General features: G+C 32.3%; 50 protein-coding genes, 1 other RNA gene and 3 pseudogenes (1 of these 54 running past the window's edge). 25 read left to right on the forward strand and 29 right to left on the reverse strand.

Annotated features, from left to right (window positions below):
• The 6 genes and pseudogenes from AMD28_RS18595 to AMD28_RS05320 form a co-directional block, all read left to right on the forward strand.
• Nucleotides 1-1077 (forward strand): annotated as a pseudogene (locus AMD28_RS18595) (gliding motility-associated C-terminal domain-containing protein); the annotation flags it as partial.
• A gap of 49 nt (nt 1078-1126) precedes the next feature.
• Nucleotides 1127-1249 carry a hypothetical protein gene (locus AMD28_RS19000; RefSeq protein WP_275077395.1) on the forward strand — a complete coding sequence of 41 codons (123 nt, stop codon included), beginning with the start codon at nt 1127-1129 and terminating at the stop codon, nt 1247-1249.
• Between the two features lie 29 nt (nt 1250-1278).
• A complete protein-coding gene (locus AMD28_RS05310) occupies nt 1279-2778 on the forward strand; it encodes a T9SS type B sorting domain-containing protein (RefSeq protein ID WP_152975552.1) in 1500 nt (499 codons plus the stop codon).
• Between the two features lie 14 nt (nt 2779-2792).
• Nucleotides 2793-3371, forward strand: coding sequence for a PorP/SprF family type IX secretion system membrane protein (locus AMD28_RS19065; RefSeq protein ID WP_338035224.1), 579 nt, complete (start codon nt 2793-2795; stop codon nt 3369-3371).
• A 5-nt stretch (nt 3372-3376) separates the two neighbouring features.
• On the forward strand, nt 3377-3724 hold the full coding sequence (locus AMD28_RS19070) for a PorP/SprF family type IX secretion system membrane protein (protein WP_338035227.1): 348 nt from the start codon (nt 3377-3379) through the stop codon (nt 3722-3724).
• Nucleotides 3725-3802: 78 nt separating this feature from the next.
• Nucleotides 3803-5737, forward strand: a complete 1935-nt coding sequence (locus tag AMD28_RS05320; RefSeq protein WP_055443121.1) for an OmpA family protein — start codon at nt 3803-3805, stop codon at nt 5735-5737.
• Nucleotides 5738-6128: 391 nt separating this feature from the next.
• Here AMD28_RS05320 and AMD28_RS05325 read toward each other — a convergent pair whose 3' ends face one another.
• Both AMD28_RS05325 and pdxH read right to left on the reverse strand, forming a co-directional pair.
• On the reverse strand, nt 6129-6623 hold the full coding sequence (locus AMD28_RS05325; RefSeq protein WP_055443122.1) for a CAP domain-containing protein: 495 nt from the start codon (nt 6621-6623) through the stop codon (nt 6129-6131).
• Between the two features lie 166 nt (nt 6624-6789).
• On the reverse strand, nt 6790-7437 hold the full coding sequence (gene pdxH / locus AMD28_RS05330; RefSeq protein ID WP_055443123.1) for a pyridoxamine 5'-phosphate oxidase: 648 nt from the start codon (nt 7435-7437) through the stop codon (nt 6790-6792).
• Between the two features lie 66 nt (nt 7438-7503).
• Here pdxH and AMD28_RS05335 point away from each other — a divergent pair, with 66 nt between their 5' ends.
• The gene (locus AMD28_RS05335) at nt 7504-7932 is read left to right on the forward strand and encodes an SRPBCC family protein (RefSeq protein WP_055443124.1); all 429 of its coding nucleotides are present in this window, start codon (nt 7504-7506) and stop codon (nt 7930-7932) included.
• A 56-nt stretch (nt 7933-7988) separates the two neighbouring features.
• On the forward strand, nt 7989-8411 hold the full coding sequence (locus AMD28_RS05340) for a hypothetical protein (protein WP_055443125.1): 423 nt from the start codon (nt 7989-7991) through the stop codon (nt 8409-8411).
• On the opposite strand, the gene AMD28_RS05345 is transcribed toward AMD28_RS05340, so the two are convergent.
• The 10 genes and pseudogenes from AMD28_RS05345 to lon all read right to left on the reverse strand — a co-directional run bounded on the left by AMD28_RS05345 (nt 8408) and on the right by lon (nt 20580).
• Nucleotides 8408-9313, reverse strand: a complete 906-nt coding sequence (locus tag AMD28_RS05345; RefSeq protein WP_055443126.1) for a ribonuclease Z — start codon at nt 9311-9313, stop codon at nt 8408-8410. The genes AMD28_RS05340 and AMD28_RS05345 overlap by 4 nt on opposite strands.
• A gap of 72 nt (nt 9314-9385) precedes the next feature.
• Nucleotides 9386-9718 carry a hypothetical protein gene (locus AMD28_RS05350; protein WP_055443127.1) on the reverse strand — a complete coding sequence of 111 codons (333 nt, stop codon included), beginning with the start codon at nt 9716-9718 and terminating at the stop codon, nt 9386-9388.
• Between the two features lie 3 nt (nt 9719-9721).
• On the reverse strand, nt 9722-10651 hold the full coding sequence (locus AMD28_RS05355) for an aspartate carbamoyltransferase catalytic subunit (protein WP_055443128.1): 930 nt from the start codon (nt 10649-10651) through the stop codon (nt 9722-9724).
• A gap of 109 nt (nt 10652-10760) precedes the next feature.
• Complete coding sequence (gene pyrR, locus AMD28_RS05360) at nt 10761-11300, reverse strand: bifunctional pyr operon transcriptional regulator/uracil phosphoribosyltransferase PyrR (protein WP_055443129.1); 540 nt, start codon at nt 11298-11300, stop codon at nt 10761-10763.
• A gap of 121 nt (nt 11301-11421) precedes the next feature.
• Nucleotides 11422-12549 carry a T9SS type A sorting domain-containing protein gene (locus AMD28_RS05365; protein ID WP_083478244.1) on the reverse strand — a complete coding sequence of 376 codons (1128 nt, stop codon included), beginning with the start codon at nt 12547-12549 and terminating at the stop codon, nt 11422-11424.
• Nucleotides 12550-12634: 85 nt separating this feature from the next.
• On the reverse strand, nt 12635-14479 hold the full coding sequence (gene rpsA, locus AMD28_RS05370) for a 30S ribosomal protein S1 (RefSeq protein WP_055443131.1): 1845 nt from the start codon (nt 14477-14479) through the stop codon (nt 12635-12637).
• A 966-nt stretch (nt 14480-15445) separates the two neighbouring features.
• Complete coding sequence (cmk, locus tag AMD28_RS05375) at nt 15446-16141, reverse strand: (d)CMP kinase (protein WP_055443132.1); 696 nt, start codon at nt 16139-16141, stop codon at nt 15446-15448.
• 139 nt (nt 16142-16280) lie between these two features.
• Nucleotides 16281-17300: a type IX secretion system protein PorQ gene (porQ, locus tag AMD28_RS05380; protein ID WP_055443133.1), complete on the reverse strand. Its 1020-nt coding sequence runs from the start codon at nt 17298-17300 to the stop codon at nt 16281-16283.
• Nucleotides 17301-17354: 54 nt separating this feature from the next.
• Nucleotides 17355-18125, reverse strand: coding sequence for a muramidase family protein (locus AMD28_RS05385; RefSeq protein ID WP_083478245.1), 771 nt, complete (start codon nt 18123-18125; stop codon nt 17355-17357).
• A gap of 2 nt (nt 18126-18127) precedes the next feature.
• Nucleotides 18128-20580, reverse strand: a pseudogene (gene lon / locus AMD28_RS05390) (endopeptidase La).
• 244 nt (nt 20581-20824) lie between these two features.
• Here lon and AMD28_RS05395 point away from each other — a divergent pair.
• The 4 genes from AMD28_RS05395 to AMD28_RS05410 are packed head-to-tail and all read left to right on the forward strand — an operon-like array spanning nt 20825 to nt 23807.
• Nucleotides 20825-21382 (forward strand): RNA polymerase sigma factor, encoded by a 558-nt coding sequence (locus AMD28_RS05395; RefSeq protein ID WP_055443135.1) that lies wholly within the window; start codon nt 20825-20827, stop codon nt 21380-21382.
• Between the two features lie 8 nt (nt 21383-21390).
• Nucleotides 21391-21951, forward strand: a complete 561-nt coding sequence (locus AMD28_RS05400; RefSeq protein WP_338035225.1) for a hypothetical protein — start codon at nt 21391-21393, stop codon at nt 21949-21951.
• On the forward strand, nt 21929-23026 hold the full coding sequence (locus AMD28_RS05405; protein WP_055443137.1) for a hypothetical protein: 1098 nt from the start codon (nt 21929-21931) through the stop codon (nt 23024-23026). The genes AMD28_RS05400 and AMD28_RS05405 overlap by 23 nt, the downstream gene beginning before the upstream one ends.
• A 34-nt stretch (nt 23027-23060) precedes the next feature.
• Nucleotides 23061-23807 (forward strand): head GIN domain-containing protein, encoded by a 747-nt coding sequence (locus tag AMD28_RS05410; RefSeq protein ID WP_055443138.1) that lies wholly within the window; start codon nt 23061-23063, stop codon nt 23805-23807.
• A gap of 217 nt (nt 23808-24024) precedes the next feature.
• Here AMD28_RS05410 and AMD28_RS05415 read toward each other — a convergent pair whose 3' ends face one another.
• The 8 genes from AMD28_RS05415 to AMD28_RS05450 all read right to left on the reverse strand — a co-directional run bounded on the left by AMD28_RS05415 (nt 24025) and on the right by AMD28_RS05450 (nt 36030).
• Nucleotides 24025-25071: a hypothetical protein gene (locus AMD28_RS05415; RefSeq protein WP_055443139.1), complete on the reverse strand. Its 1047-nt coding sequence runs from the start codon at nt 25069-25071 to the stop codon at nt 24025-24027.
• Between the two features lie 167 nt (nt 25072-25238).
• On the reverse strand, nt 25239-26411 hold the full coding sequence (locus AMD28_RS05420; RefSeq protein ID WP_055443140.1) for a hypothetical protein: 1173 nt from the start codon (nt 26409-26411) through the stop codon (nt 25239-25241).
• Nucleotides 26412-26462: 51 nt separating this feature from the next.
• A complete protein-coding gene (locus AMD28_RS05425) occupies nt 26463-27761 on the reverse strand; it encodes an MFS transporter (protein WP_055443141.1) in 1299 nt (432 codons plus the stop codon).
• A gap of 147 nt (nt 27762-27908) precedes the next feature.
• Entirely contained in the window at nt 27909-28745 is an 837-nt protein-coding gene (locus tag AMD28_RS05430; protein ID WP_055443142.1) for a M48 family metallopeptidase, read from the reverse strand.
• Between the two features lie 101 nt (nt 28746-28846).
• The gene (locus tag AMD28_RS05435; RefSeq protein WP_055443143.1) at nt 28847-31249 is read right to left on the reverse strand and encodes a glycoside hydrolase family 31 protein; all 2403 of its coding nucleotides are present in this window, start codon (nt 31247-31249) and stop codon (nt 28847-28849) included.
• 155 nt (nt 31250-31404) lie between these two features.
• Nucleotides 31405-33312: a 1,4-alpha-glucan branching protein GlgB gene (glgB, locus tag AMD28_RS05440; RefSeq protein WP_055443144.1), complete on the reverse strand. Its 1908-nt coding sequence runs from the start codon at nt 33310-33312 to the stop codon at nt 31405-31407.
• Between the two features lie 39 nt (nt 33313-33351).
• Nucleotides 33352-34617 (reverse strand): glucose-1-phosphate adenylyltransferase, encoded by a 1266-nt coding sequence (locus tag AMD28_RS05445; RefSeq protein WP_055443145.1) that lies wholly within the window; start codon nt 34615-34617, stop codon nt 33352-33354.
• A 6-nt stretch (nt 34618-34623) separates the two neighbouring features.
• A complete protein-coding gene (locus AMD28_RS05450) occupies nt 34624-36030 on the reverse strand; it encodes a glycogen synthase (protein ID WP_055443146.1) in 1407 nt (468 codons plus the stop codon).
• A gap of 158 nt (nt 36031-36188) precedes the next feature.
• Here AMD28_RS05450 and msrB point away from each other — a divergent pair, with 158 nt between their 5' ends.
• From msrB to lpdA, 3 genes are all read left to right on the forward strand, one after another.
• On the forward strand, nt 36189-36671 hold the full coding sequence (msrB, locus tag AMD28_RS05455; RefSeq protein ID WP_055443147.1) for a peptide-methionine (R)-S-oxide reductase MsrB: 483 nt from the start codon (nt 36189-36191) through the stop codon (nt 36669-36671).
• 94 nt (nt 36672-36765) lie between these two features.
• Nucleotides 36766-37320, forward strand: coding sequence for a DUF1572 family protein (locus tag AMD28_RS05460; protein ID WP_055443148.1), 555 nt, complete (start codon nt 36766-36768; stop codon nt 37318-37320).
• A gap of 175 nt (nt 37321-37495) precedes the next feature.
• Nucleotides 37496-38872, forward strand: coding sequence for a dihydrolipoyl dehydrogenase (lpdA, locus tag AMD28_RS05465; RefSeq protein WP_055443149.1), 1377 nt, complete (start codon nt 37496-37498; stop codon nt 38870-38872).
• 152 nt (nt 38873-39024) lie between these two features.
• On the opposite strand, the gene aroQ is transcribed toward lpdA, so the two are convergent.
• Both aroQ and AMD28_RS05475 read right to left on the reverse strand, forming a co-directional pair.
• Nucleotides 39025-39441: a type II 3-dehydroquinate dehydratase gene (aroQ, locus tag AMD28_RS05470; protein WP_055443150.1), complete on the reverse strand. Its 417-nt coding sequence runs from the start codon at nt 39439-39441 to the stop codon at nt 39025-39027.
• A gap of 75 nt (nt 39442-39516) precedes the next feature.
• A complete protein-coding gene (locus AMD28_RS05475; RefSeq protein WP_055443151.1) occupies nt 39517-40113 on the reverse strand; it encodes an outer membrane beta-barrel protein in 597 nt (198 codons plus the stop codon).
• 183 nt (nt 40114-40296) lie between these two features.
• On the opposite strand from AMD28_RS05475, the gene xerD reads away from it, so the two are divergent.
• From xerD to AMD28_RS05490, 3 genes are all read left to right on the forward strand, one after another.
• A complete protein-coding gene (gene xerD, locus AMD28_RS05480) occupies nt 40297-41202 on the forward strand; it encodes a site-specific tyrosine recombinase XerD (RefSeq protein WP_055443152.1) in 906 nt (301 codons plus the stop codon).
• A 116-nt stretch (nt 41203-41318) separates the two neighbouring features.
• Nucleotides 41319-42464 carry a sensor histidine kinase gene (locus AMD28_RS05485; RefSeq protein ID WP_055443153.1) on the forward strand — a complete coding sequence of 382 codons (1146 nt, stop codon included), beginning with the start codon at nt 41319-41321 and terminating at the stop codon, nt 42462-42464.
• Between the two features lie 206 nt (nt 42465-42670).
• Nucleotides 42671-43837: a sensor histidine kinase gene (locus AMD28_RS05490; protein WP_055443154.1), complete on the forward strand. Its 1167-nt coding sequence runs from the start codon at nt 42671-42673 to the stop codon at nt 43835-43837.
• A 34-nt stretch (nt 43838-43871) separates the two neighbouring features.
• Here AMD28_RS05490 and rny read toward each other — a convergent pair whose 3' ends face one another.
• The 4 genes from rny to AMD28_RS05505 form a co-directional block, all read right to left on the reverse strand.
• Nucleotides 43872-45446: a ribonuclease Y gene (rny, locus tag AMD28_RS05495; RefSeq protein WP_055443155.1), complete on the reverse strand. Its 1575-nt coding sequence runs from the start codon at nt 45444-45446 to the stop codon at nt 43872-43874.
• A 58-nt stretch (nt 45447-45504) separates the two neighbouring features.
• A non-coding RNA gene (ssrS, locus tag AMD28_RS18345) (6S RNA) lies at nt 45505-45611 on the reverse strand.
• A gap of 56 nt (nt 45612-45667) precedes the next feature.
• A complete protein-coding gene (locus AMD28_RS05500; protein ID WP_055443156.1) occupies nt 45668-45961 on the reverse strand; it encodes a cell division protein ZapA in 294 nt (97 codons plus the stop codon).
• Nucleotides 45962-45975: 14 nt separating this feature from the next.
• Nucleotides 45976-46266, reverse strand: coding sequence for a hypothetical protein (locus tag AMD28_RS05505; protein WP_055443157.1), 291 nt, complete (start codon nt 46264-46266; stop codon nt 45976-45978).
• Nucleotides 46267-46519: 253 nt separating this feature from the next.
• On the opposite strand from AMD28_RS05505, the gene AMD28_RS05510 reads away from it, so the two are divergent.
• From AMD28_RS05510 to AMD28_RS05525, 4 genes and pseudogenes are all read left to right on the forward strand, one after another.
• Nucleotides 46520-48208, forward strand: coding sequence for a M23 family metallopeptidase (locus AMD28_RS05510; RefSeq protein ID WP_055443158.1), 1689 nt, complete (start codon nt 46520-46522; stop codon nt 48206-48208).
• Between the two features lie 12 nt (nt 48209-48220).
• Nucleotides 48221-50682: pseudogene (locus AMD28_RS05515) on the forward strand (TonB-dependent receptor).
• A gap of 127 nt (nt 50683-50809) precedes the next feature.
• Complete coding sequence (locus tag AMD28_RS05520; protein ID WP_152975553.1) at nt 50810-51112, forward strand: hypothetical protein; 303 nt, start codon at nt 50810-50812, stop codon at nt 51110-51112.
• 121 nt (nt 51113-51233) lie between these two features.
• Nucleotides 51234-51734 (forward strand): hypothetical protein, encoded by a 501-nt coding sequence (locus AMD28_RS05525; protein ID WP_055443160.1) that lies wholly within the window; start codon nt 51234-51236, stop codon nt 51732-51734.
• 138 nt (nt 51735-51872) lie between these two features.
• Here AMD28_RS05525 and AMD28_RS05530 read toward each other — a convergent pair whose 3' ends face one another.
• Nucleotides 51873-53015 (reverse strand): cysteine desulfurase family protein, encoded by a 1143-nt coding sequence (locus tag AMD28_RS05530; RefSeq protein WP_055443161.1) that lies wholly within the window; start codon nt 53013-53015, stop codon nt 51873-51875.
• A gap of 112 nt (nt 53016-53127) precedes the next feature.
• Between AMD28_RS05530 and AMD28_RS05535 the strand changes: the two genes are divergently transcribed.
• Nucleotides 53128-54087 carry a hypothetical protein gene (locus AMD28_RS05535; protein ID WP_055443201.1) on the forward strand — a complete coding sequence of 320 codons (960 nt, stop codon included), beginning with the start codon at nt 53128-53130 and terminating at the stop codon, nt 54085-54087.
• Between the two features lie 3 nt (nt 54088-54090).
• Here the strand turns inward: AMD28_RS05535 and AMD28_RS05540 are convergent, their stop codons facing one another.
• Both AMD28_RS05540 and AMD28_RS05545 read right to left on the reverse strand, forming a co-directional pair.
• Nucleotides 54091-54636, reverse strand: coding sequence for a hypothetical protein (locus AMD28_RS05540; protein ID WP_055443162.1), 546 nt, complete (start codon nt 54634-54636; stop codon nt 54091-54093).
• Nucleotides 54626-54796 carry a hypothetical protein gene (locus AMD28_RS05545; protein ID WP_241492449.1) on the reverse strand — a complete coding sequence of 57 codons (171 nt, stop codon included), beginning with the start codon at nt 54794-54796 and terminating at the stop codon, nt 54626-54628. Before AMD28_RS05545 ends, AMD28_RS05540 begins: the two co-directional genes overlap by 11 nt.
• A gap of 127 nt (nt 54797-54923) precedes the next feature.
• Here AMD28_RS05545 and AMD28_RS05550 point away from each other — a divergent pair, with 127 nt between their 5' ends.
• Both AMD28_RS05550 and AMD28_RS05555 read left to right on the forward strand, forming a co-directional pair.
• The gene (locus AMD28_RS05550) at nt 54924-56924 is read left to right on the forward strand and encodes a hypothetical protein (RefSeq protein WP_055443164.1); all 2001 of its coding nucleotides are present in this window, start codon (nt 54924-54926) and stop codon (nt 56922-56924) included.
• A gap of 52 nt (nt 56925-56976) precedes the next feature.
• Nucleotides 56977-57671: the 5' end (the start) of a T9SS type A sorting domain-containing protein gene (locus AMD28_RS05555; RefSeq protein ID WP_083478246.1), read on the forward strand. Its footprint extends 1171 nt past the window's final position; only the first 695 of its 1866 coding nucleotides appear in the window; its start codon is at nt 56977-56979; its stop codon lies off the right edge, out of view.

Raw genomic sequence — 57671 nt, forward strand, 5'->3', positions numbered from 1 at the left:
GGTACAGATAGCTGTGATACAGATGCGGTATTTGATGTAACTTCAGATTATGTATTTACGAACCTTACTTCTACTTGTGGAGCTGGTGGTACAATCCTAGTTACGTATACGGTAGCAGACGATTGTGGTAATGAAACATTACTTACTGCAACACTTACTCTAGAAGATTCTATTGGTCCGGACTTAACGTCTTGTACAGTTGTTGATGAAACTATAGAATGTAACGGTACAGATAATGAAACAATCGCTAACGATTGGAATGCAGCAAACATATTAGCACTTCAATCTTGTGGTACAGATAGCTGTGATACAGATGCAGTATTTGATGTAACTTCTGATTATGTATTTACGAACCTTACTTCTACTTGTGGAGCTGGTGGTACAATCCTAGTTACGTATACTGTAGCAGACGATTGTGGTAATGAAACATTACTTACTGCAACACTTACTCTAGAAGATTCTATTGGTCCTGACTTAACAGCTTGTTCAGTTGTTGATGAAACTATAGAATGTAATGGTACAGATAATGAAACAATCGCTAACGATTGGAATGCCGCTAACATATTAGCGCTGCAATCTTGTGGTACAGATAGCTGTGATACAGATGCTGTTTTTGATGTAACTTCAGATTATACATTTACTAACCTTGCTTCCACTTGTGGCGCTGGTGGTACAATCTTAGTTACTTATATCGTATCCGATGATTGTGATAACGAAACGATTCTTACTGCAACACTTACTCTAGAAGATTCTATTGGTCCAGACTTAACGTCTTGTTCAGTTGTTGATGAAACTATAGAATGTAACGGTACAGATAATGAAACAATTGCTAACGATTGGAATGCAGCAAACATATTAGCACTTCAATCTTGTGGTACAGATAGCTGTGATACAGATGCTGTTTTTGATGTAACTTCAGATTATGTATTCACCAACCTTGCTGCTACTTGTGGCGCTGGTGGTACAATTACTGTTACCTATACAGTTGCTGATGATTGTGATAATGAAACCATACTTGTTGCTGTTCTTACGCTTAACGATTCTATCGGTCCGGACTTAACATCTTGTCAGTTGTAGATGAAACTATAGAATGTAATGGTACAGATAATGAAACAATCGCTAACGATTGGAATGCCTAAATTTAGCATTCAATCTTGTGGCAGATAGCTGTGATACAGATGCAGTATTTGATGTAACTTCGATTATGTATTTACGAACCTTCTTCACTTGTGGAGCTGGTGGTACATAAGTTACTATACGGTAGCAGACGATTGTGGAATGAAACATACTTACTGCAACACTTACTCTAGAAGATTCTATTGGTCCGGACTTAACGTCTTGTACCGTTGTGATGAAACTATAGAATGTAACGGTACAGATAATGAAACAATCGCTAACGATTGGAATGCAGCAAACATATTAGCACTTCAATCTTGTGGTACAGATAGCTGTGATACAGATGCGGTATTTGATGTAACTTCAGATTATGTATTTACGAACCTTACTTCTACTTGTGGAGCTGGTGGTACAATACTAGTTACGTATACGGTAGCAGACGATTGTGGAAATGAAACAATACTTACTGCAACACTTACTCTAGAAGATTCTATTGGTCCGGATTTAACATCTTGTACGGTAGAAAATGAAACGATTGAATGTGATGGAACGAATAACGAAACTTTAGCAGATAATTGGAATGCAGCTAATATCTTAGCACTTCAATCTTGTGGTACAGATAGCTGTGATACAGATGCAGTATTTGATGTAACTTCTGATTATGATTTTACTAATCTTGTAGCTGCTTGTGGTCTTACTGGTTCTATAGAAGTTACTTATGTTGTAAAAGACGATTGTGATAATGCTACAACACTTACTGCTACACTTACTATAGTAGATAATACAGCTCCAGATGCAACTAATTGTGTAACCGATCAAACATTAGATTGTGATGGAGAAAACAATGAAGCAATTGCAGACCAATGGAATGCAGAAAACATTGCAGCTCTTGAAGCTTGTGTTACCGATGGTTGTGATTTAGACTTTACTGGTCAAATAACTTCAGATTATAACTTTGCTGATTTATCTTCTGCTCCTGGTTTAGGTGGAATGCTAGATGTTCAATATATAATTACAGATGATTGTGGTAATGAAACAGAAGTTTATGCGATGTTAACATTACAAAACAATTCTGTTAGTGCTAGTGATATAACGCTATGTAATACAGATGAACTTGAAGCTCAAGTTTACGATTTATTCGACCTATTAAATGGTTACTATGATGATAGTGGTACATGGGAAGTTATTTCTGGTGATGCTACAATTATTGATGGTCATTATTTCGATCCATTAAGCATTACGCTAACTGGTGAAAATGTTGGTGTAGATATTGAATTTAGCTATACGGAAAATGATTCTGCTTGTCCAACTTACGTTGAAGCTTCTATTGAAGTTCATAACAGATGTTTCGTATTGAACTGTGGTGAAGATGATGTTGAAATTTCTAACGCAGTAACTCCTAACGGAGATCAATACAATGAATTCTTTGAAGTTAGTGGTGTTGAACTTTGTAATTATGTAATAGATGTAAAAATATTTAACCGTTGGGGAGCATTAATTTATGAATCTCATGATTATCAAAATAATTGGGCTGGTACTGCACACAACAATTCTGTTGGTGGCGCTAATACCGTTCCTGATGGTACATATTATTACATAGTAACTTTAAAAGAAAGTGGAATTGATCCTATAAATGGATATATCTACGTAGGAACCAAATAAAAATATTAACCTATATGAAACTTATAAAAAAATATATTGTTGCATTTGCGTTATTAAGCTGTACTGTTGGATTTACGCAACAATTACCACAGTTTACACAATACATGTATAATACAATATCCATCAATCCTGCCTATGCAGGAAGTAGAGAAACACTAAGTGTAGTTGGTCTTCATAGAAGTCAATGGGTTGGCTTTAAAGGAGGTCCAATAACCCAAACACTTTCTGCACATACACCCCTTACCAACGAAAAAATTGGTGTTGGTTTATCTTTAATTAATGATAAACTAGGGTATCAAGATTTCTCTTATATATATGGTGATTTTTCATACACCATAAATACAGGTGAAAAAACAAAATTAGCATTCGGACTAAAAGCTGGATTTACACAATACAGCCTTAGTGCTACGTTAAGAGGTAATGAACCTGAAGATCCTTCCATTTATGGTGTGGAAAATAGATGGAGTCCAAATATTGGTGTAGGATTCTTTTGGCATACACAAAAATGGTATATGGGATTATCTGCTCCTAGAATTCTAAACACAGATTATAACAAAGAAGGAAATTCTAGTGGCGTACAATATGAAGCATAGAAAGAATCAGTTATTATTTTACAGGTGGTTATGTATTCACATTAAGTGAGAATACAAAATTCAAACCAGCTGCTTTAATAAAAGCTACTAACGGTGCTCCTCTTTCTTATGATCTTACTGCAAACTTTTTGTTTCATGAAAAACTTTGGTTAGGTGCATCTTACAGAATTAATAATTACACTTCCGCATTTGGTGCAATTGCAGATTTTCAAATCTCTAAAGAAATCAGAATTGGTTATACCTACGAGTATCCTTTATCCGATATCAACCAATATACAGGAGGAACACATGAAGTTTTATTAATGTTCGAAGTATTTAAAGTGAAACGTATTAAATCCCCTAGATATTTCTAAAATAGGTGTTCAGATAAAAACGTGTAATTTTATTATATGTTAATTGCTTCTGAAAGTTAATAAGAAAATAAGATACAGATGAAAACAAAAGTTATATTAATATTATTAGTTCTTTGCAATACCATGCTATTTGCACAGGTAAAAGTTGCAGACAATTATTTTAGAGACTATGCGTATATCAAAGCAAGTGAGTTATATGAATCTGCTGTAAAAAAAGGAGATAGTAGCGAGCATGTGTTAACACGACTAGGAGATTGTTATTACAACAATTCTAATTCTGAAAAAGCTGCTATGTGGTATGGAAAAGCGGTAAATAAATACGAAAAAATAAATCCGGAATTTATTTACAAGTACATCCAATCTCTAAGAAGTTTAGGAGAATATGAAAACGCAAACACTTGGATCACTAAATTTAAAGAACTACAAACTAGCGATAAAAGAGCCGAAGATTTTGAAATCATGGATCTTGCCAAATACAAAGAACTCTCCTCTACCGAAGGAAAATATGTAAAATTTTCTGCACTAGGAATAAATACAGAGTTCTCCGAATTTGGAGGATATGTTCATGACGGTAGCTTTTACTATGCTTCTACTAAAGTTACAGGAGAAGGTGGTAGTGGTAAAATTTACAAATGGAACGAAGAACCATATTTAGATATTTTTTCAGGAACCATTGAATATGGTGAAGAAGAAGTAACTATTGAAGACATTAAAGCGCTTTCTGAAGATGTAAATTCAGAATTTCATGAAGCTACAGTTGCTATTACAAATGATGGCAAAACCATGTATTTTACAAGAGATAATATTAATCATCGTAAAAAGATTTCTTATGATGATGAAGGGACCTCTTATTTAAAAATATATAAAGCAACCAAATCTGGAGAGAAATGGGGTAATATTGTAGAACTTCCTTTTAATGACAAGGTCTACTCTACTGGTCATCCTGCGTTAAGCGCAGATAACAAAACATTATATTTTGTATCCGATCGAGAAGGTGGTTTAGGTAGTACAGATATTTATAGTGTAGAGATAAAAGGTTCTGGAGCTTACGGTACACCAGAAAACTTAGGAGCGAAAATTAATACACCAGGTAGAGAGATGTTTCCTTATGTTGCCAAAGACAGTACTTTTTACTTTTCATCAGACGGACACATAAGTTTAGGTTTATTAGATATTTTTAAATCTAATATGATTAAAGTTACAGATAAAGATTCAATTACAGATCCACAAAATTTAGGTGCTCCTTTTAATAGTAGATTTGATGATTTTGCATTCTTTATAGACTCCGATAAGGATAGAGGTTTTCTATCTTCTAACCGAGAAGAAGGAAGTGGTAGTGATGATATTTACCAATTTGGTTCTTACCAATGTAAACAAGTAATTAAAGGGGTTGTAAGAGATAAAACTACACTATTACCTATTCCAGAAGCAAAAGTGAAACTTCTAGACGAAACAGGAAAAGAACTTGAAGAAATAATATCTGATGAAAATGGAGAATATGAATTTGAAGTAGAATGTGAAAAGAAATACACCGTTATTGGTAGTAAACTAGATTATAGAGACGATATACAAGAAGTAGAAACTACAGATGTTCCTGAAGAAGAACAAGTGCAAGATTTACTATTGACTCCATTTATTGTAAATAACGAAATTGTAATTAATCCTATTTTCTTCGATTACGATAAATCTAACATTAGACCAGATGCTGCTTATGAATTAGAAAACATTGTTACCGTAATGAAGAATCATCCAAAAATGCATATCAAAGTCGAATCACATACAGACAGTCGTGGTAAAGATGAGTATAATATGAAACTATCGGATAAACGAGCTAAGTCTACTAGAGATTATATTATTTCTAGAGGTATAACTTCCGACAGAATTGACAGTGCCATTGGTTTTGGTGAATCACAATTAGTAAATAGATGTGATAATGCACATAGAAAAATTTGTTCTGAAGAAGAACACCAAGAAAACCGTAGATCTAAATTCATTATTACTAACGAATATTAATATAGTATAAGATGTTACTTTATAATTTATTGTAAAGCTTTCCTAACAACATCGTATACTTAAAAAGCCACTCTATATAGAGTGGCTTTTAATTTATAAGAAACTTAATCTTTTAAAGTATTATTAAAACGCCATTACACTAAAAAAATAAGTACCAATAACCGTTTATGCGAATAAACAATCTACTCGTATTCTATAAATAAAACACCACACTACATATCAAGTAATCTAAGGTAACTACTCTATTTAGTGTGGTCTTTCATCTATAAAATCTAGAGGCTTCAAGCATTATTAAGAAATTATATTAACCTTTAAACTAAAAAAGAGGCTCACATAGAACAAAAAAAAAACCACTCCTAAAGAGTGGTTTTTTTATTATAAAATTCTTAATTTATTTCTTTACAAATATATTCGTAAAATACCAATATCCATTTTCATCTTGTTCTGCTGAAATATCAAAATGCGTATAATCTCCAACTATAGCTCCTCGATGACTTTCACTATTAATCCATGCATTAACTACTGAAGCTGGACTACTATAGCCATAAGCTACATTTTCTGAAACTCTATTGGCTCCAGCATATTGTTTTAAAAATGCACTTCTTTGCGAAAAATTATCATGAGAAATATTACTAACTTCTGCCATATAATCGGAATGCTCAAATGCTTGAGATTTTATCAAATCTAAAGGTGCTAATGTATTTAAACCTTCATTAATTCTATATTCATTTAAAAGTTCTAGAATTTCAGTTTCAATAACTTTAGTCTCAGGTACTACATATTCACTGTTAACGTTTTTTGCTTCATGATCATTATTTTCTGTTGAACACGAAAACGTGGTAAACAGTACTATTAATGCCATAAGCCATAAAGTAGGTTTTTTCATGGTTAAGGTTCTTTAGATTTGGGAGTATAAATATACAATTCAAGTCCAAAAAAAATGTTAACGAAATGTTAAAATCGATAAACGACGTGTATTTCATCGAATTTATAGTGTAGATAATCGATTAAGAAGGAATTAACCTACAACAAAAAAGCTTTTAGTCGATTTTTTAAGGAGATAATCGATTTTTAACCCAAAACCATTCTTTATCAAGCGTATAACGTATTCTATCATGTAGTCTATTTGCTCTTCCTTGCCAAAATTCCATTTCAACAGGCTTTACAATATAGCCTCCCCAAAACTCTGGGCGTTCTATTTCCTTTCCTTCAAAATCAGCTTCTAATGCTTTTAATTTAAGCTCTAAAGCTTCTCTGTTTTCTAGTATTTCACTTTGGTTAGAAACTAATGCGCCCAATTGACTTCCTCTAGGTCTAGATTCAAAATAACCATCGCTTAAATTTGCTGCTATTTTTTCTACTTTACCTTTAATTATAACTTGTCGTTCTGCAGCTTGCCAAAAAAAAGAAATACAAACATTTGGGTTGTTAGCTATTGCTTTTCCTTTTTCACTATTATAATTGCTGTAAAAAATAAAACCTTCATACGTATACTTTTTAAGCAACACTACTCTACTCCTTGGAAAAGAATCCATACCTATGGTAGATAAAGTCATTGCATTGGTTTCGTCTTCCGGGAAATGTAGATCTACTTCATGAAACCATTTTTGAAATAATTCTAAAGGATTTTCGGGAGTATCTTTTAATAAAAGCGCTCCTTTTTCGTAAGATTTTCTGTAATTTCCTAAGTCTTTTTCCATACCTGCAATTTACAAGTTTTTAGATAATGTCTAAATGCTTTTTGTAACTTTATAAAAAATGAATTCATGAAATTTACCTGTACTATAGATATTAATGTATCAAGAGATAAAGTAGTGTCTGTCTTTTTAGATCCCACCAAGCAACAATATTTTCAGGATGGATTTATTAGTAAAGAGATTTTAAGCGGAAAGATGCATCAGGTTGGCACAAAATCTAAATTACTTTATAAGAAGTTAGAATTAATAGAGACTATTCAAATAAATGACCTTCCAGAAGCTTTTCAAGGGTTATATGAACATAAACATACTACCAATACCATGCATGTTACTTTTATTGCTTTAAATAATGAAACTACTCGTTATGTTTCAGAAATAGAATATATAAAGCTTAATGGATTTATGGTCAATACTTTATTTAAATTATTCCCAGGAATGTTTAAAAAACAAGTAGAAAAATGGATGCTTCAGTTTAAAATTTACATAGAGAGAGCTTGAGTATACTTTGTATTTTGGGTTAAAATGAATACTTTTACAAGACCTAAACTACTATAATGAGATTTGAAGATTCTGCGATTAGCAAACAACATATATTTACAAAAAAGACACTTGGTTTTGGAGAGTTCTTCTTATTAGATAATTTTATAATTGCCGAAATGAATGAGGGAATTCACTTGTCCTGGAATAAAATTTCTAAAATTATTGATATGGTTCTAGACCACTACGGAGAAGATTGCAGGATTGGTTATATTTCTAACAAAACAAATTCCTATTCTTTTGAACCAAATCATTGGTCTAATTTTTTTGAAAACTATGACTTTGTTGTTGCAAGTGTATCTGTTTATTATTCAGAATTAAGCTTTAATAATGCTACTTTAGAAAAACTATTCTCTAAAAAGAGTCTAAAACGATCCGATTCTATTGAAGAAGCAATTTCTTGGATATTAGATTTAGATGAATTTAAGAAAGCGTATTAAAACTCAAAAAGTTTTCCATCTTCAGCCAATTTTACATTTTTAAAAATAGTATCTGCTTCGGTTTTAAATTCTTTTAAACCATTATACCTTGTAGAATAATGTCCTAGAATCAATGTACCTACATTGGCTTTATATGCTATTGTTGCGGCTTGTTTTGCAGTACTATGCTTTGTAGGAGCAGCAAGACTTTCATTTTTTTCTAAAAAAGTAGATTCATGATAAAGTACATCTACCTCTTTAATAATTGGTATTATTGCTTCAGAATATGCTGTATCGCTACAAAATGCATAGCTTTTAGCTTTATTTGCTGGTTTGGTGACTTTCTTATTATCAATTAAAATACCATCTTCATTTTCAACATCATGTCCTTGTTTTAACTTTCTGTAATACGCTACGTTAATGTTAGCTTCTTCTACTTTAGAAATATCTAACTTTCGTTCTCCTTCCTTTTCTTTAAATAGAAAACCATTGGTATATATTCTGTGGTCTAGTGGAATGGTATGTACTTCTACCGTATCATCTTCAAAAATAATTTCAGAAGTTGTTGCATTCAATTCATGAAAGATCAATGGATAATTAGTCCAAGACTTTGCAACTTTCATTTGAAGTGTAATAATTTCCTTCAGTCCTTTTGGTGCATGAATGTGCAATTCTGTTTCGCGAGTAAGTAATCTAAATGTAGAAATAAGACCAACCAAACCAAAAAAATGATCGCCGTGTAAATGCGAAATAAAGATGTGTTTAATTCTATTAAACTTCACTTTATGCTTACGCAATTGCACTTGAGTACCTTCACCACAATCGATTAAAAACATGTGGTTATTTATTTCTAATACTTGAGCTGTTGGATTGGTATTAACCCTTGGAGTTGCACTATAACAGCCTAAAATGCGTAGTTTCATTAATGAATGTTAATTTGTTTTTTGTAAATCTGTTGTCTCGGATTGCATAAAATATAATCCACAAATAAACATTTAAAAACCTAAGTCGCGTTCCATTTCTTCCATCTCAATAATATCATGTGCTTCTTGTAATGTTGGCACAACAATTATTTCATCGGGAGTTTCAGCAATATTGATTTTATCTGAAACAATAACAAAAGATTTCTTAGCACCTCTATGTTTTTTTGATACTTGCAAAAACTCTACAATATTTTCTACTGTAACTGGTTTTAAGCTTGTTAAATTAATAATTACATTATCGTTTTTAAACCTTTCATACAATACATCTAGTTTTTTTACTAACTCAATTACGGATGCTTTTTCTTGCGTAATAATGGTGATATTTTCTTCTTTATCAAAAATCATAATTTATTGTTTTATTTTAGAAGCTAATAAATATATTACTGCCATCCTAATTGCTACCCCATTTTGTACTTGATCTAAAATAATTGCTTGTTTAGAATCTGCTACATCACTAGTGATTTCTACTCCTCTATTTATAGGTCCAGGATGCATGATGGTTATTTCTTTATCTAAGGAATCTAGTAAGGTTTTATCTACTCCGTATTGCTGTGCATATTCTCTAGTTGTAGGAAAATAGCTAACATCCATTCTTTCATTCTGTACGCGTAACATATTTGCTACGTCACACCAATTTAATGCTTTACGTAAGTCGGTTTCCACTTTAACACCAAGTTTGTCTATATACTTTGGTATTAATGTTTTTGGTCCGCAAACCATCACATTTGCTCCTTGCAATTGCAGTGCAAAGATGTTAGATAATGCAACACGACTGTGTAAAATATCACCAACAATAACTACGTTTTTACCTTTTACCTCTCCTAGTTTCTCACGTATAGAATAACTATCTAATAGTGCTTGTGTTGGATGTTCATGTGCTCCATCTCCTGCGTTTATAATACTTGCATTTACGTGTTTTGATAAAAACACACCTGCTCCAGGATTTGGATGACGCATCACTACCATATCTACTTTCATAGAAAGTATATTGTTTACGGTATCTATTAAAGTTTCTCCTTTTTTAACAGAAGATTGTGCTGCTGAAAAGTTAATGACATCTGCAGAGAGTCTTTTTTCTGCGAGCTCAAAAGATAATTTTGTTCGTGTAGAATTTTCGAAAAATAAATTGGCAATAGTAATATCACGAAGTGAAGGCACTTTTTTAATTGGTCTGTTAATCACTTCTTTAAAATGATCTGCAGTTTTAAAAATGAGTTCGATATCTTTTTTGTTAAGATATTTAATTCCTAATAAGTGATTTACACTTAACTCGCTCATGTTTTTTAGTATTCAGTTTGCAGTATATAACCTGCTTAATTATTTAAAATATTTTTTTTGAAACACTTCAAATGCGCTCCATATAACATTATTACACTTTATAACAATATTAATTATTCACTAAATAAACGGCATCTTCCCCTTCGTTTTCTACCCAATTTACTTTAACTTTTTCTTCATTTATAGCATCTACTTGTCTTCCCCTATAATCTGGTTGAATTGGTAAATGTCTGCTAAATCTTCTATCTATTAAGGTAAGTAGTTCAATTTCTCTTGGTCTACCAAAAGATTGAATTGCTGTTAATGCAGAGCGAATACTTCGTCCTGTGTATAAAACATCATCAATAAAAACTATTTTTTTATCTTCAATAGCACAATCCATTTCTGTAGCATTTGCTTCTAGAGGTTTGTCGCTTCTTCTAAAATCATCTCGATAAAAAGTAATATCTAACTGACCAGATTGTAGGTTTTTAATTTTATAATCTTCCTTTAGCAAAGTAATTAACCGATTAGCTAAGTACTTACCTCTAGGTTGAATTCCTATTAAAACAGTATCCGTAAAATCTTTATGATTTTCAATAAGTTGACAAGCCAGTCGATGAAGAATGATGTTTACCTCTTTTGCGTTAAGTAACACTTTTTGACCCATAGAATATCCAAACGTATTTGGTAAACAAAGATAATGCAAAATTTTAGAAGTTGAAAGACTAATTATATGTAATAAAAAAGCCTCTTATTTCTAAGAAGCTTTTCAACTAAATTATTAGCGTTTATTTTTTGATAATCTTTCTAGTAGTTTGTAAACCATTAGCGTTTATTCTTATAAAATATACGCCTGCACGTAATTTGGAAACATTAACAGCATTAGTATTGGCAGCATATCTAGTGTTTATAACTACTCTTCCGTTTAAATCGAAAACAAGAACCGAAGCATCTTCTACACTTTCTAATTCTATATTTAATATATTATGTACTGGATTTGGAAATATTTTAATTTCTAAATTTTTAAATGAAACATTAGATAAGGTAACATCAGCATCTAAATAATCAGCAATTCCATTGGCGTTGGTATCATCATCTAATGGGTTTCCGTTATTATTATAATCTTCGTTTATGGTTAAAATACCATCCCCATCATCATCATTATCTTCATAATTTTTTAGACCATCGCTATCAGTATCATCATCTAAATAATTAGCATTTCTATTGGCATCTTCTCTTGCATCATCAATGCCGTCGCCATCATCATCTGCAGGAGTACAAGTAGTAATATTTAAAATATAATCGAAAATATTAACTTCAGAATTTACCGTATTTTTCACTTTACTATATATGAATGTATCTGCACTAAATGTAAAAACCGCATTAATAGGATTTAAATCATCTACAGCATCTTGGTAGGATAAGTGATAGGTGACTGTTAAGTCATTATCGGATAAACCACAAAGCATGGCATTATAAATCCTCCCTTCTGTTTGGTATAAATTATTTAAATACGCTGTTTCTACTCCGTCATTATCTACATCGCAAAAATCGAATTGATATTGCCCATTTGGAGGTGGCGGACAACAAGTAAAAGCATTTAATGCAATGGTAATTTGTGAGGTTGCATATGTACCGTTTAAAGTACTGGTTACTCTTGCAAATACGGTTTCGTTATTAGAAGCATAGGTGTAAAAGCGAGTTAATGGATTGGTATTATTTTGAGCATCTAACAAGGATGGATAGTAAGCCACGTTGACATCTATTTGATGCCCTTTTACTTTAGCATTAAGTATAAACAAGTCTATACAATCTGTATTATCAAAATTAATAAAGGTGGCATCATAAGCAACCGTTTGGGCATGCATTATAAAGGAGAAAAGCAATGCGAAAAAAAGGAGTAATTTATGTTTCATAATACATTTAGGTATATGTATAAAGGTATAAAAAAAAAGCCTCTCCAAAAGGAGAGGCTTTAATTATATAAAATTTCTAGAAAGACTATGCTTTTCCGTCTAATTTATCTTTAAGTGCTTGTAAAGCTTCATTAGCATCTCCTAAAGTAGGTTTAGCTTCTGCTGCTTGACTTGCCGCTTTTTTAACAGCTTCTTTTACATTCTTGATTTCTTCTTCTCTAAAGATAGCAGTATGCGAAGCAACTACTCTTTTAAATTCTTTATTAAATTCGATAATCTTGAATTCTGCTGAATCTCCTTTTGTAAGTTTCTTACCATCTTCTTTTTCAAGGTGACGAGAAGGAACAAAGGCAACGATATCTTCGTTAAATTCAATAGTAGCTCCTTTGTCTACAACTTCTGCAATTTCTGCAGTATGTGTAGTACCTAAAGCAAATTCAGTTTCGTATTTATCCCAAGGGTTATCTGTTGTTTGTTTATGACCTAAAGATAATTTACGTCCTTCAACATCTAACTCAAGTACAACTACATCTAAACTGTCTCCAACTGCACAGAACTCAGATGGATGTTTGATTTTCTTAGTCCAAGATAAATCTGAGATGTAAATTAATCCATCAATACCTTCTTCTAATTCAACAAAAACACCAAAGTTTGTAAAGTTACGAACTGTTCCTGAATGTTTAGAACCTACAGGATATTTAGTTGTAATGTCTGTCCATGGGTCTGGAGCCAATTGCTTAATACCAAGAGACATTTTTCTATCTTCTCTATCTAAAGTTAAGATCTGTGCTTCAACTACATCTCCTACAGAAACGAAATCTTGCGCAGAACGTAAATGTGTAGACCAAGACATTTCACTTACGTGAACTAATCCTTCAACACCTTCAGCTACCTCAACAAAAGCACCATAGTCAGCTATAACTACAACTTTACCTTTTACTTTGTCACCTACTTTTACTTCTTCACCTAATGCATCCCAAGGATGTTTAGATAATTGTTTAAGACCTAATTGGATTCTTGATTTGTTTTCATCAAAATCAAGGATTACAACATTTAATTTTTGGTCTAATTCAACAATCTCATTTGGATGGTTGATTCTTGACCAAGAAAGATCTGTAATATGAACTAATCCATCAACACCACCAAGATCAATAAATACACCGTAAGAAGTAATGTTTTTAACAATACCTTCAAGTACTTGACCTTTTTCTAGTTGACCAATAATTTCTTTCTTCTGTACTTCAATATCTGCTTCAATTAAAGCTTTATGAGATACTACTACGTTTTTGAATTCATGGTTGATTTTCACCACTTTGAATTCCATAGTTTTGTTTACATACTGATCGTAATCTCTAATTGGCTTAACATCAATTTGAGAACCTGGTAAGAATGCTTCAATACCAAATACATCTACAATCATTCCACCTTTAGTTCTGCATTTTACAAAACCGTTTACTATTTCACCAGTGTCATGTGCATCATTTACTCTATCCCAAGCTTTAATTACACGAGCTTTTCTGTGAGATAATACTAATTGACCAGTTGCGTCTTCACGAACATCAATTAATACTTCTACTTTATCTCCAACTTTTAAACCTGGATTGTAACGAAATTCGTTTAATGAAATTACACCTTCAGATTTTGCGTTGATGTCAATAATTGCATCACGATCTGAAATGTGAATTACTTCACCTTCTACTACTTCGTCATCTAAAGTATCTACGAAATTTTCGGATACTAATTTTTCAAATTCTTTTAATTGAGAATCTTCAACCTCATCAATACCTTCTTGGTAATTGTGCCAATTGAAATCTGCTAAGAATTTTTCTGGGTTTGCTTGTGCTTCAGAAACTTGAGGAGTTTCTTTTACTACTGCTGCTTCTGTTGCATCTGCAACTTCTGCTTCTACTTTTTTTGCTTTATCAGCCATTTAATTAATTATGCAATTCATTCATGAGTTTTCCGCCTTCGCGGAAACGCAATAAAATTGCAGTTTGTATTCTGCTATGCTTTAGGAAGTTGTTATGCGATAACACACAGAAGTGTTAAAATTGTTTTTGTTTTATTCCTTTTGTCTTTCCATTATTCGCCAAAAGGAGTGCAAAAATACAATTAAATTTTTGATTGCCAAATGTTTTGCTACTGAAAATGAAGTTGCATTTGAAGTTGAAAATTTAATGTTTATAGTCTTTTATACAAAAAGTAATTCCACGGAGATTCACAAAGAGACAAAGTCTCACAGAGAAATTGGAACTATAGGCTTGTTTTTATGTAATTATGGAATATTGGATTGACTGATGAACGTAATAACAAACTCCTCTTTCTTCAGATTAGAAAAAAATCTAAATTCATTCTCCTCTTAAACTTAAGAGGAGAGCTTCTACCTAATATAAATTGGAATTACTTCTTGTTCCTTCCTTCAGCTGAAGGAAGGTGGATGCTACTTTAGTAGAAGTCGGAAGGTTTGACAAAAAAGGCGAAGCACTTTTAATCTTAACTATATGAAGTTGAAAATTTAATGTTTATAGTCTTTTATACAAAAAGTAATTCCACGGAGATTCACAAAGAGACAAAGTCGCACAGAGAAATTGGAATTATAGGCTTGTTTTTATGTAATAATGGAATATTAGATTGACTGATGAACGTAATAACAAACTCCTCTTTCTTCAGATTAGAAAAAAATCTAAATTCATTCTCCTCTTAAACTTAAGAGGAGAGCTTCTACCTAATATAAATCGAAACTACATGCTTGTTTTTATATTATTATGGAATATTAGAATGACTAAACACGGAATCTTATGTCATTTCGAGCTTGTCGAGAAATCTCTATAAAATATTTTAATAACAATTATAACAGAAATACAGTGATTGAACACTGAACACTGTTTACTAAAAACTACTCCTTATCTTCCAGTGTCATAGTAACTAATTTTAAGACTTTATCAAATTGTTCTTCTAACGAAAGATTAGAATTGTCTATTTCTACAGCATCTTCTGCTTTTACTAAAGGGGAATCTTCTCTATGCGAATCTATATAATCGCGTTCTTGCACATTATGTAATACGTCTTTAAAAGACACATCATCTCCTCTACCAATAAGTTCATCGTATCTACGCTGTGCTCTAGTTTCGGCTGAAGCTGTCATGAAAATTTTTAATTCCGCATACGGAAAAACTACAGTACCAATATCGCGACCATCCATTACAACACCTTTATCTTTTCCCATTTGTTGCTGCTGCTTTACTAATTGGTAACGCACTTCTGGAATGGTAGACACCTGACTTACAAAGCTCGATACTTCTAAGGTTCTGATTTGCTTTTCAATATTTACATTATTTAAATATACTTCGGCAAAGCCTAATTCTGAATTAAATGTAAAATGGATAGTAATTTCAGGTAGTTTTGAAACCAAACCTAGCCTATCAAAATGATTTGCATCTATAAATTTATTTTGCATGGCATATAAAGTAACGGCTCTATACATGGCACCAGAGTCTACATAGATATAACCCAAATGTTTTGCAATTTGTTTTGCTACTGTACTTTTTCCGGTGGATGAGAATCCGTCTATGGCTATTGTAATTTTTTGCACTTTATAGGTTTTGGGTTGTAGTTGAATGGATTGATGTTCGTTTGATAGTTTAGTGTACCACTATTGCCTGATTGAGGGCGTAATTTAGCAAATAAAAATTAGATAGAAAACCTAAGAGATCATAGAAACTCAAGCAACTCTAATTCAAATCTAGCTGTACTCCAAAAAAGTTTGCATTTGCTGCACTAGTATATTTTGCGTGTGTATAACTAAAACGAAACTTGTTTAGTTTGATAGAAATTCCTGCAGACAAACCAGAAAAATTACGTTGTTCAACGATACGAAGTTCTTCTGCTCTTCTAAAGTTGTAACCAAACCTAATTTGAAAACCTCCTTCTGGAAAAAGCTCTGCTCCTATTATAGTATGTCTTAATGCTTGATTTAAAAAACCAACTTCCTCTTGGGTTTGGTTTCCTTCTAAATCTGTAGTTGCTCTTGCAGGATTAGAAGCTCCAATTGGCCATTTTTGTAAATTCTCGAAAGTTAAATGCCAACGTATTGGTACAAACTCTAAGGTTTGCGACATACCAAAATCTACCTCAAAAGGTAACGATTCGTTTTGTCCGGCATAGGTAGTAATTTGTGTTCCTGCGTTTCTAAGGACTAAGGTTGCTTGAAACTCGATGTCTTCGTTTATATAAATTAAACCAGCATCAAAGGCAAAACCAATAGAACTATATTCTTCTAATTTAGAAGTGATCAGTTTTACGTTTCCACCTAAATAAAAATCGGAATATCCTATTTGTCTAGAATGACCAAAGGAGACTGCGGCTTCATTCCCTGAAAAGGAAGCGGTAGCATTACCCTGTTCATCATAACCATCAAAACTTCCGTAATTAATATAAGTAACTCCTACGTGATAGGTAAGGTTTCTTCTATCTACGGTATATGCATAAGCTGCAGTACCATAATTTACACCTCCTAAATAGCTGGAGTAATTTAAAGCAAATTGATTATCCATATCTAAATTAATAGTTGCTGGATTAAAAATAGCTTGTGTTACATCATAATCTACATTAGTAAGAACTTTACCTCCAAGCGCTGCTTGACGTGGCGATGACACCAAGTTTAAAAATTGATATGTACTTTCTCCTCCTAATTGCGCATTAGAAGTAACGAAGTATAAAAGACAAAGGCAAGTAAAATATTTCTTAATCATAAAGATGCAAAGTAACTAAATCTATCTTAAAACGCAGATATTAGAAAAATATTTTTATTTAAGCTTTAACTTTTGTCCAATACTTAAATTATTAGATTCTAAACCATTTATTTTTTTTAGCACATCTAACGAAATACCATGCTTTTTAGCGATGTTATATAGGTTATCTCCTTTTTTAACTGTGTAAAAAGAATTTACAATTTTAGTAGAAGACTCTTCCATTTCGTCTTCTTTTACATCCATTTCTTCTTCTATTTCTTCAATTTCCTCTTCAACTTCTTCTATATCTTCTTCAACTTGTTCTAATTCTGTAACTTCTTTTACAGCAGTTACAGGACTAGAATTAGTTACTACAGAAGGTCTATTGGTTGGAGCAGCATCTAAACCCGTTGGTGTTTGTCCTGGGCTTAGTTTTGCAATAATAGTACCTTCTTCTTGACTAATAACAGGGCTACTAGACTTTACAACTATTTTTTTTATGATTTTAAGTTCTTGTCCGATACTCAATTTAGGAGAAGACAACTTATTTTGTTTTAAAACTTCGTCTTTACTTAAATCATATTGTTTAGCAATTTTAGAAATGGTTTCCTTTTTTGCTACTGTATGTATTTTAATATCGGTATATATTACGCCATTGGCTGTGGTCTCTAACTTTGTTGCATCTGTTTTTGCATGTTCTAAAAAAATGTATTCTCCAGTTTTAGTAGAAAGGTATGCTTCTTTTCCTTCTAGATTAATAGGAAGAAACTCTTCAGCAACTTTTGTTTCTTGCGAAAATGTAGCAAACGAAACAAAAAACATTAAAATAAAACTTAGAGACCTCATAATTATAGCTTTTTATAATTCTTAACTTTTTGATTTGTTATTGCAATATCGATAACATCTTTCATTTCTGAAACATAATGGAACGTTAATCCTTTTAAATAATCAGGCTTAATCTCCTCGATATCACGTCTATTGTCTTCGCAAAGTAAGATTTCTTTTATTCTTGCACGCTTTGCAGCTAGAATTTTTTCTTTAATTCCGCCAACAGGTAATACTTTACCTCTTAACGTAATCTCTCCAGTCATTGCTAAGCTCTTTTTTACTTTACGTTGTGTAAATAAAGATACTAAAGAGGTTAACATAGTAACTCCTGCACTTGGTCCGTCTTTTGGTGTTGCCCCTTCTGGCACGTGAATATGTACATTATATTTACCAAAAACATCTGGATCTACGCCCAATTCTTCAGCATTTGCTTTAATATACTCCATAGCGATGGTTGCAGATTCTTTCATGACTTTTCCAAGATTCCCTGTAATCGTCATTGTTCCTTTTCCTTTAGAAAGTATCGATTCTATAAATAGAATATCTCCTCCTACGCTTGTCCAAGCTAATCCTGTAACCACACCTGCTACATTATTATTTTCGTATTTATCTCTTTCTAGTTTTGGTCCGCCAAGTACTTTAATAATGTCTTCATTAGAAACCTTTACATCATACTCCTCTTCCATTGCAATACTTTTGGCAGCATAACGCACCATTTTTGCAATTTGTTTTTCTAAACCACGAACACCAGATTCTCTAGTATACCCTTCTACAATTTTTTCTAACTGTGGCTTTCCTATTTTTAGGTGCGCCTCTGTTAAACCATGTTCTTTTAATTGCTTTGGTAATAAATGACGTTTTGCTATTTCTACTTTTTCTTCAATAGTATAACCGGTTACATTTATAATTTCCATTCTATCACGTAAAGCGGGTTGAATGGTGGATAAACTATTGGATGTTGCAATAAACATCACTTTAGAAAGATCGAAACCCATTTCTAAAAAGTTATCATGGAATTCACTGTTTTGTTCTGGATCTAATACTTCTAACATTGCAGAAGATGGATCACCTTGATGCGAATTAGAAAGTTTATCAATTTCATCTAAAACAAAAACTGGATTTGCTGTTCCTGCTTTCTTCAAACTTTGAAGAATACGTCCTGGCATGGCACCAATATATGTTTTTCTATGTCCGCGGATTTCTGCTTCATCACGCAACCCACCTAGAGACATACGTACATACTCTCTTCCTAATGCTTCTGCTATAGATTTACCTAAGAAGTTTTACCAACTCCCGGAGGTCCATACAGACAGATAATTGGCGATTTCATATCATTACGCAATTTAATAACTGCTAGATGTTCTAAAATTCTTTGTTTTACATCATCTAGACCATAATGATCTCTATCTAATATTTTCTTCGCACGTTTTAAATCGAATTTATCGGTACTAAACTCATTCCATGGTAAATCTAAAAATAAATCTAGATAATTACGTTGAATGGAATATTCTGCAACTTGCGGATTCATACGTTGCATTTTCGCTAATTCTTTATTAAAATGCTCTGCAACTTTATCGTCCCATTTTTTCTTTTTAGAACGCATACGCATTTCTTCAATTTCTTCGCCAGACGAAACACCTCCTCCAAGTTCTTCTTGAATGGTTTTCATTTGTTGGTGTAAGAAATATTCACGTTGCTGTTGGTTCATATCACTTTGAACCTTTAACTGAATATCATTTTTAAGTTCCAATTTCTGAAACTCTAAATTCATATACTTTAAGGTTGCAAGTGCACGTTCTTTTAAATCGTTGTTCTCTAATAGAAGTTGTTTTTCTTTTACAGAAAGATTCATATTAGACGATACAAAGTTTATTAAAAACGAATTGCTTTCAATATTCTTAATTGCAAAGGATGCTTCGCTAGGTATATTCGGACTATCTTTAATAATCTGTAAAGCAAGTTCTTTTATAGAATCTATAATAGCTTCAAACTCTTTGTTCTCTTTTGCAGGTTTTGCTTCTGGCACTTCACGAATGGTAGCATTCATGTAAGGTTCTTCAGTAATAACTTCTGCAACTTTAAAACGCTTTTTACCTTGTATAATAACCGTTGTGTTACCATCAGGCATTTTTAAAACACGTAGAATTCTTGCTACTGTTCCTGTTTCGTGAATATCTCCTGCTTTAGGATCTTCTACACTTTCATCCTTTTGTGCAACTACACCAATAACTTTGCTTCCTTTATTAGCATCGTTAATTAGTTTAATCGATTTATCTCTTCCTGCTGTAATAGGAATTACTACTCCTGGAAACAATACGGTATTTCTTAAAGAAAGAATTGGTAAGGTTTCTGGTAGTTTTTCGTTATTTATTTCTTCTTCATCTTCAGGAGTCATTAACGGTATTAATTCTGAATTTTCATCAAAATCCTGTAATGACAAACTGTCAAGGCTTAATAAACTAGATTTCTTCATATATATATTTAAGTCATTCTGTCATTCTATAATAAACAACAGATTGATTTGAGTTTAAAATTATTAATAATTTATTTAATTATTTCAATGGTGTTCAATACGTTACCATTAATTACTAACTAAACATCTTCACTACTAAAGTCAATTAATATGCCAACGTTTTAAAATAGTTAGATTTTTTTTTACTAAACTGTAACAGTTTATCTTTATGCGTATCTATACTATAACAATTTGATATAACCATTTGACACTAACCAACCAAAATATCGAACAGCTCATAGACCTATGTAAGTCTAATAACCAATTTGCGCAATTGGAGATTTATAATAGATACTATAAAGCCATGTTTAACGTAGCGTACAGAATTGTAAAAGATAGATTTGAAGCAGAAGATATCATGCAAGATTCCTTTCTATCTGCCTTTACAAAACTAGACACTATAAAAGATACAATGACTTTTGGTTCTTGGTTAAAACGAATTGTAATTAATAACAGTATTTATCATTTCAATAAAAATAATAAGTACCAAGACGTTCCTTTAGACGATGTATTGTATAAGATAGAAGACAATGATGGTATTTCTAGTGATTACGAGTTTACAAACTTAAAAGCGCAACAAGTTTTAGAGACTATGAAATTACTAAAAGACAATTACCAAATTGCTTTAACCTTACATCTTATTGAAGGATATGATTACGAAGAAATAAGCGGAATCATGCAGCTTTCTTATGCGAATTGTAGAACAACTATCTCAAGAGCAAAAGAAAGTTTAAGAAAAAAATTAGAACTAGTAGAACATTAAAAGAAATAATGATGAATAAAGATAATTTAGATACACTCTTTAATAATCTACAACATGATTTTGATTTGGAAGCACCAACTGCAGATCATGAAAAAAGATTTTTAAAGAAGTTAAACAAGCAAATACTTGCAGATACTTCTAAACCAAAAAATAATTTTTGGAAACCTTTTTTAAGTATTGCAGCATCTTTAGCAATTTTAGTAACTGTTTTTGTTACCACACAGCAAGAAGATATAACCCATGATTTAGCTAGTATTTCTCCAGAAATGGCAGAAACGCAAAACTTCTTTACTAACGCCATTGCAAGTGAGCTAACAAAAATTGAAAAAGAGTCTAGCCCAGAAACAAAACTATTAATTGCAGATGCCATGATGCAAATGCAACGATTAGAAAAAGAATATAAAGATTTAAAAGAAGACTTGTCTGAAAGCGGCGAAGATAAACGCGTTATCTATGCCATGATTAGCAATTTTCAAAACAGAATAGATATTCTGCAAAACACCCTAACACAAATAGAAAACATTAAACAGTTAAAAAATAACACGAATGAAAACAGCACTACTATATAAAATCACATTAGCCTTTTTGCTAATACCAATGTTACTTGTAGCAGGAAATGACCCTGTTATTAAAGGGAAACATTCTAAAGAAAAAGTAATCAAAAAAGAGTTTTCTGTCGATGCAGATGCTACTTTAAAAGTAGATAATAGCTATGGGAATATAGATGTTATTACTTGGGATGAAAATCGAATAGTCTTTGAGATTACCATTACCACAAATGGAAATGATGAAGAAAAAGTTCAAGAAAAACTAGATGAGATTTCTGTAAGTTTTAATGCCTCTTCTAGCCTAGTTTCTGCAAGAACCATTTTTAATAATGACAAGTCTAGTTCTTGGTGGAAATGGAATAAAGGCAATAATGTAAACATGAAAATTAATTATGTTATCAAGATGCCTATTACCAATAATGTAGATTTGAATAATGATTATGGTAGTATCAATTTAGACAAGCTAAAAGGGCAAGCAACTATTAATTGTGATTACGGAAAAATTACAACCAAAGAGCTTTTAGCAGACAACAACATTATAACCTTTGACTACTCTAACAATTGCTATTTTGAATATATTAAAAGCGGAAAAATAAATGCAGACTACAGTGGTTTTACGGTTGCAAAAGCTAAAAAGCTAGACATTGTAGCCGATTATACAAAATCTGTTGTAGAAATTGCTGAAGATGTTTCCTATAATTGTGATTATGGTTCTATTTATATTGAAAAAGCAAACAATATAAAAGGCGATGGCGATTACCTTACTACAAGGATTGGGGATATTTATAAAAACCTATCTATTAACGCCGATTATGGTTCTATAAAAATTGATAATATCACAGCAAATGCCCAGAACATTAATATAGAATCGGATTACGTTGGAATCACTATTGGTTATGACGCTGCTTATACCTTTAACTTTAATATCGATTTAGAATATGCTTCCTTAAGAGACTACGAAGGATTAGAATTCACAAAAAAACGAATAGAGTCCACAGACAAGTATTACGAAGGATATCATGGTAATGCAAACTCCAATAACATGCTAAAAATATCTTCAGATTACGGAAGTGTAACACTAAAGGAAAACGAATAAACAATCATTTATCATCCATCAAAAAACGAACATTATGAAAAATGCACAATCATTTCAAAAGACTATTTTAATTATAGCAACCATATTATTAACTACGCAAATACAAGCACAATCTTGGTTTGGTAATAAAGTAAAAGGAAACGGAAAGGTAACTACCATATCTAGAACTACTGGCGATTATGATGCTATTGCATGCGTAGGCTCTATGGATTTTATTTTAGTGGAAGGTCAAGAAGGAAAAATAACTATAGAAGGAGAAGAAAACCTTTTAGAACATATTATAACCGAAGTAAAGAACAACACTTTAATAGTAAAAGTAGAAAATGGTGTTGATATAAGAGAAAGTCATAACAAAACAATAAAGATTACGATTCCGTTTAAAGATATTGACAAAGTATCTCTTACAGGTTCTGGAGATGTATGGAATACAGATACCATAACCGAAACGAATTTAGAGGTTAGCTTAACAGGTTCTGGAGATATTGTTTTAGACATTAAAACCAATAATGTAGCAGGAAGCGTAACTGGTTCTGGTGATGTAACCTTAAAAGGAAAAACGATTAACTTAGAAGCAAGCGTAACCGGTTCTGGTGATTTTAATGGGAATAATTTACAAGCGGAGAATACCGAAGTCTCTGTAAGAGGTTCTGGTGATGCAGATGTTTATAGTACAGAAACCTTAAGAGCAAGAGTTTCTGGTTCTGGAGATATTGAATATTCTGGAAACCCTAAAAAGGAAAATACTAAAGTTGCTGGTTCTGGAAGTATTAGAAGTAATTAGCTGTTAGTATAAAATAAAAAAACCGAAACTGTAGTTTCGGTTTTTTTTTGAATATAAATAAATATGTCATTCCGACTGCAATGGAGGAATCCTAATCCTATTAACTTCTTATAATTGATTTCTCGACAAGCTCGATTATACTACTCGAAATGACAAACCAATTTTATAAAGCGTTAAAACAAAAAAACCGAAGCGTTTGCTTCGGATTTTTTTTAAATTAATTTAAAATGTAATCTGTAAGTGTTGCAGTACCTGCATCTGTAATATATTCAATCATTCCAATGTCTTTCGCATAATAATACTGAACAGTTACAACAGAACCAACAGCACTAACTACTGTTTCAATATGTATCACATCTGTGTAATCTACTCCTTCTACTGTTCTAGAAATATTTCGCTCAATCATTTCAAAATCATAAGTTGCTACCACATCTACATCTGGTATTGCACCAGAATAAGTAATTGTATATGAAACTTCAGATTGCCAAGTTTCACCAACTACCGCATCATCTTTTATCATTTTCAATTCAATAGGTGTAGATGTAAATTCGATTCCTCCAACTTCTCCTGAAACAATAGATCTTACATAATAACTTGTTCCGCTTTTTCTTAACCAAGAAGGGGTATCAAATAACTCATCAAAAGCATAATATTCATTTCCATCAATAGTCTCCGTATTTAAAATAGTATACGTTTCAATTTCACCATTTAGACTATTATATGTCCAAGAATTACCAATAGCTCTTGGCCAGTAATCATCATCTGTCGCTACTACTGTAGTGCAATCTAATCCATCCACAATATCTTGTAAACTTCCGTCTGCATCACCACATTGTGTTATTTCATTTTCTAAAGCTGTTTGATAGGCATTACATAAAGTAGCATTTGTAGTATCTGCATTGTATGCTGTTTCTGCATTCGCTGTAGCTGTTTGCGCGTTTGTACAATCGTCTGAAATTGCTGGGCAATCTAAAGCATCTAATATCGTTTGAATTCCTCCTGTATCATCTCCACAAGCATTAATCATATCTTGTAATGCAACGGCATAGGCATTACAAATCACAGTATAGTTTGCATCACCTGCAGATGTAGTTCCATACGTTGCAGAAGCGTTAGCAAGGTTTTGAGTAGCCTGTACACAGCTTAACTCACTTCCTCCCTCATCGGTTAGAAACTCTCCTTCTAATGGTTCATCATCACAAGATATCATTGTAAATAGAAACATAGATAAAACAAAAAAGCTGGCATTTTTTAAGGTTTTCATGATTTTTTTTATTGAAATTAAATTTAAGGATAAACAAACATAGTAAAATAGAAATCAGTTTATTGTTTATGCGTATCCTTTTGTAAATTTTTTATTTATTATTCTAAATTTATGCATAAAAAAATCCGAAGTGCTTGCTTCGGATTTTTTTGCTTTATTTATTAGAATTACTCGTAAATATATTGTCTATTAGAATCTAAAACCCCTTCCACATAATCCATTGAAGTTTCTGGATAATTACTAGAATTATAGGTATATACATATTCTTCAAAAGGCACCGCATTACCGTCTTCTACCAATGATAAAAGGTTGTTTTGTCCACCATCTACATATCTGGAAAAATCAACATTAATTAGATTTAGCGTTTGTAAATTAGAAATATTCTTATAGATACCATTTTTATCATCATAGGTATAAACCCCTTCATAACCATCTACATTATTTTCCTCTAAAACCTGATTATTTCCTATGGTTATTATTTCTTCAGAAATAAGGGATGTTTGAGAAACAAAATCACCACTATATTCCTTTTCAGTAATGGTTCCATCTGTATTATAGGCTAACTCAAACCTTAAACCTTCATTACCATTTGTAATATAAACAGTATACGCTATTAATTGATTACTGGCATTATATTCCGTTTCCACATAGTCTTCTAGAGTTCCATCAAATCCATAATTATTAATCCTAGCTAGCAAGTCGTTTTCATATACATAATCTACAGCTAATTCTCCATTTTCTGTAACTGAAGTTAATTTATTTCCATCATAAAAGAATTCATCCGTATAAACAGTACCATCTGATTCTGTCCAAATCATTTGCTTCAATAATAAATCGCTAGACGGATTAGTATTTTCACAAATTAAACCATCTAATATATCTTGTAAGCTTCCATCAGCATCACCACATTGTGTAATTTCATTTTCTAAAGCTGTTTTATACGCTAAACATAAATTTGTATCTGTAGGATCTGCATTATATGCTGTTTCTGCAATAACCGTTGCAGATTGTGCAGTTACGCAATCTTCTGAAATTGCTGGGCAATCTAAAGCATCTAATATCGTTTGAATTCCTCCTGTATCGTCTCCACAAGCATTAATCATATCTTGTAATGCAACAGCATACGCATTACAAATCACAGCATAGTTTGCATCACTTGCAGATGTAGTTCCATAAGTTGCAGAAGCGTTAGCAAGGTTTTGAGTAGCCTGTACACAGCTTAACTCACTTCCTACATCCTCTGTTAGAAACTCTCCCTCTAATGGTTCGTCATCACAAGATGTGATGGTAAATAGGAACATTGATAAAATAAAAATGCTAGCAATTTTTAAGCTTTTCATGATTTTTTTGTTAAAATTAATTTTAAGAATAAACAAACATAGTAAAATATTTTAATTTACATCTTCTTTAGGTACTCTAAGCAAAAGTATGATTCCCATTAAAAAGAAAACAAATAAAAACAATATTGCATTACGCATGCTTCCTGTTATTTGATCTATGGTTGCAAAGATGACCATACCTATTACAATTCCTATTTTTTCTGCAACATCGTAGAAACTAAAATAAGAGGTAGTATCGTCTGTTTCTGGCAAGAATTTAGAATACGTAGAACGTGCTAAACTTTGTATTCCTCCCATTACTAAACCAACAAAACCTGCTGCTAAATAAAACTGAAAAGGCGTTTCCATAAAATACGCATAAAAACATAAGCCCATCCAAATGACATTTACTACAATAAGCGTTTTTATGTTTCCAAATTTTGAAGAAGCTACAGAGGTTAAATAGGCACCAAGTATTGCGACTAATTGAATGACTAAAATACTAACTATTAATCCGGTGGTTTTATCCCCATCAGTTCCCCAAGCGATTTCTTCTTCTCCAAAATAAACAGCGACTAACATTATAGTTTGCACCGCCATACTAAACACAAAAAAGGCTACCAAATAACGTTTTAGTCTTAGATTTTGTTTTAGTTGTCCCCAAACAATTCGTAGTTCTTTTAAACCATTAAAGACAACGTCTTTGGTTACTTTATGACCAGAAGAAACTCCTTTTGGTAAAATATAAAAGGTATATTGACTAAATAAAACCCACCATAAGCCAACTGTGATAAAAGAGTAACGCATCATTTGCATTTTCTCTTCTCCGGTATCTTGGGTCATAACCATTGCTAAATTGATGATTAATAATAAGACACTACCAATGTAACCAAAACTAAATCCTTTGGCACTAATGCTATCTTGTTGTTCTGGATATGCAATATCTGGTAAATACGAATTATAAAAAACCAAACTTCCCCAATACCCTATTAATCCCATAAAATAGAATAATAAGCTTACATGAATATTCTCTAAACTAAACCAGTATAAACCGATACATCCAAATCCTCCTAAATAACAAAAGAACTTCATGAAGTTCTTCTTATTACCTACATAATCGGCTATACCAGAAAGAATTGGAGATGTAAAAGTTACTACCAAAAAAGTAAAAGCAGTAACATACGTAATTAATGCAGTGCTTTTAAAATCCATACCAAAAGCGTGCACCGTTTTAATTTCGCTAAGAAATAATGCGGAATAAAATATAGGAAATATAGAAGATGCAATGGTAAGCGTGTACACAGAGTTTGCCCAATCGTAAAAAGCCCAGGCATTTAGAAGTTTTTTACTTCCTTTTTCAAGTTTATTCATAAATGATTTTTGGTCAAAATAACCTCAAATTAATGAGTTTCCATTTTTGGATGGAATTCTTTAAAGTTTACAATTTTATTAAAAGTACTTCCAATAAAAAAGCTGCTCTTTTTTGGAGCAGCTTCTAAAGTAAACAAATATTTTTAATTAGTAATTAAAATTACTAATAGGTCTAAAAGAAGACACACCAAACTTTTTAGATTCCTCGATAGCTTGAGGCGCTAATGCTTTTAGATTCGCAATTCTACTATCGTTAGATGGATGCGTACTTAACATTTCTGGTGGTGCTTCACCGCCACTGTTTGCTTTCATTCTTACCCATAAGTTAGAAGCTTCTGTTGGATTATAACCAGCAATTCCCATTAGGTATAAACCTATTTTATCTGCTTCCGTTTCATGACTTCTGCTAAAAGGTAACATTCCTAAAACATTAGAACCTACACCATAATATTGGTTAAAAGCATCTCTAGTTTGATCATCTTGAATAGCAACATTTCCTGCTACAGCTAAACCTTGTTGTATGTATGCAGCACTCATACGTTGTTGTCCGTGATTTGCTAGTGCATGCGCTACCTCATGTCCCATTATTGCCGCAACTCCTGTTTCGCTTTGTGCAATTGGTAAGATTCCTGTATAGAAAACAATTTTACCTCCTGGCATACACCAAGCATTTACTGTTGGATCATCTATTAAATTATATTCCCATTTGTAATCTGTTAAATACCCTTGATGTCCATTTGCATTTAACCAACGTTCTGCTGCAACAGCAATACGTTGACCAACTCTTGTAATCATATCTGCTCTAGCTGTTCCTGTTTCTACATTGCTTTCTGATAATACTTGGTTATATTGAGCAAATGCAGTTGGAAACAATTGAGAATTTGGCACTAATGCCATTGTAGACTTCCCTGTAAAAGGGTTTGTTGCACAAGAAAGAAAAAGTGCAATGGTACTACAGGCAATTATTACGTTTTTAAATTTCATTTAGATACATGTTTAAATTAATCTCGATAAAGTTACTGAAAGTTAACCAATAACCGATTTTCAATATAGTAATATCCTTTAACATATTCTATTAAAGGTCGCTATTTACCGATAATGTGTATTTCTGTAAATTCTTTATCTACCGAAATAGATTGTAATTCTAGATTCACACTGTCTAAACTAATTTCTACATTGTCTATTTGTACCGATGTAATTTGAAAAGGTAAATTATGCAGTACTAAATTAAACTTGCTATAATCTGCATTAAAATCTCCTCGTTTATGTTGTTGAAGAATTAATTCTTCCTTTTTACCAGTTACTTTAAAAGTACGTAAACTAAATCTTCCTTTCTTATAGTCATAACCATCATGTGCGTCATCATATAATTTTGAAGATTCCTTACCTTCTTTATAGTACACATCTAAAGTGATTTCATCAAACTTCTTTTCATCTACATATTGTTGTATTGGGTATTTCGGAATTACAGCGCCTTCTTTTATAAACATTGGCATACTATCTAATTCTGCATCTACCCAAACTTCTCTTCCTCCTTCAATGACTTCGTCTGTCCAGAAATTGTACCATTTCCCTTTAGGAACATACATTCTTCTTCCTTTGCCATTTGGTTCTAAAATTGGACAAACTAAAATTTGTTCTCCATATACAAACTCATCACTTCTATAGTGTGTAGCGGTATCTTCTTGATCGTATAAAACTAAAGATTTTAAGATAGGCGTTCCGTCATTGATATATTTCCAAAAAGCGGTGTATAAATAAGGTAATAACTGGTATCTAATTTCCACAAACTTTCTTACAATATCGGTAATTTCTTCTCCGAAAACCCACGGTTCTTGATCGCCATGATCTCCAGAAGAATGCACTCTACAAAAGGCATGAAAAACACCTAATTGAATCCATCTTGCAAACAATTCTCCTTGTGGCTGTTCTGCAAAACCTCCAATATCACTTCCTGCAAAAGAAAAACCTGACATTGCCATTCGCTGTGCTTGGTTATTCGCAATTGCTAAATGTTCCCAAGTTGCTACGTTATCTCCCATCCATGTAGAAGTATATCTTTGTGCACCAGAATATGCAGATCTTGTAATTACAAAAGGTCTTTTTGGATACGCATATTTCTTTAAACCATGGTAGGTTGCTCGCGCCATTTGTGTTCCATAAATATTATGTGCTTTTCTATGCGAACAAGGATTTCCATCATAATCATGACGTACATCATCTGGAAACGATTTATTAGGAACGTCCATTACAGCTGGCTCGTTCATATCATTCCACACGCCTTTTACACCAATATCTTCAATTAATTCTTGAAATAAACTAGACCACCATTCTCGCACTTCTGGTTTTGTGTAATCCGGAAAATAACATTCTCCAGGCCAAACTTTACCTTTCATATACGGTCCATCGGCACGTTTACAGAAATAATCTTTATCTAATCCTTCTTTAAAAACAGCATAATCTAAATCTATTTTAATTCCTGGATCTATAATTACTACGGTTTTAAAACCATCTTCTTCTAATTCCTTCACCATTCTTTTTGGATCTGGAAAAAGTTTTTTATCCCAAGTAAAACAACGAAAACCATCCATATAATCGATATCCAAATAGATAGCATCACAAGGAATTTTTAAATCTCTAAAAGTTTTGGTTACTTCTTTTACGTTAGCTTCTGGATAATACGACCATTTACATTGATGAAAACCTAATGCCCATAAAGGAGGTAACGTATGTGGTTTACCTGTTAAATCGGTATAGTTTTTAACAACATCTTCCATTTGCGGACCATAGATGAAATAATAATTCATTTCACCACCTTGTGCCCAAAAACTGGTTACATTTCTTCTTTCGTGTGCAAAATCGAAATGCGTTTTAAAGGTATTATCAAAGAAAATACCGTACGATTTATTGTCTTGTATTGCTGTATAAAAAGGAATTGCTTTGTAAATAGGATCGGTGTTTTTTCCAAAAGCATAAGAATCTGTTGCCCAGTTTTCGAAACGTTTTCCTTTTAAATTTACATCTACAGGTTTATCTCCTAAACCATAAAAACTTTCTGCTTTCTGACAAGCTTTACTCATTTTCACAATGTCTCCTCCATATTCATAACTCTCTTCCCAATGGAAACCAATTTCATCTTGATTGATTAATTTGTTATCCACCGCATCAAATAAAGCAACCTGAAGTCCGAGTTTCTCCACCTTACAGATTAACTTAGAAGTAGTAATGATATAATGTGTATCGTCTTCTGTAACCTCTAAAAAATTATATCCTCTACTAGCATGGATAGTAACTCCATAAGAAAAATCATTTTCAAATTTTCCTGTTGTGCTATATCTAAATCGGATAACACTATCTCTAACAACCGTTATTTGAAGTACAACTCCGTTTTTTGTAGAAAAATGTAAGGTATCTACATCTTTCTTATATTTTATTATTTCTGAAGGAAATAGATTCCCTTTTTGCTCTAATTCTGTATTTACAATCATCCTGCAATCTTTTAAATAGTATGTAAAAAAAAGCAAAAAAACGATGTAAAAAAAACTATCTGAATAGTTCTTATAACTAATTATTAACTACATCGTTTTAGTATAGTAATTTTACTGAATTTATAAAATAAAAGCATTAAAATGAGATATTTATTTTATTGATATTTAAATGCTAACATGGTTAAAGGCGGAATATTAAGGACTACAGAATTTTTTCTAAACTGCCAGCTTTTAGCCTCGGAAGTTAGTGTCTTATTTTTAAAATCACCAGTGCCAAAATAGTCTTTTTCATTACTATTAAATACCTCTTTTAATTTTCCTTTTTTAGGAAGTCCAATACGATAACCTTCTCTTGGAACAGGAGTCATATTACACGCAATAATTAGATTATCTTTTGGCTTATTTCCTTTTCTTATAAATACTAAAACCGAATTTTCTGCATCGTTATAATCGATCCATTCAAAACCTTCTTGTTCAAACTGCTTTTCGTGTAAAGCGGGTTCGGTTTTGTATAAAGTATTTAAGTCTTTGATAAGTTTTTGAACGCCTTTATGTGGTTTGTATTGTAGTAAATGCCAATCTAAACTCTTCTGAAAATTCCACTCTTCGCTTTGTCCGAATTCTGCTCCTTGAAATAATAGTTTTGTTCCAGGATGCGTAAACATATAACTGTATAACAAACGTAAATTGGCAAATTTCTGCCATTCGTCTCCAGGCATTCTATTTAAAATTGATTTTTTACCATACACCACTTCGTCATGACTTAGTGGCAACATAAAGTTTTCGGTAAACGCATAGGTCATACTAAACGTTAAATCGTTTTGGTGGTGTTTTCTATACACGGGTTCTTTTGAAAAATACTGAAGCGTATCATGCATCCACCCCATCATCCATTTCATACCAAATCCTAAACCACCTAAAAATACGGGTTTAGAAACTCCTGGAAAGGAAGTAGATTCTTCCGCTATAGCTTGTACATCTGGAAATACACCATAAATAGCCTGGTTTAATTCTTCCATAAAAGCGATAGCTTCCAGGTTTTCTCTTCCTCCATGAATGTTTGGCTCCCATTGGCCTTCCTCTCTAGAATAATCTAAAAATAACATAGATGCTACTGCATCCACTCGCAATCCGTCGGCATGATATTGATCTAACCAAAACAATGCATTACTGATTAAAAAAGACTTTACTTCGTTTCGTCCGTAATTAAAAATTAAACTTTTCCAATCTTGATGATAGCCTCTGCGTTTATCTGGATGTTCATACAAACAAGAACCATCAAAAAAGCCTAGTCCGTGTGCATCTTCTGGAAAATGAGAAGGCACCCAATCTAGTAAAATTCCGATATCGTTTTGGTGTAGTTTATCTACTAATAGTTTAAATTCTTCCGGATACCCAAAACGTGACGTTGGTGCAAAATATCCTGTTACTTGATATCCCCAACTTGGATCGTAAGGAAACTCCATAATAGGCATTAACTCTACGTGTGTAAAGTTCATTTCTTTTACATAATCTACTAATTGGTCTGCTAGTTCGACATAGGATAAAAAACGGTTTTCTTCTATTTGTTGTTTCCAAGAACCTAAGTGCACTTCATATACCGAAAAAGGTGCATTTAATGCATTTTTCTTTTTTCGAGATTTCATCCATTTGGAATCTTCCCAACCATACTCATCTTCCCAAACAATAGAAGCTGTTTTAGGATTATGTTCAAAACGTCTCGCATACGGATCTGCTTTTTCCGTTTTTATACCATTATTATGACTTTCAATTTTATATTTATAGGTTGTTCCTTTTCCGACATTTGGAATAAATCCTTCCCAAATACCACTTTCGTCCCAACGTACATGTAATAGATGTTCTCCTTCTTTCCAAAAATTAAAATCGCCAATTACAGAAACCTGTTTCGCGCTTGGTGCCCAAACAGAAAAATACGTTCCTTCTACACCATCTACGGTAGTGATATGCGATCCAAATTTTTCATAAAGTTTGTAATGTTTACCAGATTTAAATAAACTAATATCAAAATCGGTGAATAAGCTATGCGCTATTACTTGAGACATATATTGTATTTTGGGTATGCGTTTAAATTATAGATTCTACTACTTAATGATTGTTCCTTTTGGAATGGTTGCGCCTTTTTTAATAACTACAATGCCGTCTTTAATAAGGTAGGTATCGGTTTCGGTATCTTTTAAATGTAATCCTCCTTCAATTTTAACATCGTCACCAATTCTACAATTTTTATCTATAATACAATTGTTAATGTAGCATCTATCACCAATACCTAAAAGGTTTTCAATTTTATTAGCTTCAATGGTTTTTAAAGATTCATAACAATCATTACCCATCATATAAGTATTTAAAATAACCGATTCTTTACCAATTCTAGAACGAATACCAATCACACTTCTTTCAATTTTAGCGGCATGAATGATACAGCCATCCGAAATCACCGTTTTATTTAAAAGCGTTCCAGAAATTTTAGATGTAGGTAAAATTCTTGCTCTTGTATATACTCTATCGTCGGCATATAAATTAAACTTAGGAATATCATCTGTTAAACCTAGATTCGCATCAAAGAAAGATTCTATGGTTCCAATATCTGTCCAATATCCTTCATATTGATAACTCACTGTTTTATGCTCATGAATGGATTGTGGTATGATTTCCTTTCCAAAATCATTGGTATCCGGATTTTCCATTAGTTTCACCAAAAGGTCTCTATTAAAAATATAAATCCCCATAGAAGCCAGATAGTTTCGACCTTCTGCTTTCATATCATCACTTACATCTGAAGTCCAATCTGGTAATACATCTGCATCTGGTTTTTCAACAAACGAAGTAATTGTATTTTCATCATCTGTCTTTAAAATACCAAAACCAGTAGCTTCTTTTGCTGTAACAGGATAAGTTGCAATGGTAATTTCGGCATTACTAGCTTTATGCTTATCGATCATGTCTTGCAAATCCATATTATACAATTGGTCGCCAGAAAGGATTAAAGCATATTCAAAATCATTACTTAAAAAGTGATGCATACTTTGTCTTACAGCATCTGCTGTACCTTGAAACCATTTATCACTTTGCATGGTTTGTTCTGCAGCTAAAACATCTACAAATGCATGACTAAAAAAACTAAAGTGATACGTATTCTTAATATGTTTATTTAAAGAAGCAGAGTTAAACTGCGTTAACACATATATTCTTTTAATATTAGAATTGATACAATTAGAAATAGGAATATCTACCAACCTATATTTTCCAGCTATTGGAACTGCAGGTTTTGATCTAGCTTGTGTTAATGGGTACAGTCTAGATCCTTGTCCTCCTCCTAAAATAATAGATAGCACTTTATCATTAATCATAATTGTTTAGTTTATAGATTTATATAGTTTAATATATTCTGAAGCTGACGCATCCCAAGAATGGTCGATTTTCATAATATTTTTTCTTATTTCTTTAAATTTTTCTTGGTCTTTATATAGTGTAATTCCTCTTTGTATGGCATGCTCTATTTCTGCAACAGTTACTTCCTTATGGCAAATACCAAATCCGTTTTCCTTTTCAATATCTACAACGGTATCTTTTAAACCACCAGTACTTCTCACTATAGGAATGGTTCCGTAACGCAAAGAATACATTTGGTTTAAACCACATGGTTCTACTCTAGAAGGCATTAATAAAAAGTCTGCTCCTCCATAAATGATATGCGATAGTTTTTCGTCGTAGCCTATAAAAGCATTATAATTCCCTTGATGTGCTTCTTTTAGAGTATTTAGCTCTGCTTCTACTTCTTTATTACCAGAACCTAAAAGTAGGATCGAGCAGTTGTTTTCTTTTAAAATATTCTGAAAAACTTCAGGCAGTAAATCCGATCCTTTTTCATAAACCAATCTACCAATAAATGCAAATAATGGTTTGGTAGGATCTAAACGGAAAGTTTCACACAACCATTTTTTATTTTTTTCTCTTCCTAAATTTACATTTTTTTCTGAAAAATTAGAAATTAAATATTCGTCTTTTTCCGGATTCCAAACTGCCGCATCTATTCCGTTTAAAATACCAACACATTTCTGACTTTCGGCTTTTAGCAAATCTTGTAAACCATTCGCTTCTTGTTTTAATTCTTCCATATAACTTGGCGAAACGGTTGTTACTCTCCAAGCACATTTTATTGCAGCAGCTAACGGATTAATTTGATTATTCCAATCTAGCAATCCTACATTTTTTAAATCAAACTCAGGTATAAAACCTAGCTTGTCATAACCAAATCCGCCTTGATATTGTGCATTATGAATGGTTGTAATTACAGGAATCTTATTTAAACTTTCATATTTATAACTTTCTTGCAACATAAAAGGAACTAGTCCGGTATGGTGATCGTGACAATGTATAATATTTGGTTTTGTATCTAGCGTAAGTAACCAATCTAAAGTTGCAATTTGAAATGCTAAAAAACGGTCTGTATCATCAAAAGAATAGACATAATCTTTAAAAAGTAAAGACTTAATATCTACAAAAAACACATCGAATTCTAAGGTACTATTTTCTAGTTCTAAAATGCTAAAATCATAGGCTGTTTCACCAAGGGCAACTTCCGATTGATAGATAGTAGAAAAGGTATGCTCTTGTGTAAATTTATTATCATAAAGAGGCATAATTACACTGCTCTTTAAACCAAGTGTATTTTGATATTTTGGTAAAGCACCAACAACATCTGCCAATCCTCCTACTTTAGCTATTGGGTAGCACTCTGCACTAATATGTGTTATATTCATTAAGTAATTTTCAATTTTACTCTTCTAAATTAATAAATAATTATGAAAAGCCTCGTTATATTATCAAATAGTTAATGTAAAAATTTAACTACACCGATTTCGTAATGAATATATATTTATTCCGACAGAATAAATAATCCAAATGAACAATTTACTTTATGAAAAAGTTTTTATTAGTTAGTATTATCAGCCTTTTATTTAGTTGCAATTCTTCCGCTCAAAAAAGCAAAGCAGAAAGCAATACACAATACCCTGTTAACAAGACAGATACCGAATGGAAAAAGGAACTTAGTCCAGAACAATATTATGTTTTGCGAGAAGCAGGAACCGAACGTCCTTTTTCTAGCCACTTAAATAAAAACGAAACCAAAGGAACCTACCATTGTGCTGCATGTAATATTGCGTTATTTAAAAGCGAACACAAGTTTGACTCTGGAACTGGTTGGCCAAGTTTTGATAGAACCATTGCAGGTAATGTTGCTTTTGGATCTGACAACAAATTAGGGTACTCTAGAGACGAAGAACATTGCGCAAATTGTGGTGGTCACTTAGGGCATGTATTTAATGACGGACCAAGAAAAACAACAGGAAAACGTCATTGTATAAATGGTGTTGCTTTAAAGTTTATACCTGCGGAATAATTAAAATCTTATATACCGAAATAAATTCTAAAGATACTAATGGCTAGCTAGATACATTCTAAAATATTATTTTTATGACATACATTCAGAATATATGGAAACCTCGTATTTATCAAGCGTTATTAAACAATTGGAATATTACAAAGCTTTAGGTGACAAAACCATAAGGCAGCTTTCTTTTGAAGAATTACAATGGCAACCTAATGAGGCATCCAACAGTGTTTCTATAATAGGAAAGCATCTTATTGGTAATATGTTATCGCGTTGGACCAACTTTTTAACCGAAGATGGCGAAAAAGAATGGAGAAAACGCGATGACGAATTTATAGACACCTACACCAATAAAGAAGCATTTATAACTTCTTGGGAAACCGGATGGATTTGCCTATTTAACGCTATTTCACCTTTAACGGAAGAAGATCAAGAACGTATTATTTACATTAGAAACCAAGGTCATACGGTTACAGAGGCGATTAACAGACAACTAGCGCATTACTCCTATCATATAGGACAAATGGTTTTTCTAGGAAAATTTTTAATAGGAAGTGATTGGCAACCTTTATCTATACCCAAAGGAAAGTCTGCTACCTACAATCAAGAAAAATTTGCTAAAGAAAAAGGAAAAAGACATTTTACCGACGATTTATAAACGATTCTAGATCTCGCGTGAGGGATAGAAACGGCATCCTTTTGTTTTTTTTAACAAAAGATACAGTGTATAGCCCGACCTTTAGGGCACGCCCAAATAAAAATGAAACATCAATTTATTATTTCGGCTTTGTTTTGTAAATTCGTAACTTGAAAAATCGACTAAAAAATACACAATGAGTAAATACGATATAATTGTACTTGGAAGTGGTCCTGGAGGCTACGTAGCAGCTATTAGAGCTTCTCAATTAGGTTTAAAAACAGCTATTATTGAAAAAGAAAGCCTTGGTGGTATCTGCCTAAATTGGGGATGTATTCCTACTAAAGCCTTATTAAAATCTGCCCAAGTTTTTGAATATTTAAAACATGCAGACGATTATGGTCTTTCTGTAAAAGGTTATGATAAAGATTTTAATGCAGTTGTAAAACGTAGTCGTGGTGTTGCTGAAGGCATGAGTAACGGCGTTAAGTTTTTAATGAAAAAAAATAAAATTGATGTTATTGAAGGTTTTGGGAAACTAAAAACTGGAAAGAAGATTGATGTAGAAGGAAAAGAATATAGTGCAGATCATATTATTATTGCAACTGGAGCACGTTCTAGAGAATTACCAAGTTTACCACAAGATGGTAAAAAAGTAATTGGTTATAGAGAAGCAATGGTTTTACCAGAACAACCAAAGAAAATGATTGTTGTTGGTTCTGGAGCAATTGGAGTAGAGTTTGCATATTTCTATAACGCTTTAGGTACAGATGTAACTATTGTAGAGTATTTAGATAGAATTGTACCTGTTGAAGATGAAGAAGTTTCTAAGCAATTAGAACGTAGCTTTAAGAAAAGTGGTATAAAGATTATGACTTCTGCTGAAGTAACGAGTGTAGATACTTCTGGAAAAGGTGTAAAAGCAACCGTAAAGACTAAAAAAGGAGAAGAAATATTAGAAGCAGATATTGTATTATCTGCCGTTGGTATTAAATCTAACATAGAAAATATTGGTTTAGAAGACGTTGGAATTGCTGTAGATAGAGATAAAGTTTTAGTAAACGATTTCTACCAAACAAACATTCCTGGTTATTATGCTATTGGAGATATTACTCCTGGCCAAGCTTTAGCACACGTTGCTTCTGCAGAAGCTATTTTATGTGTCGAGAAAATTGCTGGACAACATGTAGAAGCATTAGATTACGGAAACGTTCCTGGTTGTACATACTGTACTCCAGAAATTGCATCTGTTGGTTTAACAGAACAACAAGCAAAAGATAAAGGTATCGATATTAAAGTTGGTAAATTTCCTTTTTCTGCTTCTGGAAAAGCAAGTGCTTCTGGAGCAAAAGATGGTTTTGTAAAAGTTATTTTTGATGCTAAATATGGTGAATGGTTAGGTTGCCATATGATTGGAGCTGGAGTAACCGATATGATTGCTGAAGCTGTTTTAGGAAGAAAACTAGAAACAACAGGTCATGAAGTATTAAAAACGATACATCCACACCCAACAATGAGTGAAGCGGTTATGGAAGCTGTAGCTGCTGCTTATGGTGAAGTGATTCATTTATAAAAAGAGAATAGACTGTTTGCATTGCAAACTGTTAGATACTAGAATATAGAATAAAAAATCCCAGAAAATTTCTGGGATTTTTTTATTTATTTAATCTTGACTCTATAAATTATAGCAACGAATGCTCTTTTATCTATCCGAAAAACGGTCTTTTAAATAAAACTCTGAATAGCCAATTCATAACTCTGCAATCCGAAGCCTAGAATTACCCCTTTTGCATTTGGTGAAATGTAAGAAGTATGTCTAAATTCTTCACGAGAAAATGTGTTTGAAATATGGACTTCTACCACCGGAGTTTTTATTGCGTTTATAGCATCGCCAATTGCCACAGAAGTGTGTGTGTAAGCAGCTGCATTTAATATGATACCATCATAGCTAAAACCAACTTCTTGAAGCTTATTAATAAGCTCTCCTTCTACATTAGACTGGTAATAGTCTATATCTACATTAGGATATTTTCCTTTTACTTCGTCTAAAAATTCGGTAAAAGATAAACTTCCATAAATTTCTGGTTCTCGCGTTCCTAATAGATTTAAATTAGGTCCATTAATGATAATGAGTTTCTTCATAAAGTAAAGATATTAAAAAATAGGCATAAAAAAAGCCGAAGCAAATGCTTCGGCTTAAATAAAAATTTATTTAGCTTATAGATTGTAAACAATACCAAAGTTGATGTTGCTAAAGTTTAATCCGAAGTCAAAGTTGTCTGTAGACTCAGCACCATCAAAATCAGCTTTCTCAGTAGAATATCCTAAGATACCAAAAGAAGCTTCGATAGCGAACTTGTCAGAAACGAAATAGCTAATTCCAGGAGCAAAACCTGCAGATACACCATCCGATTTAAAATCATTTAATTTGTCATCAGAAGAAGTGTAATCTACTCCTAATTCAGCAAATAAAGAAAATTGACTAGCTGGAGTCATGTAGTATCTACCAAAAACACCACCTGCAAATTCATTTGCATCAACAGTATCTGTACCATCATTATCTCCTTTCCAAGAAGTATAACCTAATTTCACACCTACTGCGATGTTATCAGAAACAAAGAATCCTGCTTTTGGAGCAATTGTAAAAACATTAGATTTTACATCTCCTGTAGTTTCGTTTCCAAAACCAACAGCACCAGACAAAAAGATATCACCTTTAGCAAATCCTCCTGTTGTGTTAGTTGTATCATCTTGTGCGTTTGCACTTGTAAATCCTAATACTGCGATTGCAGCTGTAAATAATAATTTTTTCATAATAGATTTATTTTTAAATTTCAGTCCGCAAATATATCACGTACTTTAAGATCTGCCAAGACATTTAATACTTTTTAACAATTTTATTAACAAAATAATACGCATTTTACTCATTGTCAATTATTTAAAAAATAATACTTCAAAAAAAAATCATAACATAAATAAAATGCCTATTTTACTGCTATGAAATGGCAACAAGCACTTTTAGATTATAAAATGTATTTGAAAATAGAACGAGGTTTATCCCAAAATTCTATCGATAATTATGTCTTAGATGTTAATAAGTTATTAACATTCTTAGAAAATCATAAAATACAGGAATCTCCACTAGGTATTACTTCCGAAATTATTCAACAATTTATCTATGAAATAGCAAAAGAAGTGAATGCAAGATCACAATCTAGAATCATTTCTGGGTTGCGAAGTTTTTTCAATTACTTAGTTTTTGAAGATTATATTAAGACAAATCCGTTAGAATTAATAGAATCCCCTAAGATTGGAAGAAAACTTCCAGATACGCTATCGGAAGAAGATATAAACTCCTTAATTGAAGCTATCGATTTAAGCAAAGCTCAAGGGGAAAGAAATCGAGCCATACTAGAAACACTTTATAGTTGTGGATTAAGAGTTAGTGAACTTGTTGGATTAAAAATTTCGGATTTATTTTTTGAAGAAGGTTTCATTAAAGTTACCGGTAAAGGAGATAAACAACGCTTTGTACCTATTGTACCTGAAACACAGAAAATAATAAATATTTATAAAAATCAAGTCCGAGTTCACACACCAATCCAACCAGAGTTTCAAGATACATTATTTTTAAATAGAAGAGGAAAACAGCTTACAAGAGCTATGATTTTTACAATAATTAAACAATTGGCTGTAAAAATTGACTTAAATAAAAATATCTCCCCACATACCTTTAGACATTCTTTCGCGACACACTTATTAGAAAATGGCGCAGATTTAAGAGCCATTCAATTAATGTTAGGTCATGAAAGTATTACCACTACAGAAATTTATATGCATGTAGATAAAAGCCATTTAAAAGACGTTATGAATACCTATCATCCTAGAAATGAGAGTTTTTAATCGATAAAACTTTGTTATTAATCGATGTTTTATTATATTTGAAGATACTTATGTAGGTAGTAACTGACTGAAATAATTTAAGAAAATCCCTAAAACTTTTTTTAAATACTATATCTATGACTACTCTAAACCAGGGATTTTTTAATGATAATGCTTTAAGAACTTTAAACGACTCCAAGTGGAAGCTTGCGCTAGAATATACAAATATTGGTGTTTGGGAATTTGATGCGGATTTAAATAAGATTTTCTTTTCTAACGAGTCTAAAAAATTAATTGGTTTTGAAAATGTTGCTGATTTTGGTTCGAATATCAATGATTGGAACGACAGAGTACATCCAGAGGATACTGATAAATATTTTAAAGATTTTCGAAACCATCTAAACGGATTAAACCCTTTGTATGAAAATGAACATCGAATAAAATGTATTAATGGGAATTATAAATGGATTCTAGATAGAGGTAAAATTGTAGAATACACTATAGATGGTAAAGCTAAACGCATTATTGGTACACATACAGAAATCACCAATCAAAAAGCAGCAGAAAATAAAGTCATTGAAGCCTTACATATTGCTACAGAACAAAACAATAAGCTAAAGAATTTTGCACATATAGTCACCCACAATCTAAAACAGCATGTAGGTAATTTTGAAAGTTTACTTGATTTTCATGATGAAGCAGAATCCCTAGATGAAAAAGAAGAATTGATGGTGCATTTAAAAACACTTTCCTCCTCTTTAACCAAAACCATAAATAATTTAAATCAAGTTGTATCTGTACAATCTAACAAGAACAAAAAAATAGAAAGAATATTTGTAGCCAAAGAGGTTAACCTCGTTTTAAAAACACTAGATTTTGTAATTAAAGAAAACAGAGCAACGGTACATAATAATGTAAATGAAAAATATTTTATTTATTATAATTTCTCTTATTTTGAAAGTGTAATTCAAAACCTATTGACAAATGCCATTAAGTACAAACACAAAGACAGAGATCCTGTAATTAATATTGATTACAACTATAAAAAGGATACTGTAGATTTAATAATTTCTGATAATGGTAGAGGAATAGATTTAGACAAGTTTGGAAAAGATATTTTTGGTTTATACAAAACCTTTCATCACAATGAAGATGCCGAAGGTGTGGGTTTATATCTTATTAGAAACCAAATAGAATCTTTTGGCGGCAAAATTACTGTAAAAAGCAAAGTAGGTATAGGAACTACTTTTATCATTACCGTAACAAATAAATCAAAAATTTAATCTTTCCCCCACAAAGACCCATTCCGTTTTTAGTGAATTAATTGTTAAAATCGTCTATATTTTTTATTAGCTTATCTAAATAGTGTATTTTAGCGTTTAAAACAAGCACTTAATCGTGTATGTTTTGATTTTAGGAATATATAAACTAAGAAATAAATTATAGTAGCTTACTTTTGTACTCCCCTAAAGCTAATTAAATACCTACAATGAGTAACGAAATCAATTCAAATCCTACTGTTCCTAACAAGGCCATTGACAATTATAAATTGGATATTAAAGAGCAAGTTTTAAAATTTGCTTTAGAAAATTCAAATATTGGCGCGTGGGATTATAATGCTATCACGCACAACGTTTTTTACTCGAAAGAATCTAAAAATATTTTAGGATTTGAAGATAATGAAATAGGAAACACTGCTAAAGAATGGAATGATCGTGTTCACCCTGAAGACAAAGAGCATTACTTTCAAGACTTTTACAACCACCTTATTGGTATAAATGCAGATTATGTAAACGAACACCGCGTTAAATGCAAAGATGGTTCGTATAAATGGATTTTAGATAGAGGTCGTGTAATTGAGCGTGATGTTTTTGGGAAACCCGCTCGAATTATTGGTACGCATACAGATATTAGTGAACGTAAAGAGCAAGAAGAAAAAATAGCTATTAACCAAAACATAATAAAAGATCAAAACAAAAGACTTAAAAACTTTGCGTTAATAGTAACCCACAATTTAAAATCACATACTTCAAATTTTGATAGCTTATTAGGATTCTTAGATGAAGCAGAAGATGAAAACGAAAAAAACGAGTTAATTACACATTTAAAAACAGTTAACAACTCGCTAACCGAAACCATTAGCAACTTAAACAAGATTGTAACTACACAAGCTTCTAGAGATCAAAATATACAAACTATCAACATACATAATTATGTATTAAATACTATTAAACTTTTAGAAGTAGAATTAAAAGCACACAAGAGTATTGTTAATCTTAATCTAGACAAAGATTTACATTTAAAATACAATGAAGCTTACTTTGAAAGTATCATACAAAACTTACTTTCTAATACAATTAAATACAGACATCCAGACAGAACACCTATTATAGATATTAATTCGGAAGTTACTCCAGAACATATCATACTTAAGATTAGTGATAACGGTTTAGGTATTGACTTAGATAAGTATGGAGACGATGTCTTTGAATTATATAGAACTTTTCATAATAATGAAAATGCAGAAGGGGTTGGTCTTTATCTTACCAAAAGTCAAATTGAAGCATTTGACGGCACTATAGATTTGGAAAGCACGGTAAATGTAGGAACAACATTTACCATAAAGTTTCCAAATAAAAAAAGTCTAGCAAATTAGCTAGACTTTTTTTTATACTTAATAAACAAATTTACTACTTCGCTATATTTACAGCTCTAGTTTCACGTATAACCGTAACCTTTACTTGGCCAGGATACGTCATATCTGTTTGTATTTTTTGCGATATATTAAACGATAAGTCGGCTGCATTTTCATCCGATACTTTTTCGCTTTCTACAATTACTCTTAGTTCACGTCCGGCTTGAATAGCATATGCTTTCTTCACCCCTTGAAAACCAAAGGCAATATCTTCTAAATCTTTTAAACGTTGTATATAACTATCTAATACTTGTCTTCTTGCTCCTGGTCTTGCACCAGAAATAGCATCACATACTTGAATGATAGGAGAAAGTAAAGAAGTCATCTCTATTTCATCGTGGTGTGCACCAATAGCGTTACAAACGTCGTCTTTCTCACCAAATTTCTCTGCCCATTGCATACCAAGAATAGCGTGCGGTGTTTCCATGTCTGCTTCTGCATCTGGCACTTTACCTATATCATGTAATAATCCGGCACGTTTTGCTAGTTTAGGGTTTAAACCTAATTCTGCAGCCATTACACCACAAAGTTTAGCAACTTCACGCGAGTGTTGTAGTAAATTTTGTCCGTAAGAAGAACGATATTTCATTCTACCTACCATTTTAATTAACTCAGGATGTAAATTATGAATACCTAAATCGATAACCGTACGTTTACCAACTTCAATAATTTCTTGTTCTATTTGCTTTTGTGTTTTCTTAACAACTTCTTCAATTCTTGCAGGATGAATACGTCCGTCTGTAACTAGTTTATGTAAAGATAAACGAGCAACTTCACGTCTTACAGAATCAAAACAAGATAAAATAATAGCTTCTGGAGTATCATCTACAATAATCTCTACTCCTGTTGCCGCTTCTATAGCACGAATATTTCTTCCTTCTCTACCAATGATACGTCCTTTCACGTCATCAGACTCAATATTAAATACAGAGACACAGTTATCTACTGCTTCTTCTGTTCCAATACGTTGAATGGTATTAATAATAACTTTCTTAGCTTCTTGTTGTGCAGTCATTTTAGCTTCTTCAAGGGTGCTTTGTATAAATGCCATGGCATCATTTTTAGCTTCTCCTTTTAAAGATTCTACAAGTTGTTCTTTTGCTTCCTCTGCAGAAAGGCTAGAAATAACTTCTAATTGTTGTACTTGACTTTTATGTAATCTATCAACTTCTTCTTGCTTTTTTTCAATAATATCAAGCCTATGGTTATAGTCTTTTATTTTAGCTTCTGCTTCCGAGTTGGATTTTTTACTTTTAGAAAGTTCACTAGAAATTTGTGATTCTTTATCTCGAATACGTTTTTCGGTTTCGGCCATTTTCTTATCGCGAGATAAGATTACTTTTTCATGTTCCGATTTTAATTCAATAAACTTTTCTTTTGCTTGAAGGATTTTATCTTTTTTAATAGATTCTCCTTCGCTATTTGCTTCTTTAAGAATGGAAGCAGCAGATTTTTTAGCGCTTTTAATTAATTTTGATGCATTACTTTTCTCTAATGCTTTAGCTATAATGTATCCTATAATTACGCCGATTACAACGCCTATTATTGCTAATACAATTGGGTTTTCCATGTTTAGTTAATTAGTATTTATTATATAAAAAAGCCCACATCAATTTATGGTTTTGTATAAACTCCTTAAAAACAAGTTTAGGGCTAACAAGCTGATCAAGTATCTACTCGAGGTAGCTCGCTTTTACAGCTTCAACTCACCCTTTTTAAAGAATTAACGTTGAGTTTATCAAAAAAAATAATTAATGCAGGCAGTAACCTTTATTTTATTTAAAGAACGTATTATAAATTTAAATGTTCCTGTAACAATTCGTTCAAAGCATTAAGCTTATCTTCTACATGTTCATTAACATTGTCTTTATCTATAGATTTTTGTTCTGTTTGCGATGCAAATTGTAAAGCACACATTGCTAATACATCTTGTTTATCCCTTACAGAATAACTTTGCTCAAATTGGGTAATCATAGCTTCAATTTTCTTGGCTGCTTTTCGCAAACCTTCTTCCTGATTAGGGCTGATGGTTAACGGATATACTCTATTAGCTATAGATAGCTTGATTTTAAGCTGTTCTGCCATTTAACTATGTATCATTATTCAGAGAGTTGTGCAATACAATGATCTATCTCTCTAATTAATGCATTTATTTTAAGCTTAGTTTCTCTTTTATTATTATCACTGCCAAGCAAAGAATTTGCCATTTTGAGTGCTTCATATTTTTCTTGCCAAACAACAATCTGCTGTTTTTCTTGTAGAAGCTCTCGATTAGATGCCTGTAAATCTTCCTCTAGTTTTATATTAGCTTGCTTTAAAACTTCTTGTTTATGCAATACTTTGCTAATTTTATTTTCTAAAGCATCTACAATATCTTCAATATGACTCATTTACAAATTCAATACTTATCTCACAAAGTTAACATACCTAGCGCAAATTAGCAATTGTTTTTTTAATTAAATTAAAAAATAATGAAATACACTAAATATCAATACAATGGCGTTGTATTTGAGATAATCCTTGCTTTAAAAAATTCATTTGTATATCTTTATAGAAAATTTTCTATAAATATTTTTATGATTATTTACTAACTTTTTGGTTAAGCTCACTTCGTTTTAATATTTTAGCTTTATAAATTAATATATGAGAATTCTACTTATTTTATTTCTACTTTTCACTTCTTTAAGTAGTGCGCAAAGCATCTATCCTACAGATTATTTTAGATCTCCTTTGGATATTACTTTGGTTGCTGCCGGTACTTTTGGTGAACTAAGATCGAATCACTTTCACTCTGGAATGGATTTAAAAACGCAACAGCGTCAAGGTTTAAATGTATACGGTACCGCAGATGGCTATGTAAGCAGAATTAAAGTTTCTCATTTTGGTTACGGAAAAGCCTTATACATTACACATCCAAATGGATACACTACCGTTTATGGGCATTTACAGAGTTTTTCAAAAGAAATTGAAGCCTATGTGAAAAAGCATCAATATGAAGAAGAGTCTTTTGAAATTCAACTATTTCCAAATTCGGAAGAACTCCTAGTAGAAAAAGGACAGATTGTTGCTTACTCTGGCAATACAGGCGGTTCTGGCGGTCCACATTTACATTACGAAATTAGAGACAACGAAGAAAGACCTATAAATCCGTTACTTTTCGGATTAGATATCAAAGACAGCACCAAACCAATCATAACCGAAGTATACGCCTATCCAATCGGTCCCGATGCGCATATAAACAAATCTAAAATAAAACAAAAACTTCGTTTAATAGATAATAAAGACGGCTCCTATTCTGTTGAAAATATAGAAGCTTATGGTAAAATAGGATTTGCTATTGCTACCATTGACCGACAAGATCTAGCAGCAAACAAAAACGGTGTGTATAATATTCAAACAAGATATAATGGCGATTTATGTTTTGAATTAGATTTTAAGCGTTTTTCGTTTAGCGAAACCAAACATTTAAATCGGTTAATAGATTATGATCTTTATAAAACCAAGAAACAAAGACTTCAAAAGTTATTTATAGAAGCAAATAATCCGTTAAGCATCTACAATAATAATTCAAATGATGGCTATATAGAAGTTGAAGACAGTACTTCTTCTGTATATAAAGTACGTGTTTCCGATATTGAAAACAACGATGCTTGGCTTCAAATTAATATTAAAGGATTAAAATCTAATGACGTTTTACCTTTAGAAGACAATACTACTCCACATTATATCTATCAAAGTCAAGATGAAGTTTTAAGCGAAGGCCGTGTAAAAGTAAATATTTCGAGTAATACTTTTTATGATGACTTTTTTATAGAATTTAAAGTCGAAAAAGATACATTAACACTTCATAAGGACATCATTCCCGCAAGAAAATATTTTGATATTAGTTATGACTTAAATGGGTATAAAACCGAAGATGCTAGTAAAGTATATATTGCAAGATTGGTGGGTTGGAATGATTATCCGTTGTATTCGAATACAAAAAGAAAAGAAGGCATTTTAACTACGAGCACAAAAACTTTAGGTAAATATGCTTTAGCTACAGATACCATTGCTCCTACTATAACACCAAAAAACTTTTCCAAAGGAAAATGGCTAAGCAAATACAGATTCCTGAAAATAAAAATCGAAGATAAAGGTTCCGGAATATCAAATTACCGAGCTACTTTAAATGGAAAATGGATTTTAACCGAGTACGATTATAAAACAAAAACGTTAACTTACGACTTTAATGATGCCGTTTCCACAGAAACTAAAAATAATTTAAAGCTAATTGTTACAGATAATGTTGGAAATAATTCTACATTTGAAACTATGTTTTACCGAAAATAAAAACGAACTATCTTGAATACTAAATTTCAATTCCTAACTTCTCTCTTTATTCTTTTACCTTTTTTCGTGTTTGCACAAACAGGAACACTAAGAGGTGTCATTCTAGACGAATTCAATAACCCTGTCGATAATGTAAATATTAGAGTTGATGATACAGGAACCACTACTAACGAAAATGGTTTTTTTATTTTAAAAATACCTGCTAACCAAGATATAACCGTAACCTTTACACATATTTCATTAAAAAAAACGGTTGCTACTTTTAACTTAAAAAATGGCGAAGAGCTAGAGTTTAATCCGGTAATGCAAACTAATGTAGAGCAAATTGCTACTGTTGTTATTTCTGGAAGAAAAAGAAAAGATGTAGAAGGTATTATTACTTTAAAACCTGCAACTATTAGAAAAATTCCTGGAGCAAATGCCGGAGTAGAAAACTTATTAAAAACACTTCCTGGTGTAAATAGTAATAACGAGTTAAGTACACAATACTCGGTTCGCGGTGGTAATTATGATGAAAACCTAGTATATGTAAATGGTATTGAAGTGTACAGACCATTTTTAATTCGTTCGGGACAACAAGAAGGTTTAAGTTTTGTAAATACTGATTTAGTACAGAATGTAGATTTTTCTGCTGGAGGATTTCAAGCAAAATATGGAGATAAACTTTCTTCTGTTTTAGATATTACCTATAGAAAACCAACCGAATTTGGTGTTGCTGCAGATTTAAGCTTACTTGGTGGAAGTATCGCTATTGAAGCGGTTAGTAATGATAACAAACTAACAGGAATTGTTGGTGTTCGTTATAGGGACAATAGTTTATTAGTGAATGCAAAAGAAACAGAAACCAATTACGATCCTAAATTTTTAGACGTGCAGTCTTTTGTAACTTATAATTTTACAGATAAATTTAGCTTAAGCTTTTTAGGAAATGCTTCCATTAACAAATACAATTACGAGCCACAAACAAGACAAACTAATTTTGGAACACTTGCAGATCCTATTGCTTTACTTGTTTTTTATGAAGGACAAGAAAAAGATGCATACCAAACACTTTTTGGAGCTTTACAAGGAACGTATAAAGTAAACGACGATTTAAATTTAAGCTTAGTAGCTTCCACATACCACACTACAGAAGAAGAGTATTTTGATATTCTTGCGCAATACAGACTTGGAGAAGTAAACACCAATATTGGTGATGAAGATTTAGGAGAAGTAGAATTTAGCGAAGGAATTGGCGGACAATTAAATCATGGTAGAAACGATTTAGATGCGCTTATTACTACGATAGAGCATAAAGGAGATTTCGAAATGAATGAAAACAACTTCGAATGGTCTATAAAATACACTAACGAAGATATTAGAGATCGATTAGTAGAATGGGAAGTTATTGATTCGGCAGGATTTACTGTTAATCCGCCAAACCTAGATAATTTTGATAACCAACCTTACCAACCAAACGAAGGCCCAATTACGGCGTATCAAAATGTTAGAGCTACAAACAACACATCTATAGACAGAATTCAAGCCTATTTACAATGGAGCAGACGATTTGATGTTGGCGATAGTAAAGTTTGGGTAAATGCAGGAGCAAGATGCATAATTGGAATGTACAAGGAGATGGTATTGCAAGTTCTTCACAAACCGTATTTAGCCCTAGAGCACAAATTGCAATTAAACCAAACTGGAAAAAAGACATGCTGTTTCGATTTGGAACTGGTTTTTATTACCAACCTCCTTTTTACAGAGAATTACGTGATCAAAATGGAGAAGTACAACCAAATGTAAAAGCACAACAATCTATACATTTTGTTTTAGGAAATGATTATAGTTTTAAAATGTGGAACAGACCATTTAAACTTACTAGTGAAGCGTATTACAAAAAGATAAACGATGTCAATCCCTATACCGTTGAAAACGTAAGAATACGTTACGCAGCAGATAACAATGCCGAAGCCTATGCCTACGGATTAGACTTAAGGTTAAACGGAGAGTTTGTTCCTGGAACAGAATCTTGGTTTAGTTTTGGTTATTTAAAAACCGAAGAAAATATTGATGGCCGTGGCTATATTGCAAGACCTACAGACCAACGTTTAAAATTTGCAGCATTGTTTCAAGATTATGTACCAAACATGCCAAACTTAAAAATGTATTTAAACTTGGTGTATAACACCGGACTTCCTGGTGGATCTCCTAGTTATGCAGATCCTTATGTGTATCAAAATCGTTTACCAGATTATAAACGTGCAGATTTAGGAGTACAATATGTAATAGTAGACGACAAAAAGCAGTTTGATACTGGTTGGAAAAAACCATTTAAAGAACTTGCTCTAGGTGTTGAAATATTTAATATTTTCGATGTACAAAACTCTATTACAAACACTTGGGTTAGGGATGTATATAGCAAACGCCAATATGCAATACCAAATTACTTAACACCAAGAGTTTTTAATGTGAGATTAAATATGAAGTTTTAAAAAATTTAACATTTTTTTTTAATTCCGAATTAATAACAGTAGTAATTTTGCTATCATGAAACAAATGTTTAGAAATATAATGGCGTTAAGCCTGCTCCTTGCTTATAGTTTAAGCATGAGTATTTCTATGCAAAATTTTGTAATAGAGGTTGTTTCAGATAATAGTCAACAACATCAGCTTGCTCTTAATCATTCTGACGCTAAAACACCAGAGCTTTCTGTATTTCCAGATTTAGAACCTCTTGCTGATTTAGCAAATGGAACTGCTCCCGATTTTCAAACAGATAAACTTAAATCGCATCTTACGCTTTTTAAATACGCTGAAAATCAAACCATAACGAAAGACAATCAATATATTTCCCATAGTATACACATCCATCCTGGTTTAACTATGGATGCACTACTCTACCCTTTCCACACCTTTTCATAGAAATTATTTTTTTATTTACGCGAACAACTAATCGAACAAAACAGCATTAGTTGTCCCCTTATTATATCCTTGGTTTTTAGCCAAGACATTCACTATATACACAAAATAAAAAAATAAAATTATGGAATCAACAAGCACCATTATCGGAGTTATAATTACCCTTATAGTAATATTACCAATCCTATTTATACAAAGATCACAAACCAATAAAAAGAAAAAATCTAAAAAACGATTTATAGAAGAAGCTTTTAAAAATGATTTAAATGTTACAACTCCAGATTTTTGGGGAACCTACTACGCTATTGCTATAGACGAAAGCAAGAACAAATTAATATATTCTAAAATAATTGATGATGTGTATAATACCAAAATCATGGATTTAGATACTATACGTTCTTGTGAAATTGTTAGAACGAACAGAACCTTTAAAAGCAATAACGTTTTTAAAACGGAAACCGATAAAATAGACTTGGTTATTGGATTTAATTCTAACAAGGAAAAAGAAGTTTTAGAATTTTACAACGTAGATGTAAACATTGAAATGACCAATGAAATTGCTCTATTAGAAAAATGGGAAACTAAAATTAAAAGCAGCGTTCACAAAAAAGGACAAGCTGCTTAAGTGTTGATTAATTGCAATAAAAAACCTTCAGAGAAATAATTTCTGAAGGTTTTTTTATGTTTTATAATAGTTGCTTTCAACAATTTAATTAAACTAAAAATAGGCAAAGTGCATTTTACTAAATACACCCTTTTTAATTTAAACAAACTCCTTTAAAACGCCAACCGCATAATCAATCTCTTCTTTGGTGTTGTATTTACAGAAAGAAAAACGAATAGATGGCTTTTGCATATCTTCTTCATCTAAAATTTGCGCTAAAACGTGCGAACCTTTTCCACTTCCACTTTGGCAAGCAGATCCTTTAGAACAAGCAATTCCTTTTAAATCCATTTGAAACTGTAAAGTCAATGCTTTTTCCGGACTCATTGGTAAACACACATTAATTAAAGTATAGGTGCTTTTTACTTGGTCTTCACAATTTCCATTATATTTTACTTCAGGAATAGCCTTTTTAAGTACCACTTTAAAATAGTCTTTTAAACCCTGTACGTAAGCACGTTCTTCTTCTAGGTTTTGATATGCTAGTTTAAAAGCAGTTTCTAAACCTTTTATAGCGTGCACAGGTTCTGTTCCTGCTCTATGTCCGCGTTCTTGAGATCCTCCAAAAATAAGAGGCTTAAAATTACTGTTCTTACGTATGTAAGCAAAACCAATACCTTTTGGTCCGTGAAATTTATGTGCAGCAGCAGTCATAAAATCTATAGGAGTCTCTTCTACATTCCATTCAAAATGACCAATAGATTGTACCGTATCACTATGAAAAAGCGCATTGTTTGCTTGGCATAAACTAGCCACTTTATCTATATCTAGAATATTACCAATTTCATTATTAACATGCATTAAACTAACTAGTTTACGTTCATCGTTAGCAGATAATAGCCTTTTTAAATCTTCGTAATCTGGCGTACCACAATGTTGTAATTTGACATACTCAACGGTAACATTATATTCATTTCTTAATTCTTCCACAGTATGCAAAACGGCATGGTGCTCGATTGGCGAAGTAATAATAGTGGTTACATTACCATCTCTCACTGCACAACGTAAAATCATATTATCTGCTTCTGTACCTCCAGAAGTAAAAATAATTTCTTGTGGTAAAGCATGTAGTTGTTTTGCTATCGTTTTTCTTGCTGTTTCAATAATAGATTTAGATGCACGACCAAATGCGTGTGTTGATGATGGGTTACCATAATGTACTGCAAGAACATCTTGCATATCTTTTATTACTTCATCTCGAACTTGAGTTGTTGCAGCACTATCAAAATAAACGGTTTTCATAAATAGAAATTGATTGTTAGAAGCAACAAAAATAGAGGAATTAAAATTATTAACAAGAAGCATCGTTATAAGTTTAACAATTCTATTATTTTTGTTCAAAAATTACATTGCTATGAAAAAGTTACTTTTTGTTTTTTTATCTCTTTTTATACTTGTTTCCTGTGATGATGGAGATATTATTACGGAAGAATTAGATTTTGAAGATACTTTTGAAGCTTGCGGCGAATTGGTGTTTTATAAAATAAAAGAAGATCCAGCGGAATCGCTTTCACTAAGAATCACTTCTGTAACAAAAACATTAGATAGTTTAATAGCTACAGATGATAATGGCGTATTATATCTTACAGAAGAAGCATATACCATTAACGGAACTTCAAACTTTTTTAACTATAGAAGATATAACGCTACACCAACAGATTTCTTTTGTAACGATGTACCTCCTTCTAATATAACGATTACCAATGATGAAGAAAGTACCACTGGAACTGCAACCGTATATATTTCTGTAGTTGAAGATGATGATGATGGTATCCCTGCCGAAATGGAAGATATAAATAATGATGGAGACCTTACCAATGATGATACCGATGGAGATGGTATACCAAATTATTTAGATGAAGATGATGATGGCGATAATGTACTTACAAAGTATGAAATTGATACGGCGGATGCCGATGGAGATGATAACCCTTTAACAAACCCATTAAATACTGATGAAGCAGATGAAGTAGCCCTAGGTATTGACATCGTTCCAAATTATTTAGATCCAGATGATGATGGTGATGGCGTGCTTACTATAGACGAAGAAAACGATAGTCAAGACGAAGATCCTTCCAACGATTTCACAAGTACCAACCCACTTATTACCGTTGCAGATTATTTAAATCCGGATGTAGCAAATACCGTTCCTGCAACAGCGCATAAAGATCATGCTATACAGCAAACTTTTAAGGTAACACTTGAAATTACTAGTCTAGAATTACCTTCAATCACTTATGATTATTTAGACTTTGGAACCCTTGAAGATGATAGCTTAATAGATGAGCGAACGGTAGAAATACCTTTTTTATAATTTCTAATTTTGGTAGATGTAAACTTCTGTAGCACCTAAACCATATTTTTGGTAATTGGCTTCATAATATTTCACATTATATCTACCAAAAAGATACCCCAGTTCCATTTTTAAAACACCCTCTCCTACACCATGGATAAACACCATTTTTTGCATGCGTTTATGTATGGCAAACTCTAGCTGTCTTTTTGCTGTATCTAATTGTAAATTAAGCATTTCATGATTACTCATGCCTCTAGAAGAATTTGTTAAATGATGAATATGTAAGTCTACTTCAAAAGTAGGTTCATAGCGCTCTTTAGGCTTTTTGGTTACTTGCTTTCTTTTCTTAGATTCTTTTTCGGAAACTACATTTTGAAAAGAACTATTCTTAAAAACATTTTGATTTAAAGCATTCGTTTTTTCTTGCTTTATAAGTTCCTTGCTATTAAAATCTAACTCAAAACCATCTTCCGTTAAAATAGTAATAACGGCATTAGAAATACTAGTTATTTCACCAGATAAATCATCATCTAAAACAAAAACAAAATCACCAACTTTAAAACTCATCCTTTTCTTCTTCTTTCTTATTCGGTATGGTGCTATACACCCTATATAAACCATACATTAGTACCACAATTCCTAGCACTAATACTCCTGTATTTTGATTCGCTTCCGCCTGAGCGTAAACAGCTACAATACAGCCAATTAAAATCAATATATAACTCAAATATTTAGATAAAAACATATAATTATCGATGCATTAATACTTTTGGTCGAAAATAGCTAATAATAATCATAACTTAAATAAATTTTAATTAAATTATTACTTATTAACTCTAAATAAGGACTGTATTATGAGAAATATTACTAAACCTATACCATCCCAAATCTTATTTACCTACCTATTATTAATATTTAGTATAACTGCATTTGCACAAGTTGGTATTGGTACCACTACTCCTGCTTCTGGTGCACTATTAGACTTAGATGATGCAAATAGAGGACTTTTAGTTCCTCGTGTAACAATTACAGATTTAGCCACCGCCGCTCCTGTAACTGCTCCCGCAACAGGACTCTTAGTATGGAATTTAGATATAGGTACAGGTGTAGGGTTTTATTATTGGGATAGTGCAGCTTGGGTTCCAATTGGCGGAAGTGCAACTGCTAATGATTGGACATTAGCAGGTAATGCAATTACTGGTACAGAATTTCTTGGTACTATAAGTAATCATGCATTAAACATTAGATCTAACAATGTAGATCGTATGCGCGTACAAGCAAATGGGCAAATAACCGTTGGTTACGGAGCAACTAATGCTCTAACTGGTGATCAATTTAGTTCTATAGGTTTTTCTGCTGTAAATGGTTATACCACAAATGGCTATGGATTTTGGGGTGATGCAACATCTGGTATTGGAGCAATCGGAGTTTCAAATACTGGTGTAGGACTACAAGGACAATCTAATTCATCTGCCGCAGTAGTTGGTTTTGGTTCTACTTTTGGAACTCTAGGAGATGTTACAGGTGGTGTTGGTGCACAAGGTCAAGCAACAACTGGAGATGGTGTTCGTGGTTTTAGTACTTCTGGAGAAGGAGTATACGGAGATAGTGATTCTGGAGTTGGTGTTTGGGGTGATTCTGTAAGTTTTGATGGAACTTGGGGTACAGCTAATGCTGGTGATGGAGTATATGGTGATAGCAATTCTGGCTCTGGAGTTTATGGAATTAGTACTACTGGAATTGGGGTAAGAGGAACAGCTACTGATGATACTGGTTTTGCAGGTCTATTTTTAAATACTGGAACCGCTGGTCATGGAATAATTGTTGGTGGTGATAATAGAGGTCCTTATACTATTACTGGAGATAGTGCAGGTATTACTGGAGCTGCACTATCAATTGGTATTGCTGGTTTTGCTGATAGTACTACTGGGACTGGAACAATAGGTTTAGGTAATAATTTAGTCTCTTTTAACTTAAACCCAAACGGCAGTGGTGTCGCTGGAACAGGAACTGAAATGGGTGTTTTTGGATATGCAACAACAACAACAGGTGTGGGAGTTTCTGGAAATGGAGGAACTGCTGCTGGAGGTGAAGGTGTGAACGGTATTGGTTTTGATGGTATAGCAGGCTATACTACAAACCTTATTTTAGGTTACGGTGTGCTTTCATATGGCGATTCTGGTGCTACTGGAGTTAAATATTTTAGAATGGATCACCCTTTAGACCCGGCCAATAAAATTTTAAAACATGCTAGTATTGAATCTAATGAAATATTAAATTTATATAGAGGGAAAGAAGTTTTTGATGCAAACGGAAAGGCTACAGTTAGCTTACCAGATTATTATGACGCAGTAAACAAAAATGCAAGCTACCAATTAACTCCAATTGGTGCAGCAATGCCAAATCTATATATTGAAAAAGAAGTAGAAAATGGCTTATTTATTATTGCCGGTGGTGTAGCTGGAAAAAAGGTGTCTTGGCAATTAACTGCTGAAAGGAATGGACCATATTTACAAAAACATCCAAACAAACGTATAATGGAAGAAGATAAAGGAGAAGCTAGAGGTACATACTTAATGCCAAGTCTATATGGAAAATCTGAGGATTTACAAATGACTGATAATTTTCGTAAAAAAAATTCTTCTAATACAAAAGAAACACCTAGTAATGTGATTTCTAAAAAAAAGCAAAAAGTAGAAGTATCATCTGCTAATAAAAAAACTAAAAATACAGATATGAAAAATATAACTCCTGCAGAAAACATACAACCTAAAGAAAACACTATAGAAAAAGTGGATTCTAAAGATTCTGATCCTTTAACAAAAAGAGTTAAAATAAATTCTAATCAAGAATAACAATTCGTTAACTTTGTACTAATTAATCCATTATAAGTAAAAATTAATCCTCATGAAATATTCCCTCTCATTACTACTATTAACCATCTGCAGCATAAGTTTTGCACAGTCCGATTTATTTGTTAGCAATGGCAGCTATGTTTATGTGGATGGTACTGCTTTTGCAAGCGTACCAAATGTTGCTCCTTTATATGTAACCGATGATGTTAATTTAGACACTAACGGCCATCTATATTTACGTAATGACGCGCAATTATTACAAAGTAATGCAACTACAACAAGTACAAATACTGGAGCGGGCCAACTTAGTGTGCAACAAACTGGTAATTCTAATACGTATATGTATAATTATTGGGCTTCGCCTGTAGGTCAAAATAGTGGAACTGCTGGTAATACGGCTTTAAGACCAAATAATAGCTTTTATCTTGAAACTGGCCCTCTTCCTACAAATACAACTCCTTACGGCTTTGTTGCAGGTTATGATGGTACAGCAACACAAATTTCTAGTTATTGGTTATATACATTTATTGGCTTACCAACAACTACAAACGCTTATGAAGATTGGATTGGATTAGGAGGAGGTTCTATACCTGTGGGTGGTGATCCTAATGGTACATTAGCCCCTGGTTATGGTTTTAGTATGAAAGGAAATCCAAGTGGAGCAGTAAAATATGATTTTAGAGGTCGTGCAAATAATGGAGATATAACTGTAACGTTAAATCCAAATAGAGAAACTTTAGTTGGTAA

The organism is Lacinutrix himadriensis, from assembly GCF_001418105.1.
GTDB classification, from domain to species: domain Bacteria; phylum Bacteroidota; class Bacteroidia; order Flavobacteriales; family Flavobacteriaceae; genus Oceanihabitans; species Oceanihabitans himadriense.

Excerpts from the sequence above, each read along its gene's own strand:
- AMD28_RS05485 (WP_055443153.1), top strand. The coding sequence starts at position 41,319 with ATGACTACTCTAAACCAGGGATTTTTTAATGATAATGCTTTAAGAACT.
- AMD28_RS05510 (WP_055443158.1), top strand. The coding sequence starts at position 46,520 with ATGAGAATTCTACTTATTTTATTTCTACTTTTCACTTCTTTAAGTAGT.
- AMD28_RS05350 (WP_055443127.1), bottom strand. The coding sequence starts at position 9,718 with ATGATTTTTGATAAAGAAGAAAATATCACCATTATTACGCAAGAAAAA.
- aroQ (WP_055443150.1), bottom strand. The coding sequence starts at position 39,441 with ATGAAGAAACTCATTATCATTAATGGACCTAATTTAAATCTATTAGGA.
- AMD28_RS05355 (WP_055443128.1), bottom strand. The coding sequence starts at position 10,651 with ATGAGCGAGTTAAGTGTAAATCACTTATTAGGAATTAAATATCTTAAC.
- AMD28_RS05345 (WP_055443126.1), bottom strand. The coding sequence starts at position 9,313 with ATGAAACTACGCATTTTAGGCTGTTATAGTGCAACTCCAAGGGTTAAT.
- rpsA (WP_055443131.1), bottom strand. The coding sequence starts at position 14,479 with ATGGCTGATAAAGCAAAAAAAGTAGAAGCAGAAGTTGCAGATGCAACA.
- pyrR (WP_055443129.1), bottom strand. The coding sequence starts at position 11,300 with ATGGGTCAAAAAGTGTTACTTAACGCAAAAGAGGTAAACATCATTCTT.
- AMD28_RS05415 (WP_055443139.1), bottom strand. The coding sequence starts at position 25,071 with ATGAAAACCTTAAAAAATGCCAGCTTTTTTGTTTTATCTATGTTTCTA.
- AMD28_RS05460 (WP_055443148.1), top strand. The coding sequence starts at position 36,766 with ATGGAAACCTCGTATTTATCAAGCGTTATTAAACAATTGGAATATTAC.
- AMD28_RS05310 (WP_152975552.1), top strand. The coding sequence starts at position 1,279 with ATGAAACATACTTACTGCAACACTTACTCTAGAAGATTCTATTGGTCC.
- AMD28_RS05365 (WP_083478244.1), bottom strand. The coding sequence starts at position 12,549 with ATGAAACATAAATTACTCCTTTTTTTCGCATTGCTTTTCTCCTTTATA.
- glgB (WP_055443144.1), bottom strand. The coding sequence starts at position 33,312 with ATGTCTCAAGTAATAGCGCATAGCTTATTCACCGATTTTGATATTAGT.
- AMD28_RS05445 (WP_055443145.1), bottom strand. The coding sequence starts at position 34,617 with ATGATTAATGATAAAGTGCTATCTATTATTTTAGGAGGAGGACAAGGA.
- rny (WP_055443155.1), bottom strand. The coding sequence starts at position 45,446 with ATGGAAAACCCAATTGTATTAGCAATAATAGGCGTTGTAATCGGCGTA.
- AMD28_RS05550 (WP_055443164.1), top strand. The coding sequence starts at position 54,924 with ATGAGAAATATTACTAAACCTATACCATCCCAAATCTTATTTACCTAC.
- AMD28_RS05520 (WP_152975553.1), top strand. The coding sequence starts at position 50,810 with ATGCAAAATTTTGTAATAGAGGTTGTTTCAGATAATAGTCAACAACAT.
- AMD28_RS05325 (WP_055443122.1), bottom strand. The coding sequence starts at position 6,623 with ATGAAAAAACCTACTTTATGGCTTATGGCATTAATAGTACTGTTTACC.
- AMD28_RS05385 (WP_083478245.1), bottom strand. The coding sequence starts at position 18,125 with ATGAGGTCTCTAAGTTTTATTTTAATGTTTTTTGTTTCGTTTGCTACA.
- AMD28_RS05450 (WP_055443146.1), bottom strand. The coding sequence starts at position 36,030 with ATGAATATAACACATATTAGTGCAGAGTGCTACCCAATAGCTAAAGTA.
- lpdA (WP_055443149.1), top strand. The coding sequence starts at position 37,496 with ATGAGTAAATACGATATAATTGTACTTGGAAGTGGTCCTGGAGGCTAC.
- AMD28_RS05425 (WP_055443141.1), bottom strand. The coding sequence starts at position 27,761 with ATGAATAAACTTGAAAAAGGAAGTAAAAAACTTCTAAATGCCTGGGCT.
- AMD28_RS05335 (WP_055443124.1), top strand. The coding sequence starts at position 7,504 with ATGAAATTTACCTGTACTATAGATATTAATGTATCAAGAGATAAAGTA.
- AMD28_RS05530 (WP_055443161.1), bottom strand. The coding sequence starts at position 53,015 with ATGAAAACCGTTTATTTTGATAGTGCTGCAACAACTCAAGTTCGAGAT.
- porQ (WP_055443133.1), bottom strand. The coding sequence starts at position 17,300 with ATGATTAAGAAATATTTTACTTGCCTTTGTCTTTTATACTTCGTTACT.
- AMD28_RS05475 (WP_055443151.1), bottom strand. The coding sequence starts at position 40,113 with ATGAAAAAATTATTATTTACAGCTGCAATCGCAGTATTAGGATTTACA.
- AMD28_RS05430 (WP_055443142.1), bottom strand. The coding sequence starts at position 28,745 with ATGAAATTTAAAAACGTAATAATTGCCTGTAGTACCATTGCACTTTTT.
- AMD28_RS05400 (WP_338035225.1), top strand. The coding sequence starts at position 21,391 with ATGATGAATAAAGATAATTTAGATACACTCTTTAATAATCTACAACAT.
- AMD28_RS05505 (WP_055443157.1), bottom strand. The coding sequence starts at position 46,266 with ATGAGTCATATTGAAGATATTGTAGATGCTTTAGAAAATAAAATTAGC.
- AMD28_RS05490 (WP_055443154.1), top strand. The coding sequence starts at position 42,671 with ATGAGTAACGAAATCAATTCAAATCCTACTGTTCCTAACAAGGCCATT.
- AMD28_RS19065 (WP_338035224.1), top strand. The coding sequence starts at position 2,793 with ATGAAACTTATAAAAAAATATATTGTTGCATTTGCGTTATTAAGCTGT.
- pdxH (WP_055443123.1), bottom strand. The coding sequence starts at position 7,437 with ATGGAAAAAGACTTAGGAAATTACAGAAAATCTTACGAAAAAGGAGCG.
- AMD28_RS05540 (WP_055443162.1), bottom strand. The coding sequence starts at position 54,636 with ATGAGTTTTAAAGTTGGTGATTTTGTTTTTGTTTTAGATGATGATTTA.
- AMD28_RS05525 (WP_055443160.1), top strand. The coding sequence starts at position 51,234 with ATGGAATCAACAAGCACCATTATCGGAGTTATAATTACCCTTATAGTA.
- xerD (WP_055443152.1), top strand. The coding sequence starts at position 40,297 with ATGAAATGGCAACAAGCACTTTTAGATTATAAAATGTATTTGAAAATA.
- AMD28_RS05340 (WP_055443125.1), top strand. The coding sequence starts at position 7,989 with ATGAGATTTGAAGATTCTGCGATTAGCAAACAACATATATTTACAAAA.
- AMD28_RS05535 (WP_055443201.1), top strand. The coding sequence starts at position 53,128 with ATGAAAAAGTTACTTTTTGTTTTTTTATCTCTTTTTATACTTGTTTCC.
- AMD28_RS05435 (WP_055443143.1), bottom strand. The coding sequence starts at position 31,249 with ATGATTGTAAATACAGAATTAGAGCAAAAAGGGAATCTATTTCCTTCA.
- AMD28_RS05410 (WP_055443138.1), top strand. The coding sequence starts at position 23,061 with ATGAAAAATGCACAATCATTTCAAAAGACTATTTTAATTATAGCAACC.
- msrB (WP_055443147.1), top strand. The coding sequence starts at position 36,189 with ATGAAAAAGTTTTTATTAGTTAGTATTATCAGCCTTTTATTTAGTTGC.
- AMD28_RS05500 (WP_055443156.1), bottom strand. The coding sequence starts at position 45,961 with ATGGCAGAACAGCTTAAAATCAAGCTATCTATAGCTAATAGAGTATAT.
- AMD28_RS05420 (WP_055443140.1), bottom strand. The coding sequence starts at position 26,411 with ATGAAAAGCTTAAAAATTGCTAGCATTTTTATTTTATCAATGTTCCTA.
- AMD28_RS05405 (WP_055443137.1), top strand. The coding sequence starts at position 21,929 with ATGAAAACAGCACTACTATATAAAATCACATTAGCCTTTTTGCTAATA.
- AMD28_RS05320 (WP_055443121.1), top strand. The coding sequence starts at position 3,803 with ATGAAAACAAAAGTTATATTAATATTATTAGTTCTTTGCAATACCATG.